46 protein-coding genes and 1 pseudogene (1 of these 47 running past the window's edge) are annotated in these 57,671 nt (G+C 63.3%); 21 read left to right on the top strand and 26 right to left on the bottom strand.

The annotated features are described in order from the left end of the window. Window positions 1–736 carry the 3' portion of a D-glycerate dehydrogenase gene (locus CWE01_RS17390; RefSeq protein WP_100941778.1) on the top strand. 239 nt of this gene lie to the left of the window's left edge, so the window shows 736 of its 975 coding nt (coding positions 240–975); its start codon lies beyond the left edge, outside the window; it ends in the stop codon at window positions 734–736. 17 nt (window positions 737–753) lie between these two features. Here the strand turns inward: CWE01_RS17390 and CWE01_RS17385 are convergent, their stop codons facing one another. The 3 genes from CWE01_RS17385 to CWE01_RS17375 form a co-directional block, all read right to left on the bottom strand. Further along, a complete protein-coding gene (locus CWE01_RS17385; RefSeq protein ID WP_100941777.1) occupies window positions 754–7,089 on the bottom strand; it encodes an NEL-type E3 ubiquitin ligase domain-containing protein in 6,336 nt (2,111 codons plus the stop codon). A 59-nt stretch (window positions 7,090–7,148) separates the two neighbouring features. Then, window positions 7,149–13,295, bottom strand: a complete 6,147-nt coding sequence (locus CWE01_RS17380) for an NEL-type E3 ubiquitin ligase domain-containing protein (RefSeq protein ID WP_100941776.1) — start codon at window positions 13,293–13,295, stop codon at window positions 7,149–7,151. A gap of 84 nt (window positions 13,296–13,379) precedes the next feature. Then, window positions 13,380–14,282 (bottom strand): DMT family transporter, encoded by a 903-nt coding sequence (locus tag CWE01_RS17375; protein ID WP_100941775.1) that lies wholly within the window; start codon window positions 14,280–14,282, stop codon window positions 13,380–13,382. Window positions 14,283–14,420: 138 nt separating this feature from the next. Between CWE01_RS17375 and CWE01_RS17370 the strand changes: the two genes are divergently transcribed. Beyond that, the gene (locus CWE01_RS17370; RefSeq protein WP_100941774.1) at window positions 14,421–15,296 is read left to right on the top strand and encodes a helix-turn-helix domain-containing protein; all 876 of its coding nucleotides are present in this window, start codon (window positions 14,421–14,423) and stop codon (window positions 15,294–15,296) included. 57 nt (window positions 15,297–15,353) lie between these two features. Here the strand turns inward: CWE01_RS17370 and dacB are convergent, their stop codons facing one another. The 5 genes from dacB to CWE01_RS17345 form a co-directional block, all read right to left on the bottom strand. Beyond that, on the bottom strand, window positions 15,354–16,877 hold the full coding sequence (gene dacB, locus CWE01_RS17365) for a D-alanyl-D-alanine carboxypeptidase/D-alanyl-D-alanine-endopeptidase (RefSeq protein WP_100941773.1): 1,524 nt from the start codon (window positions 16,875–16,877) through the stop codon (window positions 15,354–15,356). A 170-nt stretch (window positions 16,878–17,047) separates the two neighbouring features. Next, window positions 17,048–18,100 (bottom strand): hypothetical protein, encoded by a 1,053-nt coding sequence (locus tag CWE01_RS17360; RefSeq protein ID WP_100941772.1) that lies wholly within the window; start codon window positions 18,098–18,100, stop codon window positions 17,048–17,050. Continuing rightward, complete coding sequence (locus CWE01_RS17355) at window positions 18,100–20,550, bottom strand: TonB-dependent receptor (protein WP_100941771.1); 2,451 nt, start codon at window positions 20,548–20,550, stop codon at window positions 18,100–18,102. Before CWE01_RS17355 ends, CWE01_RS17360 begins: the two co-directional genes overlap by 1 nt. A 262-nt stretch (window positions 20,551–20,812) precedes the next feature. Further along, complete coding sequence (locus CWE01_RS17350; protein ID WP_177410490.1) at window positions 20,813–21,802, bottom strand: FecR family protein; 990 nt, start codon at window positions 21,800–21,802, stop codon at window positions 20,813–20,815. Continuing rightward, entirely contained in the window at window positions 21,799–22,422 is a 624-nt protein-coding gene (locus CWE01_RS17345) for an RNA polymerase sigma factor (protein WP_256346807.1), read from the bottom strand. The genes CWE01_RS17350 and CWE01_RS17345 overlap by 4 nt, the downstream gene beginning before the upstream one ends. A 357-nt stretch (window positions 22,423–22,779) precedes the next feature. On the opposite strand from CWE01_RS17345, the gene CWE01_RS17340 reads away from it, so the two are divergent. Both CWE01_RS17340 and CWE01_RS17335 read left to right on the top strand, forming a co-directional pair. Next, window positions 22,780–23,472, top strand: coding sequence for a hypothetical protein (locus tag CWE01_RS17340; RefSeq protein WP_100941770.1), 693 nt, complete (start codon window positions 22,780–22,782; stop codon window positions 23,470–23,472). An 83-nt stretch (window positions 23,473–23,555) separates the two neighbouring features. Beyond that, a complete protein-coding gene (locus CWE01_RS17335; RefSeq protein ID WP_100941769.1) occupies window positions 23,556–24,473 on the top strand; it encodes an EamA family transporter in 918 nt (305 codons plus the stop codon). A gap of 65 nt (window positions 24,474–24,538) precedes the next feature. Here the strand turns inward: CWE01_RS17335 and CWE01_RS17330 are convergent, their stop codons facing one another. Then, window positions 24,539–24,952: an HPF/RaiA family ribosome-associated protein gene (locus tag CWE01_RS17330; RefSeq protein WP_100941768.1), complete on the bottom strand. Its 414-nt coding sequence runs from the start codon at window positions 24,950–24,952 to the stop codon at window positions 24,539–24,541. A gap of 300 nt (window positions 24,953–25,252) precedes the next feature. Continuing rightward, window positions 25,253–26,452, bottom strand: a complete 1,200-nt coding sequence (locus tag CWE01_RS17325) for a benzoate/H(+) symporter BenE family transporter (protein ID WP_100941767.1) — start codon at window positions 26,450–26,452, stop codon at window positions 25,253–25,255. Window positions 26,453–26,598: 146 nt separating this feature from the next. Between CWE01_RS17325 and CWE01_RS17320 the strand changes: the two genes are divergently transcribed. Continuing rightward, window positions 26,599–27,987, top strand: coding sequence for a PLP-dependent aminotransferase family protein (locus CWE01_RS17320; RefSeq protein WP_100941766.1), 1,389 nt, complete (start codon window positions 26,599–26,601; stop codon window positions 27,985–27,987). Between the two features lie 185 nt (window positions 27,988–28,172). Further along, window positions 28,173–28,538 (top strand): DUF3509 domain-containing protein, encoded by a 366-nt coding sequence (locus CWE01_RS17315; RefSeq protein WP_100941765.1) that lies wholly within the window; start codon window positions 28,173–28,175, stop codon window positions 28,536–28,538. 7 nt (window positions 28,539–28,545) lie between these two features. On the opposite strand, the gene CWE01_RS17310 is transcribed toward CWE01_RS17315, so the two are convergent. Together CWE01_RS17310 and CWE01_RS17305 are read right to left on the bottom strand one after the other, a co-directional pair. Then, window positions 28,546–29,745, bottom strand: coding sequence for a DUF1501 domain-containing protein (locus tag CWE01_RS17310; protein WP_100941764.1), 1,200 nt, complete (start codon window positions 29,743–29,745; stop codon window positions 28,546–28,548). 28 nt (window positions 29,746–29,773) lie between these two features. Continuing rightward, window positions 29,774–31,312, bottom strand: coding sequence for a DUF1800 domain-containing protein (locus tag CWE01_RS17305; protein ID WP_100941763.1), 1,539 nt, complete (start codon window positions 31,310–31,312; stop codon window positions 29,774–29,776). A 265-nt stretch (window positions 31,313–31,577) separates the two neighbouring features. Here CWE01_RS17305 and CWE01_RS17300 point away from each other — a divergent pair, with 265 nt between their 5' ends. Next, complete coding sequence (locus CWE01_RS17300) at window positions 31,578–31,919, top strand: YXWGXW repeat-containing protein (protein ID WP_100941762.1); 342 nt, start codon at window positions 31,578–31,580, stop codon at window positions 31,917–31,919. Between the two features lie 64 nt (window positions 31,920–31,983). Here CWE01_RS17300 and CWE01_RS17295 read toward each other — a convergent pair whose 3' ends face one another. Next, entirely contained in the window at window positions 31,984–32,484 is a 501-nt protein-coding gene (locus CWE01_RS17295) for a phosphate-starvation-inducible protein PsiE (protein ID WP_100941761.1), read from the bottom strand. Between the two features lie 286 nt (window positions 32,485–32,770). Between CWE01_RS17295 and CWE01_RS17290 the strand changes: the two genes are divergently transcribed. Further along, window positions 32,771–33,037 carry a YebG family protein gene (locus tag CWE01_RS17290; protein WP_100941760.1) on the top strand — a complete coding sequence of 89 codons (267 nt, stop codon included), beginning with the start codon at window positions 32,771–32,773 and terminating at the stop codon, window positions 33,035–33,037. 30 nt (window positions 33,038–33,067) lie between these two features. On the opposite strand, the gene CWE01_RS17285 is transcribed toward CWE01_RS17290, so the two are convergent. Beyond that, window positions 33,068–34,087 (bottom strand): Glu/Leu/Phe/Val dehydrogenase dimerization domain-containing protein, encoded by a 1,020-nt coding sequence (locus CWE01_RS17285; RefSeq protein ID WP_100941759.1) that lies wholly within the window; start codon window positions 34,085–34,087, stop codon window positions 33,068–33,070. Between the two features lie 179 nt (window positions 34,088–34,266). On the opposite strand from CWE01_RS17285, the gene CWE01_RS17280 reads away from it, so the two are divergent. After that, window positions 34,267–35,070 carry a SirB1 family protein gene (locus CWE01_RS17280; RefSeq protein WP_100941758.1) on the top strand — a complete coding sequence of 268 codons (804 nt, stop codon included), beginning with the start codon at window positions 34,267–34,269 and terminating at the stop codon, window positions 35,068–35,070. Window positions 35,071–35,080: 10 nt separating this feature from the next. On the opposite strand, the gene maiA is transcribed toward CWE01_RS17280, so the two are convergent. Genes maiA through hmgA form a run of 3 tightly spaced genes read right to left on the bottom strand, consistent with a single transcriptional unit; the run spans window position 35,081 to window position 38,338 of the window. Beyond that, on the bottom strand, window positions 35,081–35,719 hold the full coding sequence (gene maiA, locus CWE01_RS17275; protein WP_100941757.1) for a maleylacetoacetate isomerase: 639 nt from the start codon (window positions 35,717–35,719) through the stop codon (window positions 35,081–35,083). 12 nt (window positions 35,720–35,731) lie between these two features. Further along, the gene (fahA, locus tag CWE01_RS17270; RefSeq protein ID WP_100941756.1) at window positions 35,732–37,036 is read right to left on the bottom strand and encodes a fumarylacetoacetase; all 1,305 of its coding nucleotides are present in this window, start codon (window positions 37,034–37,036) and stop codon (window positions 35,732–35,734) included. Between the two features lie 3 nt (window positions 37,037–37,039). After that, window positions 37,040–38,338 carry a homogentisate 1,2-dioxygenase gene (hmgA, locus tag CWE01_RS17265; protein WP_100941755.1) on the bottom strand — a complete coding sequence of 433 codons (1,299 nt, stop codon included), beginning with the start codon at window positions 38,336–38,338 and terminating at the stop codon, window positions 37,040–37,042. Window positions 38,339–38,523: 185 nt separating this feature from the next. Here hmgA and CWE01_RS17260 point away from each other — a divergent pair, with 185 nt between their 5' ends. Beyond that, window positions 38,524–39,318, top strand: coding sequence for an IclR family transcriptional regulator (locus tag CWE01_RS17260; RefSeq protein ID WP_100941754.1), 795 nt, complete (start codon window positions 38,524–38,526; stop codon window positions 39,316–39,318). Window position 39,319: 1 nt separating this feature from the next. Here CWE01_RS17260 and CWE01_RS17255 read toward each other — a convergent pair whose 3' ends face one another. The 3 genes from CWE01_RS17255 to CWE01_RS17245 form a co-directional block, all read right to left on the bottom strand. Then, window positions 39,320–41,869 (bottom strand): LuxR C-terminal-related transcriptional regulator, encoded by a 2,550-nt coding sequence (locus tag CWE01_RS17255; RefSeq protein WP_100941753.1) that lies wholly within the window; start codon window positions 41,867–41,869, stop codon window positions 39,320–39,322. A gap of 144 nt (window positions 41,870–42,013) precedes the next feature. After that, a complete protein-coding gene (locus CWE01_RS17250; protein ID WP_100941752.1) occupies window positions 42,014–43,381 on the bottom strand; it encodes a DUF1329 domain-containing protein in 1,368 nt (455 codons plus the stop codon). Between the two features lie 24 nt (window positions 43,382–43,405). Then, window positions 43,406–45,199 carry a DUF1302 domain-containing protein gene (locus CWE01_RS17245; protein ID WP_100941751.1) on the bottom strand — a complete coding sequence of 598 codons (1,794 nt, stop codon included), beginning with the start codon at window positions 45,197–45,199 and terminating at the stop codon, window positions 43,406–43,408. A 539-nt stretch (window positions 45,200–45,738) separates the two neighbouring features. Here CWE01_RS17245 and CWE01_RS17240 point away from each other — a divergent pair. Further along, complete coding sequence (locus CWE01_RS17240; RefSeq protein WP_100941750.1) at window positions 45,739–46,524, top strand: N-acetylmuramoyl-L-alanine amidase; 786 nt, start codon at window positions 45,739–45,741, stop codon at window positions 46,522–46,524. Between the two features lie 164 nt (window positions 46,525–46,688). Here CWE01_RS17240 and CWE01_RS17235 read toward each other — a convergent pair whose 3' ends face one another. From CWE01_RS17235 to CWE01_RS17220, 4 genes are all read right to left on the bottom strand, one after another. Beyond that, window positions 46,689–47,600, bottom strand: a complete 912-nt coding sequence (locus tag CWE01_RS17235; RefSeq protein WP_100941749.1) for an SDR family oxidoreductase — start codon at window positions 47,598–47,600, stop codon at window positions 46,689–46,691. A gap of 161 nt (window positions 47,601–47,761) precedes the next feature. Then, the gene (locus tag CWE01_RS17230; RefSeq protein ID WP_100941748.1) at window positions 47,762–48,544 is read right to left on the bottom strand and encodes a class II aldolase/adducin family protein; all 783 of its coding nucleotides are present in this window, start codon (window positions 48,542–48,544) and stop codon (window positions 47,762–47,764) included. Between the two features lie 107 nt (window positions 48,545–48,651). Beyond that, window positions 48,652–49,338: an LrgB family protein gene (locus CWE01_RS17225; protein WP_100941747.1), complete on the bottom strand. Its 687-nt coding sequence runs from the start codon at window positions 49,336–49,338 to the stop codon at window positions 48,652–48,654. Continuing rightward, entirely contained in the window at window positions 49,328–49,714 is a 387-nt protein-coding gene (locus tag CWE01_RS17220) for a CidA/LrgA family protein (protein WP_100941746.1), read from the bottom strand. The genes CWE01_RS17225 and CWE01_RS17220 overlap by 11 nt, the downstream gene beginning before the upstream one ends. Window positions 49,715–49,811: 97 nt before the next feature. Between CWE01_RS17220 and CWE01_RS17215 the strand changes: the two genes are divergently transcribed. Then, complete coding sequence (locus CWE01_RS17215; RefSeq protein WP_100941745.1) at window positions 49,812–50,708, top strand: LysR family transcriptional regulator; 897 nt, start codon at window positions 49,812–49,814, stop codon at window positions 50,706–50,708. Here the strand turns inward: CWE01_RS17215 and CWE01_RS17210 are convergent. Then, window positions 50,692–51,144, bottom strand: a complete 453-nt coding sequence (locus tag CWE01_RS17210) for a flavodoxin (RefSeq protein ID WP_100941744.1) — start codon at window positions 51,142–51,144, stop codon at window positions 50,692–50,694. The two genes, CWE01_RS17215 and CWE01_RS17210, sit on opposite strands and share 17 nt — an antisense overlap. 158 nt (window positions 51,145–51,302) lie before the next feature. Between CWE01_RS17210 and CWE01_RS17205 the strand changes: the two genes are divergently transcribed. Further along, entirely contained in the window at window positions 51,303–51,767 is a 465-nt protein-coding gene (locus CWE01_RS17205) for a PAS domain-containing protein (protein ID WP_100941743.1), read from the top strand. A 37-nt stretch (window positions 51,768–51,804) separates the two neighbouring features. Here the strand turns inward: CWE01_RS17205 and CWE01_RS17200 are convergent, their stop codons facing one another. Next, window positions 51,805–52,773 carry a MerR family transcriptional regulator gene (locus CWE01_RS17200; RefSeq protein ID WP_100941742.1) on the bottom strand — a complete coding sequence of 323 codons (969 nt, stop codon included), beginning with the start codon at window positions 52,771–52,773 and terminating at the stop codon, window positions 51,805–51,807. Window positions 52,774–52,983: 210 nt separating this feature from the next. Here CWE01_RS17200 and CWE01_RS17195 point away from each other — a divergent pair, with 210 nt between their 5' ends. The 8 genes and pseudogenes from CWE01_RS17195 to CWE01_RS17160 form a co-directional block, all read left to right on the top strand. After that, entirely contained in the window at window positions 52,984–53,553 is a 570-nt protein-coding gene (locus tag CWE01_RS17195) for an antibiotic biosynthesis monooxygenase (protein ID WP_100941741.1), read from the top strand. Between the two features lie 103 nt (window positions 53,554–53,656). Continuing rightward, window positions 53,657–54,367 carry a dihydromonapterin reductase gene (folM, locus tag CWE01_RS17190; protein ID WP_100941740.1) on the top strand — a complete coding sequence of 237 codons (711 nt, stop codon included), beginning with the start codon at window positions 53,657–53,659 and terminating at the stop codon, window positions 54,365–54,367. Window positions 54,368–54,391: 24 nt separating this feature from the next. Further along, a complete protein-coding gene (gene folE / locus CWE01_RS17185; RefSeq protein WP_100941739.1) occupies window positions 54,392–54,952 on the top strand; it encodes a GTP cyclohydrolase I FolE in 561 nt (186 codons plus the stop codon). A 2-nt stretch (window positions 54,953–54,954) separates the two neighbouring features. Next, the gene (gene folX, locus CWE01_RS17180; protein ID WP_042935429.1) at window positions 54,955–55,326 is read left to right on the top strand and encodes a dihydroneopterin triphosphate 2'-epimerase; all 372 of its coding nucleotides are present in this window, start codon (window positions 54,955–54,957) and stop codon (window positions 55,324–55,326) included. A gap of 74 nt (window positions 55,327–55,400) precedes the next feature. Continuing rightward, a complete protein-coding gene (locus CWE01_RS17175) occupies window positions 55,401–55,697 on the top strand; it encodes a DUF1244 domain-containing protein (RefSeq protein ID WP_100941738.1) in 297 nt (98 codons plus the stop codon). Further along, window positions 55,690–56,028: a HopJ type III effector protein gene (locus CWE01_RS17170; RefSeq protein WP_100941737.1), complete on the top strand. Its 339-nt coding sequence runs from the start codon at window positions 55,690–55,692 to the stop codon at window positions 56,026–56,028. Before CWE01_RS17175 ends, CWE01_RS17170 begins: the two co-directional genes overlap by 8 nt. Before the next feature lie 123 nt (window positions 56,029–56,151). Next, on the top strand, window positions 56,152–57,402 hold the full coding sequence (locus CWE01_RS17165; RefSeq protein WP_100941736.1) for an aspartate aminotransferase family protein: 1,251 nt from the start codon (window positions 56,152–56,154) through the stop codon (window positions 57,400–57,402). A gap of 73 nt (window positions 57,403–57,475) precedes the next feature. Further along, window positions 57,476–57,671 (top strand): annotated as a pseudogene (locus CWE01_RS17160) (IS5/IS1182 family transposase); the annotation flags it as partial.

Genomic DNA, 57,671 nt, shown 5'->3' with positions numbered 1-57,671 from the left:
TGACGTGGCCTACTTCAACGAACGCGGGATCATGCTCACCAACACCCCCGACGTCCTTACCGAAAGCACCGCCGACCTGGGCTTCGCCCTGCTGATGAGCAGCGCCCGCCGGGTCGCCGAGCTGGACGCCTGGACCAAGGCCGGGCAGTGGCAGGCCAGTGTCGGCCCGGCCCTGTTCGGCGGCGACATACACGGCAAGACCCTGGGTATCGTCGGCATGGGCAATATCGGCGCCGCCGTGGCCCGCCGTGGTCACCTCGGCTTCAACATGCCGATTCTCTACAGCGGCAACAGCCGCAAGCCGGAACTCGAACAGCAACTCGGCGCGCAGTTCCGCAGCCTCGACGCCCTGCTGGCCGAGTCCGACTTCGTGGTGCTGGTGGTGCCCTTGAGCGACAAGACCCGCCATCTGATCAGCCATCGCGAACTGGGCCTGATGAAGTCGGACGCGATCCTGGTGAACATTTCCCGTGGCCCGGTGGTGGACGAGCCGGCGCTGATTCAGGCCCTGCAAAACGGCACGATTCGCGGCGCCGGCCTGGACGTCTACGAGAAGGAACCCCTGGCCGAGTCGCCGTTGTTCCAACTGAAGAACGCCGTGACCCTGCCGCATATCGGCTCTGCCACTCACGAAACCCGCGAGGCCATGGCCAATCGGGCGCTGGCCAACCTGCGCAGCGCCTTGTTGGGCGAGCGCCCGCGCGACCTGGTCAATCCCCAGGTCTGGAAAGGCTGAGCGAACACCGGGCCCGGCTAATCCTGCCGGGCCTCGAGGTCTACCCGGAAAAGCCTGGGCAAGGCCTGGCGCGTGAGGATACGCAGCCAATTCTCACGCCGCCTCAGGTACTCACCCTGCAACGCTTCGCCACGGTTCTTGTAGTCCTGCGTCGTCTCGCCTTCCAACGGTTCATAGTCGAAGAACTCGCCAAAGAGCCGATCGTGCTCGCTGATATGGCTGTTCTTGAGGAACGCCTGCCAATGACGGTTGCCCATCAAAATACTGTCCAGCCCTTGCGCCGCTTCGACCTCCAGGACGAGATGGCGCATGGACTCGACCGCCCTGGGATCAACGGCCCTGGGCACCATGTCGTCAAGAAACAGCGACGGCAGGTGAAGATCGCCGAGCTGGGAGGCATACCCCCGAAAACGCTCCTCCGGGTACTGGACGTTCTGTCTGAACACCTCATTGTGCAAGGTAAAAAAGCGGAACTCTCCCCGGGCCAGGACAAAGACCCTCAGTTCCCTCTCGCTCACCTCGGCCTGACTGCGCGCGAACGCATAAAACGCCTCCAACTGCAGTTGCCTGAAAATCTCAAAGGCGGACGAGTCCCCCAGCCCACCGTAGTGAACGATATCGAATAGCCGGGTGCGCAACTCCGGATCCCGTGCCGCCAAGGAGAGGACGTACTGCAGATGGTCGATCAGGTTTTCGCGAATCGTCTCCTTGCTCTCCAGATACAGTTCGGGAAGCTTGGCCAACTCGCGAAAAAAACCCAGGAACTCCTCCCCCGAGGCGGCGGACAAGCGATGCCAGGCATCCGCAAGCGCATCGTCGCGGCTGGCGGACCGCCCCCATAACCACAGATCGAGCCCATCCAGTTCAGGCACATCAAAGCCGAAACGGCTATCGGGATGACTCAATTTGAAATATTGAAGGCGTCGCCGCGCGTTGCCCGAAAGCGGATTGTTGGTCAGCGCAACCGCTACCGGTTCAGCATTCTCGGGCCTGGAGGCCGCAAACCCGCTGAGAACCCGCCCCGAAATGTTCCGAATGCGGTTACCGCTCAAGTTGGCAAAGGTCAGTTGATACAGCTGCTCGATCCCGGCAGGCAGGTTTTCTATCTGGGTATTGTGCAGATCCAGTTTTCTCAGCAAATGCAGTTCGTCGAGAACGGGTGGATGCCCCAGCGGATTGTCACTCAGGTCCAGTTGCAGCAGTTCGCTCATGCTGGCCAGGCGCTGATGACCGCCCCGGGGAAAGACAATGCGGTTATGCGCCAGTTTCAGCCTGCGTAGCTCACGCATCGAGCCCTCCAATACAGGAAAGTCGGACAGGCGATTGTGGGACAGATCCAGTTCCTGCAACGACACGAACTGACGCAGGAACTGGTCGAGAAACACTGGCGCCTCGATCTTCATACTGCGCATCGACAAGCGCGTAACGTGGGAAAAGTCGGCCACCCTGGGAAACAACGGAAAACGACTGACCTCCAGGCGGTCCAGGCTCAGCAGGTAACCGGACTCTCCACTGTTTTGCGCGGGGGCGCGCAAGGTTTCCCGGCGCCAACACTGCTTGATGCGTTTGGCGAACTGATACAAATGCGCCCGTGATTCACCGTTATACCTTGTCTGGCGCCAGCGCTTGAGATCGCCTCGGAGTGCGTCCAACTCCCGATCGCGTTGACGGATCACCCCATCACGACTGGCGAAATCCTCGCCCAGCAGTGCCAACTGCCGAGACGCTTCGGCATAGGAATAGCCCGAATACAGGCCTCTGAAGCGCTTCAATTGCCGATTGTGCCGCCCTTCACCGCCACTCAGTTCATAGCCGATCCGGCCATCGGCCAGACGCCGGGGCGGCACGAAGCCGGGGATCTCGGGGCGCATGCCCAACAAGCGTTTCGCGCGTCCACGGTCGCCGACCGCCACACCCGCCAGGTCTCGGCGCAGTTGGCTGGCCAGCCCGCTGGGCACCAGCGCCCTGCGCGCGGGCTCCGGCAACGCGGCCATTATCGAGGGAATCAGGTTGCGACTCACCGGGCGCAGGCCATTGCCCTGGCCGGTGGCAGGTCCATAGCCTTCAGCGGACTTGACGATCACTGCCCGCTGGGACGCCTCGGCACTGCCCAGGCTGTCGAGCAGCGCCCCCGAAGCCGAGCTCTCGCGGACCTCGATGCGCAAGTCGGCCGGCCATCCCGGCAGATGTTCGAGCAGATGCAAGGCCAGCCGGTCGTTGTCGCCATTGATCAGGCTGTCGACCTGAAAACCTTCCAGCGCCCGACCGAGCCGGACATCCTGAATCCACCAGCGTGCCTCTTGCCCCAGCGCCAGGGGCAGCTTGCCGGTTTCCATCTCGCGGAGCTGCGGGTCATCGGCCTGCTCGACGATCTCCCGGGCCACCCGCTCCGACAGGCTGGGAAACAGTCGGCGAATCAGCGCCGTCGAGGGATCGCTGTCGGGCTCCCGGGCCCGCTCAAGCGCATTACCCAGCAGGGCCTTGAGGCCCCGCGCATCCTCCCTGACTTTTTCGTTAAGCGCCTGCACCCGGCTCGCTTCATCCCGTTCGCTGTCACCGAAGAGTTCGAGGCGTTCCGGCTCGTTCAGCTGTTCAAGCGCCCGGCGCAGTACCGGGTCGAGCGTGCCGGTGCTGCCCAGCCGATCGAGGCTGTCGCCGACACGCACATGACTGTCCACCCGCTGCAACGTATCCATCAGCAGGCCCGGCGCCCGCGAACGGGTCACATGCACCTTGCGCAGCTGGTCCTCACTGACATCACAGATCGCCATCAATTGCCGCGCCAGCTCATCGGATGGCCGCGCCGCCTGCTCACCCAGGCGCCGAAACAGCTTCAGCCCCTCCCATTCCAGCGGCTGCTCCTGCTCATGCCACCAGGCACCGGCGCCGTTGTGTTCCAGCTCAAGCCGGTAAGCCCCGGGCAAGCGCGGATGCTCGATGCCCCAGTCGTCGAAGAGCGGATGCTGGTCGACCGCGAACAGCCCGTCATCCAGGGGCAGCCAGGCCTTGTCCTGCCAGCGATACAGCCCCAATGGGTCGGGCTCCAGTTCGACGGGCAGCTCAACGGGTTGCCGGTAGGCGTGCGCCGAATCGTGCCAGGGCCGTATATCACCGTCAGCGGTGCGCCGGTCCGTCAGGGCGTCCCCCGCCTCGCGGCGCAATCGCCCGGCATTGTCCGCCGTCGCATCGTTGATCCCCAGGCGGATCTGATCGTTACGGTTCAATGCGCTGTTGAACGCCTTGTAGAAGTTGTCAGCGCCCTCGGGGACCGGGCGTTCAGATTGGCTGAGGGTATCGAATACCGTATAACGCCCCTGCCCGTGGTGGCGCAGCACGACCCGCTTGCCCGCCGGGTCCGCGGCCACCGGCGCGACGGTTTGTCCGGGCCTGACCTCGCTGATCTCCAGGGTCATCCCGAGTTTTTGCCCGAGCAGCGCCGCCATGCCTTCACGGGCCCAGGCATCCGTCGAGGCGTTCCAGGCCCGGCGGTGATAGATGCCATCGAGGGACTGTTCCAGGCTCAGGCTTCTGGCCGCTTGTCGGAGTGCACGCCGAGCACCTTCGGGTAACAGGCCCGAGCTCATGAACCCGGCCCGTTCGGCGCTCGACAATGACTGGCCGCGCCACCATTCGGCAACCCGCGCGGGGGACAGGTCTGGATGCAGGGTCAGGGTCTGTTCGAGCAACGCCGGGCGCGGCGTGCTCGCCACCGGGAGAAACCGGCGCAGACCCGGCGCCAGCTCCGCCCGCTCGGACTTCAGCCGCCCCGGATAACGGCTCAGGGCTTCGAACAGCTGGCCTCTCTCACGAATGACAAGATCAACCACCCGCCGCCTGAGGATAACGGCCCTGCTCGAAAACGCCTGGTTGGGCGCAAGGGGTCGGCTCAGTGCCGCATCGCTCGGCAAGAGTCCGAGAATCAAACCCACCGGCCCCAGGTCGTGATCGGCGATAGCCGCAGGCGCACCGTGATCCACATAGCCGCCATCCGCCAGACGGCGTATCGAAACACGCTGGCCATGTTCGGCCAGCGTGTCCTTTTTCCCGTAGGCCTCCAGCAGTACGCCCTCCTGGTCATGAATACTCAGGGCCAGGTCGTCCGGCCAGTCCGGCAATTGCGTCAACGCCGAGAACAGCGCCCGGTCGCCGTCCTCGGGCAACGGCAGCCGCGACGCCAGCGGTGCGCTCAAGGTCTGCAGGGCGCGTTCGGTGTTGTGCCGTTTGACCGTGTCGACCAGCGCGGCCGGCGCCGGCTCACCCTTCCAGACCTGCTGGAGGGTCTGTGAGGTGGTCCCGCTGATCCGGTTCAAGCGGGTGAGCTCGCGACTCGTCAAAGGCCCCCCGGGCAACAGTCGTTCGCCCAGTTGACTCAGGGTCGGCGGCTCGGGGTTGTCCAGCGCCAGTTGCCAATGCTGCAACTGCGGGTTGAAGTTCACCGCCGGTCGGAATACGCTGGGGTCCGGATGCACCAGGGTGTGTTCCCTGGAGACGGGATCGTAGGCCAGCTCGAACGCCTGCCGTTCGCCCTCGACCAGAAATTCGCCGTATCGCTTGCCCCCCCATTCGATCACTCCTGACTCCCGGACCGATTCGCCATGCAACAGGCCGATTTTCACGCTGACATAACGGTCCAGCCGGGAGGCCCAGAGGGTATGCTTGCCCGCCACCTGGATCCGGTGCACGGCGCCCAGGCAACCCTGCAGTTCCCGGTGACGGCGTATCGACCATTTCACCGCATGGCGATGAAGGCCCGCGCTGATCAACAGATTGCCGATATCGACGACGGACTGCGCCAGTTGCTCGGGTCGCCCTTTCGCCGCTTCCGTCAGTCCCTGGATAAAGTTGTAGCCCAGGCTCCCGAACAAGGCGATCTGCACGACCCGGCCCATGCCCCGCAGCCCTCCCGGCACCGGCAACAGCAACAGGCCGAGCACTTCATCGAGGACCGCACTGGCGCCTTCGATGAACGCACGCCAATCCTGCACCGAGCGTTCGACCGCCAGTTCGTTGAGGTTCTGCCGGTCACGTTGCAGGTAGTAGTCTCTCAACGCCTGCGCGGGCGTGGTCGTCAGCGCCTGGTACTTCCACTTGAGTGTTTCGAGCACCGGCGCCGGAAACGCCCAATGGAAGGCATCGTAAAGCCCGCTGGTCACCGCGTTCAGCCCTTCCGGTCGTGGATGCTCGGTGACGATATCGCGCACCACGGCCTGCTGCTTGATGCTCAATGGCGCCAGGAACCAATTGAGGCGCTTTTGCGCATTGTCGTCCTTGAGTTGCTGCTTGAACTCGGTCTCGAAGGTTGACGTGTCGGCGTGATAACGCAACGCACCGCCCAGGCGGTTCGGGTAGTAACTGAAAACCCCGTCGAAGCGCTCGATTTCGAAGGTGAACAACGGCAGTTCGAGAAAACTGGAGATCACGTCGCTCTCGCCGAAAAGCGCCTTGCCCAGTTGATAGGAGAGGTTGACCTTTTTCAGGATGACGACGACTTCGTTGTCCGGCAGCCGGATCGATACGGCCTTCACCGTCACGGTCTCCGGCGCGCGCCACAAGGCATGACGCAGGATCGTGAAAGGTGCATTGGTGACCCCAGTGGACGCGCCATTGCGATAAGCCTCGTAGGGATTGAACAACAGCTCGGCCCGGGCCATCTGTTCCAGGTGCTGGCCCAGCACGCCACCGTCACCCAACGCCTTGTCCACCCGCGCCTTGAGATCACGTCCGAGATCCAGGTCGCGGGCGATGTTCACGAAGTCGTGGATCGGCATCATGCCGACCTGGATGATGTCATCGGGCGCAAATCCCCATTGATAGCCGGGACCGGGCCGCTCATTGATCCAACTGGCACGCACCCGGTCGGAGTTGAACAGCTCGCCGAAGCCGAAGTTGAGGCAGGCCGCCTGCCAGAGCGACAGACTGTAGACATGGGCCAGGGGTGCGTTGGCGTCATAAGCCCGCTTGTTGCGTTGGCCGGGTACCCAACCGCTGTCCTTGAACTCCATGTGCAGGGTATGGATGTAGGTCTTGCGGGGGTCCAGGTCGCGCCCGGTGCTTTCGCGCAAGGCTTCACGCAGGCGCTTGAGCCCGTCCTGCTCAAAGGCGCCGCCGAGCTTGCGATTCTCGGTTTCGACAGCCTCGGTCATTTTGCTGAGGTAGCGGAACGCGCTGGCATAGGTCAGCCGCTCGACCTCGTTCAGGGGGCCCATCGCCGCGGCGGAAACGGACTGCAGATGATTGCCGATGTCTGCGAATCGCCAACTCTTGCGCGAGTGCACAAAGCGTTGCTGCTCCTCGATAAGCGCTTGGGTCTCAAGCTCGACAGCGGGGTCGGGAAGGGGGTGGGAATCGTCCATGGCTGCTCTTTTCATTACTGGAAAAGCCCAGCCTAGCCCCCCCTTCCCGGGCAACGGTTCTAACTAAATACGACAGGTGTCGTGTCACTCAGGGCGCTGATCGTCAGCGTGTCGATCCGTGCGTTACGCTCCGGCTCGGGCAACGACTGGAAATCCTCCCCGTAGGCCCGCTCCAGAAACCTGCGCCAGGCAATGTCCGACTTCAGGTAACGATGCAGGCCCATCGGCCCCGCCGCTGTTTCCGTCCGCCGGACCTGTTCGACCATGACCTCGATCTGAGCGTCGCTCAACACCACACGCTCCTTGTAGAAACGCCCATTGAACAGATCGGGCAATTCCAGCCGTTCGGCCAGCAACTCCCAATAAGCCCGGTAAACACCGAGATCGGCGACCTGGTCCCAGAGCACCTGCAAGCGGAACTTGCCTTTGAGCAAGCGCAGCAGCCGGGCCTGGGCCGTGGCTTTGTCGATCCCGTTCAAGGCCTGGCGGCAGAGCACCGCGAACTCCAGTTCGTTGAACACCCGCAACCTGCCCGTCCCCTCGGCCGTCAACACCAGTTGCCGGATAAACAGCTGCTCGCAAAAATCCGCGCTTTCGGCCATCGCCTCGAGCACCCGCCAGACACGTTGCGTCAGATCTCTGCGCACGGCGGAAAACAGCGGGTTATAGAAGGTCGCCAAGGCACTCAATTGTTCCAGGAAGTCGAAGAACACCTCGGCGTCCGGATTGTCCTTGAGCCGTTGCCAGATCCAGTTCTGCTCATCGCTACGCTCCAAGGCCGAGCCCCAGGCTTCGATACCGACGGGCCCTGAAAGCTCGGCGATGGCAAGCCCGAAGGTAATACCCTCGCCCTTTTGTTTGCGGGCATCGACCGAGAGCTTGGCCAGCGCGTCCTGCTCCAGCGGATTACCCTCCAGATGCACGCCACGCTTGAGCAGCCGCGGGGCCGAGAGCAAGGTGTTGGGGACTTGGCGGATCCGGTTATGGGCCAGGTTCATGTACGCCAGGCTCTTGAGAAAGACCGTCCCCGAGGGCCATGAATCCAGGCCGGTCCGGCTCAGGTTCAGTGACTGCAAGTCGGACAGGGCACCGAAATCGGGGAGCAGCTTCAGTGGATTCCCGCGCAAGTTGAGTATCTTCAAGCTTTTCAGCCCTGCCAGTTGCAAGGCCGCAGGCTCGGTCAGGACAATCTGGTTGTCCTCCAGGTCGAGTTCTTCCAGCGCCTTCATCTGGCCAATCTCATGGGGCAGGCGCTTCAGGCCGGCGCCATACAGGCGCAGGTGCTTCAAGGCGGGAAACGCGCTCAGGAAAGCATTCACATAGCTGATCTCCAGGCTCATGTCGCGCACCAGCAGTTGGGTAACGTGCCTGAACGACACGCTGAGCCTGGGCATCTGCTCGACCGCGAAGCCTTCGAGCAGCAACAGGCCACCCAGCAGATTGCGGCTTTCCCAGCGCCAGCAACGCCTGATCCGCGACGCCATGGCCATGCGCACCCTGAAGTTCACGTCCCATGCCGTTCCGTCCGCGCCTCGCGGGGCATCGACCCAGGTCACCAGCTCGTTTTTCAACGTGATGTAGTCGCGCTCCAACGCCTCGACCGCCCGCCGTTGCTCCGCGCTGGTGCTACCTGCCGCGCGCAGCAGGTCGAACAACTCCTGATTGGTGGCACCGCGATAGAGTTTTTTCAACCGACCAAACAGCTCCACCCCTGGCAGGCTTCGGCCGCGCCCGCTCAGCGCGAGGCCAATCTGACCGCTGCGCTGGCGCACCAGACGGCGCGGCAGTGAGGCCCAGGGCGGAGCGGGACGCAAGCCGAGCCGTTGGCGCAGTTCTGCGCGCTGGCGAATCGCCTGCTGGCTGATCAGGTTTTTCAACAGCGCCTCCGGTCCTTGCGCGCCTCCCCAGGGCAAGCGGGCGGGCAGATCCTGGACCACGCGGGACAAGGCCAGCAGCAGGTCGCTTTGCGCCGTGCCCTGCCGGGAAACCTGCTCGCCCTCGACGATAAACGACTCATAACCGTCGGGCCGCTTGACCACTACGCGTCGCTTGTCGATATCGGCGCTGCCGCTGCTCTCCAGCAGCGGACCGTCGACGCCCGTCTCGCGGATTTCGATCCGCGCCTGCTCCGGCCAACCCGGCAGGGCCTTGAGTACCACCAACAAGACCTGATCGCTATGGGCATTGCTCAACCCATCCGGGCTCAAACCCATGAGGGCCCGGCCCAGGAGAGCTTCCTCGCACCACCAGTGGGCCTCTTCGGCCAACGCCAGCGGTATGCGTCGCGAGTCGGTGATCAGCTGACGTTGCCATGATTCGCTGTGCTCCAGTATCTCCTCGGCCACCCCGCCAGGCAGGTCGGCAAAAACCTGTTCCAGCAGTCTCGGCAAAGGCTTCGCCGCTTGGCCGCGCTGGCCGGACAGACCGTCGGCCAGCGCCTGCCTGACCCGTCGCGGATCACTCGCCAGGCGACGCAGCAGGTAGCCGACCAACTGGTTTCCCGACAAGCCCGGATCGAGGGCCAGCCACAGATCATCCGCGGAGCTGAGACCATTGAGCGCCGTTTTGAACAACGCCGGCAGTTCCGCCGAGCGCCAGGTCAGCGAGGCGATATTCCGCTCGATATCCAGGTAATCCCTGAAGCGCTGCATGACCGACAGCAGGAAGGCCGGGGGCCGATGATTGCAAAAAATCGTCTGGCGCAACAGGCTGTCGGAGGTATCGCTCACCGCCAGTATCTGCCGCGCGACCGTCTCGGAAAACGATGCCGCCTGCCCGCCCAGGCGACGAAACGCCGTCGGACCATCCCACTCCAGCGGGTCTTCGAACTCGTGCCACCAGGCACTGGCGCCGTTATGTTCCAGGCGCGGTGTATAGGCCCCCGGCAGATCGGCGGGGTTGATTCGCCAATCCTCGGGCAACCCCGTGTTTTCAATGCGATAAAGGCCACCCTCAAGCGACAGGTAGGTGTTGTCGCCCTGGCGATAGAGACCGGCGGCGTCGGGGATCAGGGTCGACGGCAGGGCGACCGTCTCCCGGCAATGCTCGACCGGCAGCACGATACGACCGTCACTCGCCCGCCGGCGCTCCAGGACGCTGGCGAGCAGCGTGCGCAATGCCTTCACGTCGGTCGCCGAGGGCACGCCCAACTGGCTCAGCTCATGGGGTTTGAACAGCGCCGCCAGGGCGAGGTAGAAGCTGTCGTGAGTCGGGCTCGTGCTGACCCGTGGGCACAGGGCCGTTCCCAATTGTTCGCGGACCAGCAACTCACCGGCCAGTTGCAACCACTGATCGGTGTCGCGGTTAAATGACCGGGCCTGATGGATCCCGTCCAGCGCCCGGCCCAGGCGGGTCATGGCTTGCGCATCGGCCAACGCCCGGGCATGGGCGCCGGACAATTCGCCGTGCTCCAGCAGCCGTTGGCGCTGAAGCGGCTCCAAGGGCATACGCCGTAGATATTCGGCGATGCGCGCCAGCGACAGCGCGGGGTACAAGGCGTGGAGCTTGAACACCAGCGACGGCAGGGACGGCGCGACCAGCGACAGGTAATGGCGGGCGGGTGCCAGCGAGGCGGAGCGGTCCATGCCGTCGTGGGCGACAAGCATCTCGAACAACGTCTGGCGTTCAAGCCGGGCCAGGGCGTTGACCTGCTGGCGTATCGCCTTGTTCCACTGGCGACGGACAAAGGGCTGGAAGTCGCCCTTGAGCGGGCAACCGTCGGGCAACAGGCCGAGGATCAGTGCCTGTACCCCCTCTTCATGGGCGAGACCGTCGGAAAGCAGCAGTGGATCGGCCGGCTGCTCGATATACCCGCCCTCTTCCAGGCGCCGAATCGCCACCCGGTGCTCGAAATCGGCCAGCCGCGCCTGCCGGCCATGGACCGCCAACAACTCGCCCCCGGGCCCGTGGATAAACAGCCCGGTGGTTTCGGGCCAATCGGACAAGCGCGGCAGCAGGCAGAACAGCACACGCTCGGCATCCGCCGGCAAGCTCAGCCGCGCATCACGGCTGCCGATCAACGCATCGAGGCCCGCGTCGATCTGTCGGCGGCGCTCGGCCTCGACCAGCGACGCCGGGGGCAGCCCGCCCGCCCAGACCTCTTGCAGCGCCTCACGGCGAACACCGCTGATGGTCAACAGCGTCTCGGCCTCTTCGGCATTCCCCTGGACCATCATCCGCTCCAGCCAACGGGCATCGCTCAGGGTATGGCTGTCATCCAGGTCCGGCTTCCAGCATCGTTCTTGCCGGTCATAGCGCATGGCCGGACGAAATCCCGACGGGTCGGGCGCAACCGCCACATAACGCTTGAGCACGGCATCGTATTCCAACCTGACCTGAATCGGTCCGCCGGGCTCGCGCACCTCGCCGAACAGTACCCCGCCCTCCTCGAAAAGCCCGCGCTCATCGGCGGCAAAGCGTTCCCGCAGCCCTCGCACGGAAACCCCATAGCCGCTCAGATCGACCTTCCACAGCCGGGGCGGTCCCTGGGCCGCCGTCACCTTGCGCCAACGTCCGACCTCCAGGGACAACGCCTGCAAGCGCCGCTCCAGGAACTGTCCGGCATAACCGAGCGCCGCCCCGGTCAGGATCGCCATGCCGACGCTGGCCAGCGCTTGCCCCAGCGCCTTGGGACGCCCCTGGAAAGTCGCCAGGATGCCATCGGCCAAACCCACGCCCAACTGGGCGAACATGGCCACCGCGAGCATCCGCCCCAGGACCCCGAAACCACCAGGCACCGGCAGCATCAGGACATTGAGCAGCAGGTGCATGACTTCAAGGAATCCCTCCTTGACGGCTTGCAGATCGTGTTCGGTCTTGGAGACCGCGATCGCTTCGGTATTCAAGCGAAAACGCCAGGCATAGAACTCGGCCAAGGCCTGGCCGGGGCTGAAATCGGCAAGCGTATCGCCATACGCGAAAGCCAGGTCCTCAACCCCGCCCCCCGACCAGATCCACTTGTAGAGGTCCTCGAAGGTCGACATCCAGGTGAGGCGCCTGGGCTTGGGGTGATCCTTGAGCCATTGCCAGAACTGATGCTGCTGCTTGAACGCCAGCGACGAGATCAACCAGCCCAATTGCCCGCTGCCGCTGTCTTTTTCCAGTTGCGCCTTGAAGTCCTGCTCGAACGCCGCTCTTGAATCGTGGTAACGCAAGGCTCCCCCGGGACGGTCGACGCAATAGCTGTAAAGACCCGACTGGCCCGACACCTCGAAGACTTGCAGGGGCAGATAGATCAGTTCCAGGGGCTCGTGCTCGACCTCGAACAGATGCAGCAACGCGCTTTCGACGGACTCCAGCACCCGGTCAAGGCGCGCCTGCAGGCCGCCGGTCAGGCGCAGCGCGACATAGGCGCCCTTGAGTCGGGGACGCGCCGTCGCCAGTTCGTCCCGCAAGGCGACGAAGGCGCCGTAGCTCAGGCCGGTGAGGGCCGGCTGGCGGGCCGCGTCATACAGCGCAAAGTGAATCTGCGCATGAGCAAACGCCAGTATCGACTGATACAACGGCCCTTCCACGGCCATGGCCCGCGCCACATGGGGCTTGAGCACGGCGCCCAGATTGAGCTCGCGGACGATCCGGACAAACACCTCCGTCGCCAGCAGCCAGCGTCGATCGGAGATATCGACCTTTTTGTCGAAGGAAATCCAGCGCCGCTTGAGGTTGGCGTGGCTGGAATCGAAGAAGGCGAAATTCAGGCAGGCGGCTTGCCACAAGGTCATGGTCGAGACCGTGACCTTGCCGATGCGCCGCTCGAACGACTCCACCTGCACCGGCGGCCCCTCACCCACGGCTTGCCGGACAGCCGCCGACGAATCGATCACGGTGTGCAGATAGGTGGTCTGCGGGTCGAGGTCCAGGCCCGAGGCTTCCTGCAGGCGCTCGCGCAGCTTGGCCAGACCGGCCTTTTCGAAGGTGTCGACGACCTTGTGACTCTCCTCGTCAAGGGTCGCCCGGGCCTCCATCAACTGGCGATAGCTGCCCAGCCAGGTGCGTTGTTCAGCTTCATGCAGCGGCCCCATGGCCGCCTTGAACGAAATCGCCAGTTGCTCGACGACCTGCTGCCGCGCCCAGCTCTCCTCGCTGTGCAACAGATCGCCGTCACGGCGCATGAACAGCAACAACGAGAGGTCATCGACCTCGGTGGACAACGGCGGGGGCGGCTCATCCCCCGGGTCGACAGCGGTGCCTGGTTCAGCAGATCGGTTCATGGCCTGTCCTTCCTGATACGCCTTGGAAAGCGTCAGGTTATCGGGCCATGGAGCGGCGGCTGATCTACATAAATGTGTTGTCCGTCAGGCCAGCCTGGCCGACGTCGGCCGCAGCGCGGCCCTTGGCTTGCGGAACACCAGCACGTTGCCCGCCATCACCGCCACCAGCCCGAGCAGGGCCGGCGCACTCCAGTGATACCCCTCGGCGTAGGCCGAGACATTCAGCGCCACCAGGGGAAACAGCACCGTGCAGTAGGCCGCGCGCTCCGGTCCCATGCGTCCGACCAGGGTCAGGTAGGCGGTGAAGCCTATCACCGAGCCCGGAATCACCAGGTACAGCAGGGAGCCGATATAACGCGTGTTCCATTCCATCGCGAACGGGATGCCCTGGACCAGGCAGTAGGTGGCCAGCATCACTGCGCCGTAGAGCATGCCCCAGGCGTTGGTGGTCAGCGGCTTGAGCCCGGCCTTCTGTTGCAGGCTGGACAGCAGGTTGCCGGCCGAGAAAAACAGCGTGCCGAGCAAGGCCAGCCCGAGGCCCAGGATCGTGTGCGGGCCGGCGCTGTGCCCGGACAGTTCCGGCCAGAACAGCAGGCCCAGTCCAAGCAGGCCGAGGGCCCCGCCCATCAGCACATTGCGGGCGATCTTCTGCTTGAAGAACACCCGGGCGTTGAGGGCGTTCCACAAGGTCGCGGTGGAAAACACCACCGCCACCAGGCCGCTGGGCACCCACTGGCTGGCGGTGAGGAAACACATGAAGTTGAGGCAGAACAGGCACAGGCCCTGGGCCAGGCAGATCAGATGACCGCGGCGGTTCATCGGTTGCAGGCGGCGACTGAGCAGCAGCATGACGAACAGCACCAACGCCGCCAGGCCAAAGCGATAGACGATGGAGACCGGAATCGCCACCACGCCCAGTTGCAGTTTCAGGGCGATCCAGGTGGTGCCCCAGATCAAGACGGTCAGCAGGTAGAGAAACAGGTTCATGCAGCAGACTCCAGAAGACAGGCCTCAGTGTCGGCGGGCAAGCCGCTCCCGCGCTTGCAAAAACTTGCGCTTTTGTCGGCCCATGGCTGCCAGGGCTTTACCCGACGGAGTAGGATGCAAGGCGTTGGAGAACAGACCATGCCCGCACTGGATACCCTGCAAGTCTTTCAAGCCCTGAACCGCTCGCCCAATTCGCGCCTGGAGCACAGCGCGGAGCTCGGTGACGGTTTGGCCGCGGCGTTGTGGAGCAACCACCACGACGCCCAGGACTACGAGGCGCCCGGTCATCACACCCTGTCCTGCTACATTGCCGGCGGCACCGGGACCTTTCGCCGTGACCGCCCGGACACCAAGGGCGGCCCGGACAAGCTCTGCATCCTGCCCGCCGAACATCAGTCCGGTTGGGTGATCAACGGCAGCATTCGCCTGGCCCACCTGTATTTCAGTGCGGAACAGTTCGCGGTGGGTTGTGTGACGCTGCTGGACCGTGAACCCCGTGAGCTGCAATTGCAGGAACACACTTTTCTGGATGACCCGCAGCAGGCCCGGCGTTTTCGCCAACTGATCAGCCTGGACTGGGACGAACCGGGGGAGCGCCTGCTCAGCAGCAGCCTGGCCCACGAGTTGCTCGGCCATACGCTGCTCAATCAGGTGGGGATGCGCCAGGGCTTGCGATTGAAAGGCGGTTTGGCGGCGCATCAGCGGCGCCTGTTGGTGGAGTACATCGACAGCCGGTTGGACCAGCCGTTGAGCCTGGGTGAGTTGGCCGGGTTGTGCGCGCTGTCGGAATACCACTTTGCGCGGATGTTTCGCGTCAGCTTCGGCTTGCCGCCCCATCAATATGTACTGGCGCGGCGCCTGGAGCGGGCGCGGCTGCTGTTGCGCGGTAGCGGGCAACCACTTGGGGAGATTGCCCTGGCGTGCGGGTTTGCCAGTGCCAGTCATTTCGCCAATCGGTTTCGCCAGGTGCTGGGCGCAACGCCCGGCGAGTACCGGCAAGCCTTCGCGCACTAAAGCCGAACACCGCCCCTGCTCCTACAGGTTATGCGGTGTTTTCAAGATCCCGTTTCTTCAATCGGCCTTGTTGGCCAACGCCGTCACCACCTGGTCCTCCACCGCTTTGACCTGCCGCCCACCGACCAGATAGTTGTTGCTCAGCATGGCAAACACCAGCAGCCGCCCGTCGCGACTGGTGACATACCCGGCCAGCGACGACACACCGCCCATGCTGCCGGTCTTGGCATGCAGGTTGTTCGCTGCTGCCGTGCCGTGCAGGCGTTTGCGCAGGGTGCCGCCGATCATCCGCTCGGAATTGCCGGCAACCGGCAACGCCGCATACCAGGCCTGGAACCAGGGCCGACTGCGCGCCACCAGCAACAAATCGCTGAGGGTCTGCGCCGACACCTGGTTACGCCGTGACAAACCGGAACCGTCGAACTGCAGCAACTGCGCCGACGCCACCCCGTGCCCCTGCAGGAACCCGTTGACCGCCGCCACACCCGCCGCCGCCGTGCCCGCATGCGCCGTCTTGCGGCCCATGGACTTGAGCAGGATCTCCGCCATGTTGTTGTTCGACAACTTGAGCAGTGGCGGCATCAAGTCCGCGAGGACCGGCGACTGGTGCTCGACCAGCGGCTGCGCCGCAGCCGGCGTGGCGACGCCCAGCAAGCTGCCGCCTTCCACCGCGATCCCCTGCTGGAGCAGGGCGCTACGGAACAGATCGGCCACCAGCCCGGTCGGCTCCCAGACGCTGACCTGGGCAATGCGCTCCGCGCCCTTGGGCAACGCGCCGTCAATGCGCAACAGGTTGCCACCATGGCCGCGACTGACCACCAGCGGACCGCCACGGCCCGTCGTGGCCCGGTTGGCCACGTTCATGTAGTGGTTGGCCGGCGTGAAGCTGACTCGAACCGGCTGGCGTGGCGAGCTACCGGCGCGCACATTGACCAGGATCGAGCCGACATCGAGGTCCGCGTTCGGCGACACGCTCAGCGCGGAAATCTGCGCCGCAAAATACTGTTGCTCGTCATCGGCGGACCAATCGACTCCCAGCCGTTCGTGGTCGAAGGCGGTGTCATCGAGAATCAGCCGTCCGCGAACCCGCGTGATGCCTTTACGCGCCAGCCCGGCCGCCAGGGCCTGGTAGTCTTCCTGGCGCATGCTCGGGTCGCCCGTGCCCCGCAGGTACAGATCGCCGTTCAGCACGTTGCCCTGCTGCACACCGGTGCTCAACAGGGTGGTGGAAAACCGATAATCGGCACCGAGGATTTCCATCGCCGCCGCCGTGGTCACCAGCTTCAGGCTGGAAGCCGGAATCAGGCGGAATTGCGGGTTGTATTCACACACCAGTTTGCCGCTGTTCGCCTCGCGTATCACCAGCGAAGTCGTCGCGCCTTGCAGCGCCGGGGCGCGCAATACGCTGTCGAGCCCGGCGCAAAAGGCCGAGCGTGGCAACGGCAATGGCAACTGCGCCGCTTGCAGGACCACTGTCCGGGCTGGCTCGGGAGCCTTCGGCGCCTTGCTCGAACAGGCCGCCAACAGTACGCATAACGCCAACGCGACGCCCTTGCCCATGAAACCCTGTACCGAATTCATCTTCCGCCTCGAACTCAACCAATAAACACACAATAGCCGCTACCAGCGACTCATCACTCAGGAGGCACGTAAGAACAAGGTACTTAGCGAGTCAACGGGGGAATTATGCGGGAACACCGTCCCCGGAATCCATGTGCGAGCGATTCGTTTCCGGGGACAGGGTTCGTGGTTCAGGGCGCCAGGGTGGTGACGGAAAAGCTGTTGGCGTGAAACAGCGGATCGGTTTTGGCTTCACCCTTGGCCGTGGCCGGTTGGGTGAAGTCCATGGCAGGCAGGTAGACCTTGCCGCTGGTCGGGTCGAACGCCATGTTGTAGGCCATCGGCAAGGTGCTGACGCTGCCCAGCGTCCGATAGTGGTCGACGTCCGTCTGTTCGACCAGTGTCAGGTTGGCGTCCACGCCGCTGGGGATGATCAGCCGATGTTGCCGGGCATCCCAGGCCAGGGCGTTGACGTCCCGGGTGATCGGCAGGCTGGCCTTGACTGCGCCGCTTTCCAGGTCGGCCACGATCAGCCGGGGCTGCTCGCCACGACAGGCGACGAACAGGCGCTGTCCCGGCTTGTCCTCGGCCAGGGCGCTGGGTTTGGGGCAACCCTCGAAGCTCCAGCTGTCGAGCACTTCGAAGGTGCTGGCGGAAAACCGCGCCACCTTGCCTTCGTCACGCATCGGCAGGAAGAAACTGCCATCGCCCTTGACCAGCAACGGGTCGATCTTCTTCACGTCCAGTTCATGGGCGGCGGTGACCCTTTCCTGTTGCGGGTCGAAGACAAACAGCGTCGAACGATCCGCCCGCCGGCCGCTGACGACAATCACCTGGCCGGTACGTGGCTCGTACACCGCGCTGTTGAGGTTGCTCTGGGCCACGGGAATACGCTTGAGCAACTTGAGGCTCGACAGCTCCACCACGCCAAGGCTGCCGTCGGTGTTGAGCACGAACACGCGATTGCGTTCGGGTATGAACACCACCGCGTTGGCCCCCACCGAATGCTCGAGGGTTTTCACCAGGCGCTGTTTCGCCACGTCGAACACGCTCAGGCCGTTTTCCCGCCGGGCCAGGAACAGGTAGGGCCGGGTCGGGTCGAGGGCGGCGAAACCCCAGCTGTCGCCGGAGCCGGCCAAGGTCACTTGATGTTCACGCTGGTACAGGCGCCCGTCCCCGGGTGCCGCCGCCAGGGCGGTGGCACTCAGGCTCAGGGCCAGCAGGATTGCACGGGCGCGCTTCATCAGAACTCCAGGGTGCTGGAGACCGACACCTGCCGCGCGTCCCCCATGGAGACGAACAGCTGGCTGACCGCCGAGGTGTAGTAGACCTTGTTGAACAGGTTCTTCACGTTGAGCTGGAACTTGACCTTCTGCCCTTCGACCTTGGTGTCGTAGGTGGCGAAGGCATCGGCCACGGTGTAGCCCGGCAGGTCGAAGGTGTTGGCCGCATCGCCGGTGCGATGACCGACATAACGCGCGCCGGCACCGGCCCGCAGCTTGTCGCCGCCGCCCATGATCGAACCGAAGTCATAGACCGCCGACAGCGAGCCGGCGTTCTTCGCCACGTTCTGCAGGCGGTTGCCCTGGTAATTGGCGTCCTTGGTGACCTGGGCATCGGTATAGGCGTAGCTGCCGATCAGGCTCCAGCGATCGCTCAACTGACCGCTGGCATCCAGTTCCAGGCCGCGCGAGCGCACCTGGCCGGCAATGCTGTACTGGGTGGTCAGGCCGTCGGCGACGGACACCAGCACGTTGCGCTTGTGGATATCGTAGATCGCTGCGGTGGCGGTGATGCGCCCTGGAATATCCAGCTTGGTGCCGATTTCCCAGGCCTTGGACTGTTCCGGTTCAAGGGAGCCGTCCAGCACCAGGCGGGTATTGCTGGTCACCGCCAACGGGGCGATGGTGGAGTTGGGCTTGAAGGATTCGGTGTAGCTGCCATAGAACGACAGCTCGTCGGTGTAGCGGTACACCAGGCCGGCGCGCGGCACGAACTTCTCGCCATTGCCGTTGGTGTTGACCTGGAACGGCCGGCCCTTGCCCGCGAACTGGTCATACATCTGGTAGCGGCCGCCGGCGACGAAGATCCACTGGTCGTTGAGGTGGATCGAGTCCTGGGCGAACACCGAGTCGCTGCGCAGCAGGTCGGTCTGGTCGCTGTCCTTGGGGCTGACGGTGGAGCCCGGGACTTCACGGTCATAGATCGGGTTCAGGTAGCTGAAGGTGTTCAGCGGACTCTGGCGGATCAGGTCGGAGCGGTAGATCTTGCGGTACTCGTCGTCCATGCCGAACACCAGGTCATGCTGCATGCCGGCCACATCGACCTTGCCTTCGAGGCTGGCGGTGGTGAAGCGGTCGGTGGTCAGCGCGCCCTTGGTGCCGTCCATGCTGCGCACCAGGGTGCCGTTGGCCGGGTTGACCGAAACCACCCGGACCTGGCTGGCATCGTAGGTTTCGCGGTTCCAGCTGTAGCCCAGGTGGGCCTTCCAGTTGTCGTTCAGGTCGTGGTCGGCTTCGAAATGGACCAGGTCCGAGCGCCCTTCCATGTTGTTGAACGGCTCATCCAGCCGGCGATCCTTGGGAATCGCCAGCGGGTGGTTGGTCCGTGGATCGATGGCCGTGCCACGGTCGAACGGGGTCAGGAACTCGCGGTGTTCGTAGGACAGCAGCAGCTTGGTGGTCTCGCCGAACCAGGCCAGGGACGGGGCGATCAGGGTTTCGCGGTGGGCACCGAAGTTGCGCCAGTAATCTTCGTCTTCACGGTCGAGGACCATGCGGTAGGCCAACCCGGAATCGCCGAGGGCGCCGGTGCTGTCGAGGCTGCCGCCGCTGCCGTTCTTGCCGGCGCCGTAGGTCGAGCCGCGCAGGGTCACGGCGTTGTACTGCTCCAGTTGTGGTTTCTTGCTGACCAGGTTGACCACGCCGCCCGGGTCCTGGATGCCATAGAGCAGGGAGGCCGGGCCCTTGAGCACTTCGACCCGATCGGTGGTGGCGTTCAGCGCACGGCCCTGCACCAGCGGCATGCCGTCCTGCATGATCGAACCGTTACGGTTGTCGCCGAAACCGCGAATCATCACCGCGTCCTGGGTGCTGCCGAGGGTGTTGGCCTGGGTGATGCCGCTGATGTTGTTCAGCGCGTCATCGAGGTTGCGCGGGGTCTGGTCACGCAGGACCTGGGCGGAGACCACGTTGATGGTCTGCGGGATTTCCTGCAGCGAGGCGCTGGAACGGGCCACCGAGGTGACCTGGGGCGGCTGGTAGCTGGTGGAAGACGCCTGCTGGTTGCCGTTGATGGTGGTGGCGCCGAGGTTCAGGGCGCCCTGGGTCGGCAAGGGTTCGAGGGCCAGGGTGTGGTCGTCGGTGCGGCGGAAGGTGAAACCGGAATTGCTCAGCAGCCGTTGCATGGCCTGCTCGGCGCTCATCTGCCCGCTGATGGCCGGGGCCTGGTGACCGTAGGCGGCTTCATCGGTGTAGACCACGCTCAGGCCGGTGACCCGGCTGAATTCGTTCAGGGCCTGGGGCAGCGGCTTGGCGGCAATGGCGAAGTTGAATTGCGCGCTGTGCTGCGCCGCGGACTCGGCCGCCAGGGCCACGCTCAGGGGCAGCAAGGCCAACCCCGACACCGCCAGCGCCGATGCGCCGAACCACCGCTTGACCGAACTGCCTGCCACCGCTTTTGCCCTGGACTTCATGTGTGCCTGACCCGTACGTAGAGAAATCATTAATGCGAATGAATCGCACTTTCAACCACTACACGGATGGGCGTCGGGTTTACCTCACCTTTATTTTGAAAATATTTTCATGGAGAGTCGCCGTGACACAAACCGCTGGCCTGACACCGCCCCTGTAGGAGCCGGCTTGCTGGCGATTGGGGCCCGAGAGTCTTGTATCGTTGGTTCGGCCGCTATCGCCAGCAAGCCGGCTTGTGTCTGGCGTCAGGGTTAGACTGGTGGATCAGCGCAAGACGATGACCCGACCGAGCAGGCTGTGCTGTTCAAAGCCCAGCACGCCTTGCAACGAATCGAGCACCGCCCGCGGATCCTTGTTCGGAAAACTGCCGCTGATCCGCCGTGCCGCCAGGCTGTCGTTGAATACCAGGATCCGGCCCGGGTAATACCGGCCCAGGTCCTGGACCACCTCGGCGACGCTGGCTTTCGAGTAGTTCAGCCAACCCTGGCGCCAGGCCAGCAACTGGTCGCTGTCCACCGGATGCAGTAGCTGCGCCGAACCGTCGGCATAGGCCACCTGCTGGTTGGCGCCGAGAATCTGCTGCGGCGCGCCCGCACTCGCACGCACCCCGACCCGCCCGGACAACACCGTCACCCGCGCACCACCCGGTTGCAGGCGCACTTCGAACTGCGTGCCGAGCACCCGCGCCTCGCCGCCCTGCGCATCCACCACAAAGGGCTCGCCGGTATGGGTTACCTGGAAAAACGCCGAACCGCGACGCAGCCGAACATGCCGTTCGCCCGCGCTGAAATCCACGGAGATCGCACTGTCGGTGTCCAGGGTGACTTCGGAATGATCGGCCAGGGTCACCGTGCGCACCTGCCCCGGCACCGACACATAATCGGCGCCAAGATCGTCGAGCCAACGCCCGGGCTCGAAGCCCAGGCCGATGGAGATGCTCAGCAGCAGGCAGGCGGCCATGGCCAGGCCCGCCGACCAGCGCCAGCGCGATACCGGCTTGGGCCGGTCCATGGCCGCGAGCAGACCTTGCAAGGCCACGGCCTCCTCTTTGGCCAAGGTACTCGCCGGCACTTCGCTCAGTTCCCAGAGCACCTGGGCCTGGGCATAAGCCTCGACATGGGCCGGTTCGGCTTGCAGCCAGAGACTGAAGCGCGCCTGGTCGCCCCGGCTCGGCTGATCGTGCAACAGGCTGAGCCAGGCCAGGGCGGCCTGTTCCTGGTCGGGTGTCACGGCGATACTGGAAGAATGGATCACGATGCTTTCCCTGGCAGACGTGTGACGGATGGCGCTCGATAGGCGGCTGAAGGCTCTCGATAGGTCGCTGAAGGCTCTCGCAGGCTGGCCTTGCAAGCTTCAAGGGCCCGCATCATGTGTTTTTCCACGGCACTTTGCGAGAGGTCCATGGCCTTGGCGATCTCGGCGTATTTGCGCCCATGGATACGATTGAGCAGGAAAATCTGCCGGGTGCGCTCAGGCAGGCTGCGCAGCGCCGCCTCGACATGACGCAGATCGTTACCGGCCGCCAGGGCCGCCTCGGGCTCGAGGCTCTGGTTATCCTGCTGCTCGGGTAGCCAGCCTTCATTGACTCTCACGCGGGCACCCTCGCTGCGCAAATGGTCGATGGCAATGTTGCCGGCGCAGCGCAGCAGGTAGGTGCTCAGTTCCTCCACCTGCACCAGGGGCCGGCGCCAGAAACGCAGGAACAGGTCCTGGACCAGGTCCGCCGCCGTCGCCCGACAACCGACCCGGCGACTGACCAGCGCCTCCATCTGCGAACGCTGGGACAGGAACACTTGCAGGAAGTGCGCGCGACCGGTGTGCAACTCGGTCCCCTCGGCATCCGGGTTCTCGGGGGGGCGCAGGGCCAGGTTCATCACGACACTCCCAGCAACAGTCAGCCGCCGAGCAGCGACGGGCCAGCGTAAAGGACGCCAATATTAATGATAAAAATTCTCATGCGCAAAGACATCCGACGAGCCGCAATGGCACAAGGACATTTACCGGTGGCTATCCGAACGGATAGTCATGCTGAAAAAAACTGGAGGATGGGCCGAATGCTGGGCTAATTTCGGGCGGTCGACGGTTGCCGTCCCAGCGCGGGCCGCCGACCCGTCTCGGGTTCTCATACGTGGAGGAGTCCCTGGGCCGGTCTTACTTGATCGTCCAATACACGGCCTCTTCAGCCAGGCAGTCGAGGGGAATGCCGTCCGCTAACCGAGCAGGGAGCTTCCATGAACAACACGCCGTTCAATCTCAACAAACATATTGCCGAGTATCACTACGACTACGTCACAGTCCTTGACGACATCGTCCCCCCCGCGTTGTGCGACACCTTGAAAGAACGGGTCGAGCGCACCATCGAGCAAGGTCGGGTCAAGCTGGTCAACCACCAGGGCCTCGGCACCCGCGAGGTGTCCGACGCCGGCGGGCAATACCTGCACTACATCTTCCAGGGCCAGGACGTGCGCGATCACTTGCCGGAACTGACGGCGATCTATCACTCGCTGCTGCCGCTGGTCAGCCTGGTCACCAGCCAGGATGCGATTGTCTCGCCCCACGACCGTTCCGACATCAATATCAAGGTCTATCCCGAAGGCGGCGGAACACTGGGCGAGCACTACGACACCAATGCGATCACCGTGCTGCTGTTTCTCACCAGCAACCGCGAAGCACCGTTGCGCATGCAGATTCCCCGCGCCCATCCAAGCAAACCCGAGCCATGGATCGAACACCGGCATATCCACGCCAAGGCCGGTTCGCTGCTGATCATGAAGGGCCGGGAAATCCTTCATGACTGCGAACCGACGGTGACGGAAAAGAAGATCACCGTGGTCCTGAACTACTACACCCGGGATGACGTATGGCGTCCGGAAAAATTCGATGCCTTCGTCTATGACGGCGTCGATCCGGAAATCGCCGCCTGACCCTCGCCCGCGTCTTTGTCAGCCACATCCCGGCGACAAAGACGCGCCTCTGCGAACCGCCGTCAACAGGACCTCAAATCCCTATGAAATTTCAACCGCTGGACCTGGCCCTCGGGCTATTGGTCACGATTATCTGGGGCAGCAACTTCTCGGTCATCGAACTGGGCCTTGAACAGTTGGACCCCTTTCTGCTCACCGCCCTGCGCTTTACCTGCTGCGCCCTGCCCCTGGTGTTCTTCATGAAACGCCCGGCCGGCGTCAGCCTCGCCGCCATCGCCGGTTACGGCCTGCTGTTCGGGGTCGGACTCTGGTGGGTGGTGAACTACGCCATGCACCTGGGACTGACCCCGGGCCTGGCCTCGCTGATCCTGCAATTCAGCGCCTTCTTCACGATCTTCCTCAGCGCCTGGCTGCTCAAGGAAAAAATCGCCGGTCCGCAGATCGCCGGGGTGATCCTCGCCAGCCTCGGCTTGCTGTCGATCATTCACTTCACCGAAGGCCAGGCAGTCCTCGCCGGCACCGCCCTGGTGCTGCTGGCCGCCCTGAGCTGGAGTGCCTGCAACCTGATCGTCAAGCAGACCCGCCCCGCCGATATGGTCGCCTTTATCGTCTGGTCCAGCCTGTTCGCGGCACCGCCGTTGTTTCTCATGACCTGGCTGGCCAAGGGCAGCGCGCCGTTTTATCAACTGGGCACGAACCTGACACCTTCGGCGATCTTCTCGGTGCTGTTCCAGGCCTATGTCACCACCCTGTTCGGCTACCGGGTGTGGAATAACCTGATGAAGAAATACCCGTCGGCAATGGTCGCGCCGCTGTCGTTGATGGTGCCGATTTCCGGCGTCACCACTTCGTGGCTGATGTTCGACGAAAGCATCGGGCCCCACAAGCTGGCCTCGATCATGGTGATCCTGCTGGGCATTGCGCTGTTTATCAACGCCTCACTGATTGCCAACTGGCTGCAGGCCAGGGCCCCGCGCCAGGTCGACGAGCCGCAGGGCTGAGCGCGTTGTAGCCCAAAACGAAAACGGGCCTGCAAATGCAGGCCCGTCGTGGTCAGTGTTGAGGATCAGCCGTTAGCGGCCAGTCGTACACGTTCTTTCTCTTCGAACTCCTCTTCCAGCAGCGCGTCTCCCAGGTCGCGGCGTTCGCCCACAATGGCGGTCGCGCGTTTGGCTTGCAGTTTGCCGAACAGATGCTCCAGTGCATGTTCCAGTTTGGTGGCCGCGCCATCGATCGCCTGTTCCAGCGTATCGGCTTTATGGGTGACCGAAATCGGTTGATGGCCTTTTGGCCGCGCTTCCATCTGGCAGCGCATATCGTGGGGACCCGGCTTGTCGCCGTTCTCGTCCGCCAGGTGAACTTCGACCCGTGTCAGGTCTTCTTCATAACGTTCGAGCGCGTTCTCGACGCTCGTCCGGACCCACTCCTCCAGTCGAATGCTGCTTTGAATATGGTTATCACTATTGACTTGGATTTGCATAGTTATTCCCTTATTTCAGCTAGCTAGTAAGAGACTCGTCGGCAGCACCTGAAGGCGTGCTGAACATGACCTCTTGATGACAGAGTTGGGCAGTTGGAAAAACAATTCAACCCCTTTGAAAAGATAAATAATTATCCGACGAAATAGCCGGACAAGCCCGCAAAGCGCTGTTAATGTCGGGAGTCGGGTCGAATCGCTTTCCTGTCATTTCCTGCAACAACCTCCCTGAAAAAGCCCCCGCCAAGAGCTCGGCCAAAACGTCTTGAAGCAGCGGACATCCTTGTCCGGCACTCGCCCCCATCAAGCCTCGCGCAACCCCGGCAGCACCTTGCGCTCACGGGTGTAGCTCAGCACGAAATGCGCCACCAGGCCGAAGATCAATCCCCAGAACGCCGCCGCCAAACCCAGGTAGCTCATGCCCGATGCGGTCACCAGAAAGGTGATCAGCGCCGCTTCCCGCTGTTTCTCCTCGGCCATGGCACCCGTGAGCCCGGCACTGATCGCGCCGAACAGCGCCAGCCCGGCCAGGGACGCGATCAACTCCTTGGGCAAGGCGCCGAACACCGAGGCCAGGGTCGCGCCGAAGGTGCCCATCAGGATGTAGAACACCCCGCAGGCGATGCCGGCGATATAACGTTTGTCGCGGTTTTCGTGGGCCTCGCGACCGGTGCAGATCGCCGCCGTGATCGCCGCCAGATTGAGGCCATGGGCACCGAACGGGGCCAGCAACACCGCGCCAATGGCCGTCAGCGAAATCATCGGCCGGGCCGGCTGGGTATAACCGGCGGTGCGCAACACGGCCATGCCCGGCACGTGCTGGCCGGTCAGGGTCACCAGGGCCAGCGGCAGGCCGATATTGATGATCGCGTGCCAGCTCCACTCGGGTGCGGTGAAGATCGGATGCGCCACCGCCACCGTGATCGCGCCCTGGTTCAATTCACCCATCAGCGCGGCAAAACCACAGCCGACAATCAACACCGAGAGAATCGCGTAGCGCGGCGAGAAACGCTTGCACACCAGATAGACGGCGATCATCGACAACACCAGCGCCGGTTGCAGGCGGATCGAGGTGAACAGCTCGGCGCCGAAGCGAAACAGGATTCCCGCCAGCATCGCCGCGGCAATCGCCTTGGGCAGGCGGCTCATCAACTTGTCGAAGGCCCCCGACAGCCCCACCGCCAGGATGATCACCGAGGCCACCACATAGGCGCCGATCGCCTCGGCGAATGACACCGTCGGCAGCATCGATACCAGCAGCGCTGCGCCGGGGGTCGACCAGGCGGTGATCACCGGGATCCGCAGGCGCCAGCTCAACAGCAGGCCGGTGACGCCGCTGCCGATGGAGATCGCCCAGATCCACGACGAAACCTGGTCGTTGGACAGATGGGCCTGGGACGCCGCCTGGAAGACGATGATCAAGGGGCCGGCGTAGGAGATGACCACCGCGATAAAGCCGGCGATCACCGCGGATAACGAAAAGTCCTGCCTGAGGCTGCTCATAAGCGTCGATACCTGGGTGTGGAATACATTGATTCGATTGATGCGCATATAACCGCATAAATTGATTCGATTCAATAGAATCAATTTAGATTCATACACCCTGTGATAAGCTTGCCCGCACTTTTCAGGATCGGTAGCCATCAAGCATGTGGGTTCCTCGGCTCAGCGACTTCAACCAACCGGTGTATCTCTCCATCGCCGACGCGCTGGCGCGGGATATCGCCAGCGGTACGCTGAAAACCGGCAGCCGCCTGCCGACCCTGCGTGAACTGGCCCAGGCGCTGGAGGTCACGCCCGGCACCATCAGCCGCGCCTACAGCGAGGCCCAGCGGCGCAAGCTGGTGCAGGGCGAAGTCGGACGCGGGACCTATGTGCTGGAACAGGGCGCTACACCGGTGCAGCGTCAACAGACCTCGACACTGCTGGCCTCGGGGCCGACCGACCTGCTCGACCTGTCGATCATCAAGCCCCATGGCGAGCCTCTCGAACACGAGTTGCGCGATGCCCTGGTGAACATGGCCAACGACGCGGATTTCGCCCGCGCCCTGGACTACGCCCCCGACGGCGGCCACCCGGCCCACCGCGAAGCCGGCGCGCAGTGGTTGCGCCAGTCGGTGCCGGATGCGCAATGGCAGCAGGTGGTGATCACCGCCGGCGCGCAGCATGGGCTGATGGTCGCCATGAGTGCCCTGAGCAACAGCGGTGACCTGGTACTCTGCGAAGCACTTTGCTACCCCGGAATCATCTCCCTGGCCCACGGCCTCGAGCGCCGGCTCGGCGGCGTGGAAATGGACGAGGAAGGGATCATTCCCGAGGCCCTGCGCAAGCGTTGCCTGCGGGAAAAACCGGCGCTGCTGATCTGCGTCGCGACCTGCCAGAACCCGACCACGGCGATCATGTCCGCCGCGCGCCGGGCGCAGATCGCAGCGATTGCCGAAGAATTCGATTTCATCATTATCGACGACGATATCTACGGTTTCCTCGCCAACGATCCGTCGATCAAGCCGCTGTCCAGCTACGCCCCGGAGCGCTCGGTGTACCTCACCAGCCTGTCGAAATCGGTGATGCCGGCCCTGCGCATCGGTTACCTGTACAGCCCGCCGAAACTGCTGTCGCGCCTGACGTCCATGGTGCGCAGCAGCATCTGGATGCCATCGCCGCTGACCGCGCAACTGGCCAGCATGATGCTCAGCGAAGGGCTGGATACCCGGCTGGTAGCGGTCCAGCGCGCCGAAGCCGCCGCGCGCCAGGCCATCGCCGCCGAAGTCTTTCGCGGCCTGCAGATCACCACCCAACCCCACAGTTATCATCTGTGGCTGACCTTGCCCGAGCCCTGGAGCGGTGATGAGTTCACCCTGCTGGCGCGGGCCAACGGGGTGCTGGTGCTCAGCGGCACGCAGTTCCAGGCCGAGCGCCTGGGGCATACCCGCAGCGTGCGGATCGTGCTGATGTCACCCACCAGCCGCGACGAACTGCGCTTCGCCCTGACCAAGCTGGCCAGCCTGATCGACGCCGACCCGCGACGTTTCTACTGAACGGTCGTTTACTCGGCACAAGCCTTGCACTCACAGATTCGTCAGTACTGCATCCATGCAGTATTGATGCAGTTGTGCCCCGACATGAGGTCAGGGCACCGATCTGCCGCCGGTCCGGAACCGACGAACCAATCCGGCCAGCGAGCAGTCAATGAATGCAGGTTTCGATCAGAGTGGTGACACACATGGATAACCCCTTTCAGTTGATCAACGAGGCTTTCCAGCCCGAATACCGGGTCAACCTCAGCCTCCAGGGACTCGACGGCGACGTCATGCTGACCCTGTCCAACGCCGATGGCGTGGTGGCCAAACGAATGATCAGCGCCGAGCAGCGCAATGATCCCAGGCGGCTGAAACGCCTGATCCAGAGCGTGCAATTCGGCATTGCCATCGAGCAGGGACACAGCGCGATGGATATCCTCACGGCCATGACCGACAGCGACAGCCTCAAGCTGGGGACGCTCCCGGCACCGGTCTGGAGCGGTCCCGGCCATCGTGTCGGACGCCCGGTCACACCGACCGGACGGGTCGTGACGCTGCCGGTTCGTTAAGCAGCCGCTACACCAACTGCAAGCCATTGGGGCGTGCGCCGGGAAAAACGCTCTGAAGTTGCGCAGTGGACAAACCCCAGGTGCGGCCCAACAGGCCGCCCAGCAGATCGCGGTAATTGTTCAGCACCGGATAGTCGCGGTTCTGCAACAGGCTGCCCGGTGCCACTGCCACTTGCTCACCGGCGATACGCCCACCGTGCACGCTGCCGCCCAGCACCCAGTAGACCGTGCCATGGCCATGATCGGTGCCGCGATTGCCGTTCTCGCGGAAGGTGCGGCCAAACTCCGAGACCACCACCACGGTGGTGTCTTTCCACTGATCGCCCATGGCGTCGGCAAAGGCCGCCAGGCCCTGCCCCAGGTTCGCCAGGTTGTTGGATAGCTGCCCCTGGGCGCCGCCCTGGTTGACGTGGGTATCCCAGCCGCCGACATCGACGAAACCCAGCCGATACTGATCGCGCATCAGGGTGGCGATGCGCCGGGTTTCCGCGGCGAAATTCTGCGCCGTCTGCGCGCCGCGCCCGGCCTTGGCCATTTCGTCCTGCAGGTCCTTCGATACTTGCTGGCGCAGTTGCAGGCCGTCGGACACCGGCGCGGCCAGCGTCGTACCCTTGTACATCGAGGCGAGGATCGAGGACTGGCGCTCGTCGAACACCGGTTTCGAGACCCCGCGCAACGACAGGTTGGGAATATCCCGGCCGCCCTGGAAGCTCAGGGGCAAGGCATCGGTAAAGGCAATCGGCGCACTGCCGGGCATGGCGCCGGCCAGGCGGGCGAGAAAGCCCGAACCGTAGTGCCCGTGCTGATCGCCGGCCAGGCCGGCCTCGATATTGTCCTGGGTTTCGAAATGGCTGCGGGACAGGTCGTCGGTACCGGCAAAGGGCACGAAGGCGAGTTGCTTGCGCTGCCAGAGCGGGTAGAGCGAATCGTGCAACACCGGATTGAGGCCCCAGTGGCCGTCGAGGGCAATGGCGCTGTTGGGGTTGTGCAGGTCGGGCCGGGCAATCGCCAGGGTCGGCCGCGACTCGTAGTAGAAATCGCTGGCATAGGGCACCAGCAGGTTGTTGCAGTCATAGCCGCCGCGCAGGAACACCACCAGAAAGCGCGGCGCCGACGCGGGGGCGGCAAACAGCTTGCCGGAGAACGACAAGGTCGGCAGGGTCGCGGCGGCAACCGCTGAAGCGACCAGAAAGTCTCGACGATTCATCACTGCACCTTCCTTGAAGAGCACGACATTAACGGTTGTTGAAGTCCGGTGAAGACAGCAGGAAGGTGTTCCATTCCTGCGGCGAGGTGGCCTGATTCAGCGCGGCGGCGGTAGCCGCCGACAGATGCGGGCCGATGGCCTCGTAGTACAGCGGCGTAGTGATCATGGGGAAACCGCCCTGGGCCTTGTCACTGCCTTCCGGGGTAAACAACTTGTTGTAGCCCGAGCCGATGGACCGGGCGATTTCGAAACGCTTCGACATCTGCCCCGAGCTGGCCCAACCGGCGGCATCCAGCGGCCAGCCGTCCGGGGTCTGCCGGCCGAATACCGGTTCACCCAGCTGATTGAGCCAGTTGAGCATCGGCCGCGGATTGGCGATGGGCTTGCCGTCGTAGGCCAGGCGTACCGCCGAGACCACGAACTGGGTCGGGTCCTTGAATTTTTTTCCGGCGCTTTGCAGCAGTTCCGGCGACTCGAAGAGCGTACGCAGCACCTGGGCGATGTCGCCATCGCTGCGCTGGAAGGTCACGCTCATGCGGTCCACCAGGGACTGCGGCGGCTGGTCGGCAACAAAGTATTGCGCCAGTTTGCGCGAGATGAATTGCGCACAGGCTTTCTGCCGGGTGATCAGATTCACCGCCTGGGTGATTTCATCGAAACCACTGCCCTGGATCGATTCGCCCAGCAGCACCTTGTCGGAGAAGTCATGGCGCTTGGGATTGAACTGGAACATCCCGTCATTCACCACCAACGGCGCCACCCGTGGCCCGAACTTCTGCACCCGGCCATCCAGCGGCCGCACCCCGGCACCGGTAAGGATCAGCGCCAGTTGCTGGACATCCTGCTGGGTGTAGCCGGAACCGACCCCCAGGGTGTGCAGTTCCATCAGTTCGCGGGCGTAGTTTTCGTTGACCTTGCCGTTGGCGTTCTGGGCATTGTCGAGAAACTCCAGCATGGCCGGGCTCTTGAGGGTCGCCAGGACCAGGTCCCTGAACTTGCCCAGGGCATGTGGGCGGATGACCTGCTCTTCGTAGTCCGCCGCCATCAGGCGTACCGCGCCCTTGCCGGCAAACACGCTGAAATGATTGAGCCAGAAGCCGACCATCTGCTCCTTGAGCTGGTTGCTACCATAGACCGCCCGCAGCAAGGTGATTTGCCGGGCCTGGTCGGCGGCGTCATTGAGCAGTTGCTGCTGGGCCTTCCTGGCATCGGCCTTGGCATCGCCGTCCGGCATCGACTGCAGTTGCTCCTGGCCTTGCTTGAAGGCGAGCAAGGTGGCCTGCTGCGGTTGCGCGAGGATCGGGAAGGCCCGCAATTGTGCGTCGATGCCCGGCGGCAGCGGGTCACGGATACGGTCAGCCAGTTGCGCCTCGAGCAAGCCGGCACGGCCCATGGCCCGAAAGCGCGCGACGTTCGCCGCATCCAGATCATAACCGTCGCGCCGCAGCCAGGCCGCGTCGGCAGGACTCAACGGCACCACGGGCGCCGCAACAGCGACGGCGGGAAATCCCGCCGCCAGGCATACCGACAACCCCAGACAACGTAGAACAGCACCCGGTACTGGCATATCAAGTGGCTTCCAAAGGTGAGAACGGCAGCAATCCTTTCATTCCCAGTGTCTGTTGAACTGGCTGTACCAATGCTGACAAATGCGCATTCAGTTCTATCCTGCCCAAGGCTTGTGACAAGTGGCTCTTGCCGTGAAAAAGACTGTATCGGGTTCAGGATCCGGACAGATACATACTGTTACAACAAGCGTAGCCGGTGAGAAAACACGGCAACGATCCGTTCGCCAGGCGTGCGCCGTGGGCGGACCATCCCGAGGAGGCAACATGTTTTTACGTTACGCAGCACTTGCAGCGGTAGTCGTGGCGGCTTCCGGTTGCGTACAGGAACGCGTGGTTCACGATCGCCAGGTGGTGGTCGAACGGCCCGCGCCGCAATACGTGGAAGTGGTGGCACCGCAGCCACCACCGCAGGAAGTGATCGAAGTGGAGCCGGCCTATCGCCCTGGATTCATCTGGGCACGGGGCTACTGGCATTGGGACGGGCGGCGCTATGTGGCAATGCACGGTCATTGGGAACCGGTGCGTCAGGGTTATCGCTATGTGCACCCGCACTGGGAACGGCATAACGACGGCTGGCATTTGCGTGCCGGTGCCTGGGTCAACTGATCAAAGGCCTTCTGTAAGCGCGAGCACCCTCGCGCTTACAGGCGTCGTCGCCTGACGGCGTGTTTCAAATCTCGCCCTTCTCCACTTCCGGATGCTCGCTGGAGCCTTCTCCGGTCTTGCGTTGCGGATGCTCGATCTTCACCGACGGAAACTGCGACGAGGCATAGCGCACCACCAGGATCGCCAGCGCCAGCAGCAGGATCGCACCGGAAAGGTAAACCACGCCCATGTCCGGCGGATTGTGGTGCGACACGTTGGAAATCAGCAGCCGGGTCAGCGCGGTGATCGCCACGTAGATCAGGAAGCGCACCGGCATGTGGTTGGTCTTGAAGTAGATCCCCACCATCGCCCCCAGTTCGAGGTAGATGAACAGCAGCAGGATGTCGTCGATCTTCAGATGACCCTCTTCGATCATCGTCAGGAACTCCATCACCGCCGCCCAGGCCGTGACCCCGCCAATGGCGAACAGCGCCAGGTAATGAAACGACTCGACGAACAGGTTGCCCAGGGACTCGGCCACCTGATGGACGTTTTGCCTCAGCTTTTCGGCCCAATTGATTTTCACGGTGCAGGTTCCTTGGTTCGGTTTGATCGGAGGATGCGGGTGGAAGATGACTGTTTTTCCTGCATGCAGAAAAAAGGCCAGGGAAAGGGGTGAGATGGTGATAATGCCTTCCGGGGCACGCCAGGGTGGTGCGGCCTGTCGACGCAGCAGCGCACCTGACAAACCGGGAAATAGGTCTACATTAAAAAGCCACTACCCAAACCCTGGGGATTCGCTTATGCTTTTAGCTGTATATAAATACAGTAATTGCAAAACACAACTATCGTGAAGGCATGTGAGGTGGTGAATGGCCGTCGAAGTGGTATACCGCAGCAGCCGAGATCTGGAGCGTTTGTTCATGGATAAAGCCGAAGCTGACCGTCATGACAAAATGCTCGAACTGGCCGAGCTGTTGGCCGAAGTCCTGCAAAAAGCCGTGCCCTCGCTGAGCGAGCAGCAGGTGGAAGAAGCCGGCATCTACATGGCGAAAAACCGTGATGTATTCGCCCGGGCGTTCAAGAGCCAGCCGGATGCGTTGAGCGAATTGCTCTCGTCCCCTGTCCCTGTCGAGTAAGACAGCGCCAGACGGCAGGAACCGGTTCGCTCAACGGTAAAGCAGGCGCTCCGCCAGTTCGTCGGCCACCCGCGCCGGCGAGCGCTTTTCCGCCTGGGCATGGGCAAAGACTTCGGTCAGGCGCGTGCCGATACGGGACAAGTGGGCGGTGATGGTCGCCAGCTCCTCGCCCTGGTGCCTGAGGGTCACATAGATCAATCCGCCAGAACTGATCACGTAGTCGGGCGCATAAAGAATCCCGCGTTTTTCCAACTGATCGGCGACGCTGATATGGGTCAGCTGGGTGCTGGCCGAACCCGCCACCGCTGCGCAACGCAGCTGCGCCACGCTCTGGCTGGTGAGCACATTGCCCACGCTGCAAGGGGCCAGGATATCGCACGGAGTACTGAGCAAGGCTTCACAAGCGATCGGATGCGCCCCCAACTGCTCCATGGCCAGTTGCACCTTGCCCGGGTCGGTATCGCTGACCAGCAATTCCGCCCCCGCCGCGTGCAGCTGCTCGGCCAGGGCATAACCGACATTACCCAACCCTTGCACCGCCACCCGTAACCCTTCCAGGTTGTCGCTGCCCAGTCGCGCCATGGCGGTGGTGCGAATCCCCGCGAACACACCCATGGCCGCATGCGGCGACGGGTCACCGGCGCTGGTGGTGCTGGTGACGTGCTGGGTGTATTGGGCGATGCAGTCCATGTCGGCGGTGGAGGTCCCACTGTCGATGGCGGTGATATAGCGTCCGTTGAGCTGCTCGATACAACGACCGAAGGCCTCGAACAACGCGGCGCGGTTTTCCACATGGGGCGGACGAATGATCACCGCCTTGCCGCCGCCCACCGGCAATCCCGCAAGCGCGGCCTTGTAGCTCATGCCCTGGGCCAGACGGATGGCATCGACCATGGCACTTTCATCGTCGGGATAGGCCAGGTAACGACAGCCGCCCAGCGCCGGCCCGAGACGACGGTTGTGGATGGCAATCACCGCCTTCAACCCGGTAACGGGATCAACACTGAGGTGCAGCGACTCAAGACGAGTGCTTTGCATGAGAGCGAACATCGAGAGGCCCCCCTGAATACTGCCTGTAGCGAGTATAGGCTTCGTGGGAAAGCTTGCAGAAGCAAGCAGGAATAAGGCCTTGGCGTTTGCGGTTTTTGCGACATAACCCTCGACTGCTGCAAGGGCACTGGACGAAAGCCTGGCACGGGGCTAAAACAGAGACTCTGCCGGAGATCTCGATGAACCCCCGCCAAGCCTTTTTCGCCTGCCTGCAACGTACCCCACCCGCCGTGTTCGAAGCCGCCGTGTGGATGGCAGCCGAACATGACCCGCAGGTCCTGCCTGAATCCGTATTGCGCGATTTCCACGATCTGCAGCAACGGGTCAGCGCCGGTTTGCCCATGCTGCCGGTCAGCGAGTTGGGCCAGCCGCTATTGCGGCGGCTGAACGAGCTGGGCTTCCAGCAGGACGCGTTCACCCCACTGCGACCTCACGCGGCACTGCTCGACAAGGTCCTGCAGCGTAGACGCGGGCAACCGCTGGCGCTGGCCTTGATCGCCCTGGAACTGGCCCGACAGTTGGAGATTCCGCTGGTGGGGGTGAATTTCCCCGGGCATTTCCTGCTGCGGGTGCCGGGGGCCGACCATCTGCTCGACCCGTGCGGCGGCCGGCGTCTTTATCCCAACGACTGCCGTGAACTGCTGGTCCGCCAGTACGGCCCGAGCACGATGCTGAAGGCCGAGCACATGCATAACGCCACGCCGGTGCAGATGCTCCAGCGCCTGTCGCGCAACCTGCGGCAATTGCACCAGGCCAACGACGATTTCCTCGGCGCCCTGGTGGATGCCGAGCGGGTCCTCGAACTGGGCCAAGCCAATGCCAGCGACTACCTGGCCCGCGCCAGCCTGTACCAGCGCCTCGATTGCCCACGGGCCGAACGCCATGACCTGGAACGGGCGCTGCTGCTCAGCGAAGACCCGCTGCAGCGACTAAGGCTGACGGAACGGCTGGGGCAATTGCCGCCGAATGCGGTGGTGCATTAGGCGGCATGCCTTACAACGGAGTATCCGGCTGATTCGCCGGATGCGCCTTGATAAACGCCGGATGCTGTTCCGCCAGCGCCGCTACCCGGCGAATACGCGGATAAGCGTCCAGTGACACCTTGAAACGCTGCGCCGCATACAGTTGCGGAATCAGGTACACATCCGCCAGCCCCGGCTCCTTGCCAAAACAATAACCCACGTCACCAATCAACTGCTCCACCGCCGTCAGCCCCTGGCTGACCCAGTGGCCGATCCACTCCTGCACCTGGGCATCATCATGCCCCCACTGGCGCAGCAGGTTGGTGGTACCGGAATTGTGCAGCGGATGAATATCGCAACCGATCACCGCCGCCACCGCCCGTGCGCGGGCACGGGTCATCAGGTCCGAGGCCAGCAGCGGCGCCTGTGGATAACGTTCTTCGAGAAACTCGATGATCGCCGGCGACTGCGTCAGTAGATCCCCGGCATCGGTGCGCAAGGCCGGCACCCGACCCTGCGGGTTGACCGCCAGGTACTCCGCCTGGCGCTGCTCACCGCCACCCGGGGCGATCAGGTTGATCGGCAGCGCGTGGTAATCCAGGCCCTTGAGGGCCAGGGCGATCCGCACGCGGTAGGACGAGGTCGAACGGTAATAGGTGTAAAGCTCCATGGTCCTCTCCTCTCAGCGTGCCGAGACAATCTTGCCGCGGCATTCGCCGAAGCCAATGGAAGCAAAACCTTCACGGCTGCAACGCGCCCGCAGGATGATTTCATCGCCGTCCTCAAGGAACTTGCGCACTTCACCCGAGGCCAGCTCCACTGCTTTCTTGCCGCCTTCGGTGATCTCCAGCAGGCTGCCGAACTGCCCGCTCTCAGGACCGGACAAGGTGCCCGAGCCGAACAGGTCGCCGGCCTGCAACTGGCAGCCGTTGACGCTGTGATGGGCCACCAGTTGCGCCACGGTCCAGTACATATGCCGGGTGTTGCTCAGGGTCAAACGGTGGGCCGGCAGGTTCTGCTCGCGCATGGCCTCGGTCAGCAACAGCACTTCCAGTTCGATATCAAAGGCACCGCCCTGCTGGTCGCGCGCGTCGAACAGGTACGGCAACGGCTGCGGATCGCCTTGCGGACGCGGCGGCTGGGCCTGGCGGAACGGCGCCAGTGCCTCGGCCGTCACCACCCAGGGCGAAACGCTGGTGATAAAGCTCTTGGACAGGAACGGACCCAGCGGCTGGTATTCCCAGGCCTGGATATCCCGCGCCGACCAGTCATTGAGCAGGCAGTAACCGGCGATATGCTCGGCGGCATCGCCGATGGCGATCGACTCGCCCATGGCATTGCCCTGGCCGATCCAGATGCCCAGTTCCAGTTCATAGTCCAGGCGTGCGCAGGGACCGAAGGTCGGCTCAGTCTGCCCGGCAGGCAAGGTCTGGCCCTTGGGACGGCGTACTTCGGTGCCGGATGGACGAACGGTCGAGGCCCGGCCGTGATAACCGATGGGCACGTACTTGTAGTTGGGCAGCAGCGGGTTGTCGGGGCGGAACAGCTTGCCGACGTTCTGCGCATGCTCGATGCCGACATAAAAGTCGGTGTAGTCGCCGATCCTGGCCGGCAGGTGCAACTGGCAATCGGCGGCCAGGTGCAGCAGCTTGGCACCCTGGGCTTCGATCTTGCCGCGCAGGCTGCTGCCTTCGCCGAACAGTTCCAGCAGACGCGTGCGCAAGGCTAGACGGGCCGTGGCACCGCGCTCAAAGAAAGCATTCAACTGACCGCCACGGGTCGCTTCGACCGCGACCTTGGCCTGGCCTTCAAACAAGCCGAGCTCCAGGGCCGCCTCCAGATCGAAGATCAGCTCGCCAATCGCCACGCCACTGCGCGGTGCCGAACCCTGATGACTGAACACCCCCAGCGGCAGGTTCTGCAACGGGAAATCGGCATGGCCGTTGGCAGAGGCAACCCAGCTGCGAAGGATGGTTGGCTGACTCATGGGTTATCTCCGATTCGGGTTGAAAGTGACGGGCAAGGTGGCCCAGCAAGTATCGTAGTTGCTTTGCAGCTGTGGGCAGTCGAGGGCGAAACGACTCGGGCGCAGCACCTGGCTGGTCTCGAACATGAAGGCCATGGTGTTGTCGATCTTGCTTGGCGCCAGTTCGGCGGCAATCGCCCGGGTGCAGGTTTCGCCGTCCGGGCCGTGGGCACTCATGCAGCTGTGCAGCGACGCGCCGCCGGGCAGGAAACCTTCGGCCTTGGCGTCGTAGGCACCCTGGATCAGGCCCATGAACTCGTTCATCAGGTTGCGGTGGAACCACGGCGGACGGAAGGTGTTCTCGGCCACCATCCAGCGCGGCGGGAAAATCACGAAGTCGAGGTTGGCCATCCCCGGCACGCTGGTGGGCGAGGTCAGCACGGTGAAGATCGACGGGTCCGGGTGATCGAAGCTGACCGTGCCAATGGTGTTGAACCGGCGCAGGTCGTATTTGTACGGCACGTTGTTGCCGTGCCAGGCGACCACGTTGAGCGGCGAATGATCAAGTTCGCAGCCCCAGAGTTCACCGAGGAACTTCTGCACCAGGGAGGTCGGTTGCCGCAAGTCTTCGTATTGGGCGACCGGCGTCAGGAAGTCCCTCGGGTTGGCCAGGCCGTTGCTGCCGATCGGCCCGAGGTCGGGCAGGCGCAGTGGCGCGCCATGGTTTTCAGCGAGGTAGCCACGGGCTTGCGGGTCGAGCAGTTCGACACGGAATTTCAGGCCACGGGGCAGGACGGCGATTTCCAGCGGCTCGATCTCCAGCACGCCGAGTTCGGTGACGAGCCGCAGCCGCCCCTGCTCCGGGACCAGCAGCCATTCGCCGTCGGCATTGAAGAACACCCGCTCCATGGAACGGTTGGCGCGATAGCTGTAGATGCTGATACCGGCCGGTTTCTCCGCCGCCGAATTGGCCGCCATGCTCACCAGGCCATCGAGGAAATCGGTGGGTTCGCTCGGGATCTCCAGCGGGTTCCAGCGCAGGCGGTTGGGGGTGACCGAACCCAGCGGGCCTCCGGCCAGTTGCCGCTCCAGCTTGATGAACGCCGGGTGCCGGGCCGACGGCTGGATGCGATACATCCAGGTCCGCCGCGCTTCGCTGCGGGCCATGGTGAAGGCGGTGCCGGAGAACAGCTCGGCATACAAACCGTAGGGCGCTTTCTGCGGGGAGTTCTGGCCGACCGGCAGCGCGCCGGGCAGGGCCTCGCTGCTGAATTCGTTACCGAAGCCGGACTGATAGGCCAGCACCGTGGAATCGGGGTTCATGGAGCCTCCTGGAGGGAGTGGACCTGGGGCTGCCTCCTGATTCGAGAGGAGCGCAACACGGGTCGGTTTATTTTTATGGGGCCGAAATTATGCATTACGTAACTTGATTATGCAGAACGTAATTTGATTGACGGTGCCCGTCAAGCTATAAAGACGCCCATTCGTCCCGGGATCACATTGCCTCCATGGAAAAGCCGCGCCCTACCAGCGACAGCAACGGTAAACAGAAAGTCCGCTCGGCGGAGGTCGGTACCGATATCCTCAAGGCACTGGCCGAACTGTCGCCCAGCACCTCGCTATCACGCCTGGCCGAGCATGTGCAGATGCCGGCGAGCAAGGTCCACCGTTATCTGCAGGCCTTGATCGCCAGTGGCTTCGCCGAGCAGAACCGGGCGACCAACCACTATGGCCTGGGGCGCGAAGCGTTGCGGGTCGGCCTGGCGGCGCTGAACAGCATGGAGGTGCTGCATGTGGCGGCCATGCCGCTGGCGGAGTTGCGCGACGAGCTGAATGAAAGCTGTTTCCTCGCCGTGTGGGGCAACCACGGCGCGACCGTGGTGCATATCGAACCGGCCGTGCGCGCGGTGACGGTGGTGACGCAGTTGGGGTCGGTGCTGCCGTTGCTCAGTTCGTCCACGGGGCTGGTGTTCAATGCGTTCCTGCCGGATCGGGAAACGGTCGAGCTGCGGGAAGCCGAACTCAAGGCCGGACACCCTCACCCACTGGCCGATGTCAGCACGTACAAGGCGACCTGTGAACAGATCCGCCAGCGCGGGCTGCATTTCGTCCATGGCTTGCTGATGCCGGGGGTCGATGCCTTGTCCGCACCGGTGTTCAATGCCCTGGGCCAGGTGGTGGCGGTGCTGACGGTGGTGGGGCCGACGTCGCTGTTCCACGCCGATGAAGACGGCCCGGCGGCCAGGCGCTTGCTGGCGGCGAGCGAGGCGGTCAGTTGGCGGATGGGGTATCAGAAGACCTGAACTAGCCCATCAGCCCCAGCGCCTTGGCCTTGGCCACCGCCTGGGTCCGCCGCTCCACCCCCAGTTTGCTGTGAATCCGCCGCGCATGGGTTTTCACCGTGTGCAGTGAAATAAACAGTTGATCGGCGATCTGCAGATTGGAGCTGCCCAGGGCAATCAGCTTGAGCACTTCCAGTTCACGCTGGCTCAAGGGATTGTCACCGGTGGCGATCAGCGCCTCTTCAAACCCCAGGCTCGCCAGCATTCCCGGCTGGCGCAAGCGCAACTCGCGCAAGGCCTGTTGCAGATTGCAGCGGCTGACCAGCGCCAGTCCCTCCTCCAGATGACTCTTGGCCAGCGCCGTTCGCCCTTGCAGAAAAGCCACTTCCGCCAGCGCCAGGCGCAGCTCGGTTTCCATGCCCTGCATGCCCCGTCGCTGGGTCTGCTCGAGCAATAGCGCCAGCGCTTCCAACGGAGCCTGGGCCTTGTGCAGATAGACCTGCGCCAGCACCAACAGGTATTCAAGGCGCGGAATCAACTCCAGGGTCGCCGGCGGCGCCTGCACCCCGTTCGCGCCGCTGTAGTGACGCAGCACCCGGGTCAGCGCCTCTTCCGCCAGCTCCGGGCGCCCCTGCTGCAACCAGAAATGGCAGCTGACCATCAGCAGCACCGCGCGATACACCAGGTCCGGAATATGCCGTTGCTGCATCAAGCGCTCGGCATCGCGCAGGCGCACAAACGCCTGGGCGTAGTTGCCGTGGTTGGCATCCAGCAAGGCCAGCCCGAGAAAGCCGTACAAGGCCTGTTTATCCTGGCTGCGCAGGCATTCATCCAGGCCCGTCTGGAAATGCTCGGCGGCTTGTTGATCGCGGCCCTGGCGCAGGGCGATCCGTCCCTGGCGCAAGGCGATCCGCCCCAGCAACGGCCCCGCCAGGTAACGCTTGGCCGACAACAGGACCTGCATATTGTCCAGCAGGCTCTCGCTGCGGTGCAGGGCCCCACGCTGCTCCAGCAACTGCGCATGATCCAGTTCCAGCAGCGCCTCGAACAACAGCGAGCCTTGTGCCCGCGCCAGGCACAGGGCTTCGCGGCTCAAGGCATGGGCCTGCTCCAACTCACCATCGAGCAGTGCCTGCTGGGTCAGCCCCGACAGACAGAACAACCGCGCCGGCCAGGCGACGGGCGGCAGGTCCTGCAAGGCTTCGAGAAAATGCCCGCGCGCCCGTTGCGCCTGCCCCTGCAAATGCAGCAACCAGCCCTGCTGGGCCTGCCAGCGCGCCACCAGTTGCCGTTGTGCCGCCGCCGACGGTTGCGGGGAAAAACGGGCCATCTGCTCGATACTGTGGGCCGCCTCGTCGAAACGCCCGGCAAACAGCAGCGCGGTGGTGATCAGGCCCACCAGATGCGGTGTACCGAACATCAGGTCGTCCGGCTGCTGCTCGTGCAGGCGTAACAGCAGCGCCACGTTCTGTTCCTGGAACAGGTAATCGAAGGTGAAGTTGTGCAACAGACTGGCCGCCACTTCGAACTCTTCGGCGGCCAGGGCCTGCTCCACCGCCGCCTGCCAGTCGCCGCGGGCGCTGAACCACTGGCAGGCACGGCGATGCCAGGAGCGTCCGGCCGGCCAGGGTTCGTCGCGCAGCAACAGGGCCAGCGGCGCGAACACCCGCAGCCATTCCGAAGAGTCTTCCCAGGGTTCGATAAAACACCCCAGTTCCTGCAGGGTGCGCATCCACTGGGCGCCCTCCCCGGCACCGAACAGGTGCTCGCAGAGGTCGGCATTGAAGCGCGGCAGATGCACCAGCACGCGCCAGGCCTCGGCCAGCTCGGGTGCCAGGGCATCGAACAGTTCGTGTTGCAGGTAGTCGAGCAAGGTCGCCGAACGTCGTGATCCGGCGTCGGGGACATTGGCGATCCAGGCCGGCGCTTCCAGCATGGCGACCCGCACCCCGGCGCACCAACCGGCGGTGTACTGCTCCATCCGGTCGAAGCATTGCGGGGTCAGGGTGATCGACGGGTGGCTCACCAGCCGTTCGATCTCGCCGCGCTCGAACGCCAGGCTCGGGCCCTCGACTTCGTAGAGTTCACCTTCGAGCAACAGCCGTGGCCAGTTGCAGTGGGGCCGCCGCCGCACGCCCAGCCACCAGTTGAGGACCGGACTGCTGAGCGCCAGCAAGCGATCAAGCAGTTGATCCAGCGCCGGGTTGGGCAACCGGCAATAGTCGTCGAGAAAAATCCAGGTGGGTGTGGTCCAGCGCGCCAGCCGCGCCAGCAGGCTCGATTCGTCCTGGGGCTCGTCCAACCCAAGGGCCTGGGCCAGGGCCGCGCAGAAGGCGTCGGTGGTGAGATTCACACCGGACAACGGCAGCCAGCACACCCCACAGCTGGGCGGGGCTTGCAGCAGGCATTCGGCGAGCAAGGCACTCTTGCCACTGCCGGCGGGTGCACAGAGCAGTCGGACCCGGGCCTGGGACTCGATCAAGGGTGTGCTTAGCCGCGGGCGCGGTAAATGGCGGGAGGATAAACGAGGCAGGAACCCGGGACGGTCCAGACGCGGGGTCATGGCGGTCATTGCGGCGGCCTTTCTTGATTTTATCCGGTCACCCTAGTCCTGTTCGCGCCTGGAAATGAACAAATATTCAGGAAACTTATCGCGGCCCATAAAAAAAGGCCCCGAGGGGCCTGATTTTGCTTGGATGCAACAAACGGGAGAGGCTTAGCGAACCCCGCTCGCCCGCAGCGCCGCCGGGGTGTAATCCGCCGCCTTGCCGACAAAACCGAACTGGAAGCTGTGCTTCTCTTCGTTCTTCATGCCCAGGGCGATGTAGCGCCCGGCAATCAGGTCATACAGCGTTTCAACGGTATAAGCCGGAACCTGGTGATCGTAGTAGAACTGCGCATGACCTTCGGCCACCCGCCACAGTTGGCCACGACCGTCGTAGTGATCCACCAGCGCAACCTGCCAGCTGTCTTCGTCGATGTACATATGGCGCTTGGCATAGATATGCCGCTCGCTCGGCTTGACCGTGCCCTCGATTTCCCAGACCCGGTGCAGCTCGTAGCGGGTCAGGTCCTGGTTGATATGGCCGGCCTTGATCACGTCGGTGTACTTGAGGGTCGGCGAGTCCAGCTTGTAGCTGTTGTAGGGGATGTACATCTCCTTCTTGCCGATCAGTTTCCAGTCGTAGCGGTCCGGCGCGCCGGAGAACATGTCGAAGTTGTCCGAGGTGCGCAGGCCGTCGGCGGCGGTACCCGGGCCGTCATAGGCGACTTGCGGGGCACGACGCACACGACGCTGGCCGGCGTTGTAGATCCAGGCCAGGCGCGGTTCCTTCACCTGGTCGAGGGTTTCGTGCACCAGCAGCACGTTGCCCGCCAGACGCGCTGGCGCGGTCACTTCCTGCTTGAAGAAGGTCAGCACGTTGGCGCCCTTGTCCGGCGACAGGTCGGGAATTTCCGACGGTACGGCGGCTTCTTCCTCGAAGGTGATCGGAGTGAAGGAACCGTCGGTCTGCGGCGTGGCCTGGGTGATGGTGCGGCGCAGGTTACCGCCGTGGTAGCGGGTGATGTGGTTCCACAACACTTCCACGCCGGTCTTCGGAATCGGGAAGGCGTAGTAGCGGTTGCCGGTGAAGTTCGCCAGGCCGTTACCGTCGTTGATCGTGGTGACGTTGAGGGCGCTGCGCTTGGCCGACTCGAGGACCGCATCCGGCAGGACCACCGTACGGTGGGTCGGGTAGACCGGGATCCTGTAGGTCTGCGGATAGCGCTTGAACATCGCCAGCTGACCTTCGGAAAGCTTGGCCTTGTACTGTTCGGCGGTGGCCGCGGTGATGATGAACAGCGGTTTTTCATTGGCGAACGGGTCGGCCAGGAAGCCCTTGCTGTCCACCGCGCCGGCATTTTTCGGGATACCGCCGGTGTAGGCCGGAATCGAGCCGTCGGCGTTGCCGGCCTTTTCCGCGCCGATGGCGGTCAGGGTGGTGCCGAGCTTGGCCGCCTCCTCCGGGGAAACCGCCGCCATGACGTTGGCAGCCAGCAGGCTCAAGGCCAGGGCGCCGCATTGCAAAATCATCTTGCGCATAAAGTTGTCCTTCTCAAGCCTGGATCAGAAGTTCGCGCCGACGCTGAGCGCCACGAAGTCACGGTCAATCAGGGTGTTGTAGTTGCCACCGAAAAAGTCGGTGAAGCTGAGGCTCGCGGTGTAGGTGTTGCGGTAGTCGGCGTCCAAACCGATGCTGACCGCCTTGGCGCCCTGGTTGAACAGGCCGTTGGGGCCGTAACCCTTGACGTCATGGGACCAGGACACGTTGGGCTTGAGGTTGATCCCGGCGAACACGTTGCTGTAGTCGAGGATCGCCCGGGCACGGTAGCCCCAGGAGGTCGCGGTGACGAAACCGCTGGTATCACCCTGGTAGCCATAGGCGCCGTAGACCGAGTCACGCCCGTAACGAATCTTGTCCTTGGTCTCCAGGCCGCCGACGTAGGTCATCCCCGCCTCGCCCACCAACGTCAGGCGCTCGGCACCCAGGACCTGGTCGAAGAACTGCGTCAGGGTGCTTTGTATCTGGGTGATTTCCTTGCGGCGGTAGCCGGAGTTGTCGGCGCCGGCCGAAGTCTGGAGCGGCGAGGAGGTGCCACCGCTGAGCGGGTTGACCAGGGCCAGGGTCAGGTCGGTGGTGTTGATCTGCACCGGTGCATTGGGCCGGTAGCTGATCTCGCCACTCCAGGCGGTGCCGGTGGGCAAGGTAGTGGAGAAGCTCGCACCATAGAGATGAATATCTTCCGGATACTCCAGGTAGTACTGACCACGACCGAGCAGCATGCTGGTGGCCAGGTTTACCCCGTTTCCAGGGGACAGCGCGTTACCGGTGGCAATCACACCCGGGATACTGTTAATCGTGCTTTGACCGGCGGTGATAGTGCCCACTGTCGGCGTACGGCTGTGATAATTCATGTAGTACAAGCCGTACTCGGTGTCGCTGCCCAGCCAGCGCAGGGCCATGCCCCATTGACCGCTGTTACGGGCGTCACGATCATCGGCCCGCTGCACGACGACACCCTCTGGCGTGACCTGGAAGCCTTGGCCGAACGCCGCGGCAACCGGTTGCAACGGCGCAATCGCCGGACTGCCGACGGTGTAGTTGTTGTTGCAACCGTGTTGCACCACATCGTTGCCGAAGAAGGTGCCGCAGTTGTCGACGACGGTATTTTCCCAATTCAACTGGTAGAACCCTTCGACCGTCAGTTGGTCGGTCAGGCTCTGGGAAGCAAAGAACATATTGACCGGGATCAGGCCTTCCTTGATCTCGGCACCCGGCCGGCGAAACGCCGAGACGTCGATGGGGTTGATGCTGTTGATCGAGTTACCGATAAAGGTACTTTCACCCCAACTGACCACCTGCTTGCCCAGGCGCACGGTGCCCGGCAGATCGGCGATGGAGTAGTTGTGGTAGACGAAGGCGTCGAGGATTTCCGCGCCCGAAGAGCGGGCCCCCTCATCGCGATGGTAATCGCTGATGTTTTTGAAGTCCTGGCTGCCGTCGGCCGTCGCAAAGTCGTACCAGTACTTGCCCCGGACGAAGACGCCGGTGTCACCGTACTTCAATTCCAGGTCGTGAATGCCCTTGATGATCTTCGAGAAGGCTTGGCCTTTCTTGTAGTTCAAGCGTCCGTCATCACCGGTGGAAGCCTGGCCGGTGCCGCCGTTGGGCACCCCCACCAGGGTCTTGTCGGCATCACGCAGGCCCCAGCTCACGCCAGCCGACAGGGACGAGTCGAATTGACCTTCGATTTCCCCGATATTGAACGAAACCGCCTGCGCCTGCGCACTGACGCCCATGGCAACCGCGATGGCCAGAGCCTGCGGCGTGAAGATGGCGCGCATTGTTGTTTTTGTCATGCGTCTTCCCCGGTGTGTGACAGAAGGCTTCACCCTACTCACCACCAACGGGAGCGATAAGCGCACCAAGGAGGTATTCGTGCCGTACCTCGAAAGGATGAATAAGTGCCTGCGGCGCGCGTTGCAGCGCACCATCGAACCGGTGGATAAGGCGTCATAGCGCACATGGATGGAGGGTAGCCGGGGCGGCTCCGGACATCGCGACTTGAACGGGCAACTGTTACCCCAGCGGTAACAGTGATTGTCGCAAAGCAGGCTGTTTCAGCGAAACTGAACGCCTTATTATGATCGTCATCTACTCTTTACTGACGTTGATTTACTCCTTGATCGAACGTCTTCCCTTGGCCACTGCGTTTGCAGTGGCCTTTTTTATGCCTGCATCATTCATCGTCACGCCGCTCTTTCAGGACCGCTGAAACTTCAAAGGTAACCAAGGACCCTTCTTACAACCTGGAACGATCCAAGCCTCTTTCCCGACTCAACACCACGACTCACCCTGTTCCGCTCAACCACATCACGTGATAGGGAAGGAGTCGCTTATGAAACCGATCAATTACAACACCTATCGCAGCACCCGGGGTTTCAACGACAGGGTTCGCTTTCTGGTGCTGCATTACACCGCCATCGACTTTGCCAGCTCGGTCAAGGCCCTCACCGGGGCCCAGGTCAGCAGCCATTACCTGGTGCCCGATGTCACCGACCCGAGTTATCTCCAGGCCGGTTTCAAGGAGCAGGAAGTCTTCAATCTGGTCGACGAAGAAAAGCGCGCCTGGCATGCGGGCGCCAGTGCCTGGGCCGGCAGAACACAGCTCAACGACACTTCGATCGGCATCGAGATCGTCAACCTGGCTTCAGACAGCGGGGGGCAGTTTCATTTTCCGCCCTATGAGCCCCGGCAGATCGAGGCGCTCAAACAGTTGTCGTTGAATATCCTCGCCCGCTATCCCGAGATCACGCCCACCCAGGTGGTCGGGCATTCGGATATCGCCTGGAGCCGCAAGAGTGATCCGGGGGCCGCCTTTCCCTGGCACGACCTGTACCTGTCGGGCATTGGTGCCTGGTACGACGAGAGCACCCGCGACCGCTACCTGCAGCACTATCTCCGCGCAGGCCTGCCGCCGCAGAAAACAACCTTGGAGCGGTTCAGGAAGTACGGGTATGACGTGACGGGAGCCGACACGCAAACGGGGTTCAAACAACTGGTCAGGGCCTTCCAGTTGCATTTCCGAGCGGAGAATTACGATGGGGTGCTGGATGCCGAGACTGCGGCCATCCTCGCGGCACTGGTGGAGAAGTACTTCCCGGGGGCAATACAGGCCAACTGAGGCAAAACCGGTGCAGGGCTTGCCCCTGTCCGGTTATTAAAACACCGCCCCCCCTGTAAGGAGCCGGCTGCGATGAGGACTTTGAGCCTTGTATCGCCCTCGCGGCCGCTATCGCCGGCAAGCCAGCTCCTACAGGTACTGCGCTGTGTCAGGTAGCCTTGCTTTCAGGCCATGTACTTCTGCAGATTCGCCATCATTTCCCGCAGGGCTTCAGGCGTGTCCTTCGGGTGCACGGCGCCGTCGAAATCGCAGATCTGCTTCCAGCTGGCCGCCACGTCTTCCACCGAAAAGCCATTGTGCGGGTCGAAGCCGGCGCCCAGGCTGCGCTCCCAACGGGTCTTGCCGATCCAGCCACCACCGACCTCGAACAGGCCGGAAGTTTCATCACACTGCTCACTGCCGAGAAACACCACCAGCGGGCTGATCAGTTCCGGCTTCAGCAGCTCGAACACCTGCGGCGGGATCAGGCCTTCGGTCATGCGCGTGCCGCCCGTCGGGGCGATGGCGTTGACCAGGATGTTGTTCTTGCGGCCCTCGATGGCCAGGGTCCGGGTCAGGCCATACAGGCCGAGCTTGGCCATGCCGTAGTTGGACTGGCCGAAATTGCCGTAGATACCGGAAGTCGACGCGGTGAAGATCACCCGGCCGTAATTCTGCTCACGCATATGGGGCCAGGCCGCATGGGTGACTTTGTAGGCGCCTTCGACATGCACCCGGTAAACCAGGTCCCAGTCGGCATCCTCCATTTTCAGGAAGGTCTTGTCCCGCAGGATGCCGGCGTTGTTCACCACCACATCGATACGACCGAAGGCATCCAGGGCGTTCTGTACGATCTTGTCGCCGTCGGTGACCGAGTCATGGTTGGCCACGGCCGTACCGCCGGCCTCGCGAATCTCGGCCACCACCTTGTCCGCCGCCGAGGCATTGGCGCCTTCGCCATGGGCCGAGCCGCCGAGGTCGTTGACCACCACTTTCGCCCCATGACGGGCGAACAGCAGTGCATGGGCACGCCCCAGGCCGCCGCCGGCTCCGGTGACGATCACCACTTTATCTTCGAAGCGCACAGACTCACTCATACAGGACTCCAGCCAGGGCCGATGGAAATAGACGCCGAGTGTCGGACACCCGGCCTTTGGTCACAATAAAGTCGGCCAGGGCTGAATGGTACGCGATAAGGCAGCAGGATAGTCCGGCCCTGGCCGCGACCCTCCCCGTTGACGCCAGCCGGGCAGTGGCCTCAGAGCCTGAACCCGGAGTCCTCTTTGTCCAGCTTGCGCAGCAGTGCCGGCCACGCCAGCGCCCCGCCCATGCCCTGGGCACTGCGGGTCACCGCCGCGACCATGGCCTTGGCCCCGGCGAGAATCTGCGGTTCGATGACGATCAGCGGCGCCGCGCCATTTTGCGCCAGCACCTGGATATCGCAGGCGCGCTGGAAGGTGAACATCATCAGGAAGGTGTCGGCGATGGTCGAACCACAGGTGAGCAAGCCGTGGTTGTGCAGCATCAGAAAATTGTTTTCGCCCAGGTCGGCCTGCAACCGCGCTTTCTCCTCATGGTTGAGGGCCACTCCTTCGTAAGCGTGATACGCCAGGCTCGACAGCACGAACAACGATTGCTGGCTGATGGGCAGAACGCCCTGCTGCTGCGCCGAGACCGCGACACCGGCGGCGGTGTGGGTGTGCAGTACGCAGGTCACGTCGTGCCGCACCTCATGAATGGCGCTGTGGATGGTGTAGCCGGCCGGGTTGATCTCGTAGGGGCTGTCCAGCAGCTTGTTGCCGGCCTGGTCGACCTTGACCAGGCTCGACGCGGTGATCTCGTGGAACATCAGCCCGTAGGGGTTGATCAGGAAATCCTCGGTACCCGGCACCTTGGCCGAGATATGGGTGAAGATCAGGTCGTCCCAGCCGTGCATCGCCACCAGGCGATAACAGGCCGCCAGGTCCACGCGGGTCTGCCATTCGGCGGCGCTGACTTGGCTCTTCACATCGGGTGCGGCGGTAACAGGGGCTGCGTTCACGGCACTGACCTCGGTGGTTTCCGGCTTTTATTCTAGTACCGACCAGTCTAGAGCAGCCGGTTGCCCCGACGGAGTTGCATTGCCAGCCAGCTTGATGACTCAGCGGGTCAGATCACTGCCGCCAACAGAGGCGCGGCAAACAGGTTCAGCAGCCCCGTCAACACCATCACCAGGCCCGCCACCGAACCCTCTTCACCGCCGACTTCACGGGCGCGACTGACCCCGGCCCCGTGGGCTCCGACACCGAACAGCGCACCGCGGGCCAGGCTGCTGCGCAACGGCAACCACTTGAGCAGCAGCCCGCCGAGAAAGGCCCCGAACACCCCGGTGACCATCACGAACACCGCGGTCAGCTCCGGCACGCCGCCGAGGTTCTGCGCCAGCGGCATGGCAAAGGGCGTGGTGATCGAGCGCGGCACCAGCGACAGGGTCAGGCTGTTATCCAGCGACAGCGCCCTGGCCAACCCATAGGAAGTGCCGATGGACGCGACGCTGCCGGCGAGCATGCCCAGCAGCAACGCCGGGCCATGGCGCACCAGCATCTGCCGCTGCTGCCAGATCGGCACCGCGAAGGCCACGGTGACCGGCCCGAGGATCAGCATCAGCCAGTGGGTATCGCGCGAGTATTCGGCGTACGCCGTGTGCAACGGTAGCGCCACCGCGAGTAATACGATGGGCACCAGAATCAGTGGCGACAGCAGATAGCGACCCGTGCGGCCATACATCCAACGGCTGAACACATAAGCGGCCAAGGTCAGCCCCAGCCAGAACAGGGACATCCACTCAAGCTTCACGACGGGTGCTCCAGCGGCAGACAAACTCGACGGTAAAGGCCGTCGCCAGCATCACCGCCAGGGTACTGACGCCGATCACCAACAGAATCCGCCAGCCGTCCTGACGGACCATGGCGCCGTAGTCCAGCAGGCTCATCAACGCCGGGATAAAGAACAGCAACATCTCCGCCATCAGCAGCCCGGCCCCCAGTTGCAGGGTGGCGGGCTTGACCCAGCCGGTAGCGAACGCCAGCAACAGCAGCGCCAGGCCGATCACCCCGCCGGGGACCGGCCAGTGGCTCCAGGCGGCGAACAGCGTGCCCAGCTGATAGAGCCCCAGCAACACGGCCAGTTCGGCGAGCAGGCGGCAGGATTTTTTCAGCAACAGACGGTTCATCGGGTCAGGTCCTCTCAGGAACCCGATTTTAAAGTTGTCACTACCATCCCAAAAGCGAATTGTTAGACTGGTAGCCATTCCACTTTGGAATCAGGCCATGGAATTCAAGCAACTGCGCAGCTTTATCGAGGTGGTCCGCCAAGGCGGTTTCACCCAGGCGGCGAAAACCCTGCACATCAGCCAATCGGCGGTGAGCAAGCAGGTCGCCCAGCTCGAACACGACCTCGGCACGCCGCTGCTCGATCGTCACGGCTCGCGGGTTCTGCTGACGGCGGCCGGCAGTGTGGTCGTTCAGCGGGCCGAAGCCATGCTGCGCCTGCGCAACGAGTTGCTCAGCGAACTGGATGACCTGAGCCAGTTGGCCCGGGGCGAACTGCGCCTGGGTTTGCCGCAACTGGGCGGCGAGGCCCTGTTCGCCAGCCTTTTCGCCGAGTACCGGCGGCGCTACCCGAATATCAGCATTCACCTGCTCGAAGGCGGTAGCCTGACGATCGAGCCGGCGGTGCTGAGCGGCGAACTGGAACTGGGGGCGGGCCTCAAACCGAGCGATCCGGCATTCGACTACCAGCCGTTTTGCGATGAGCCCCTGGATGTGTTGCTGGCGACCGATCATCCGCTGGCCGAGGAAGGCTCCATCCGCCTGGAGCAATTGGCCGATACGCCGTTCCTGCTGTTCCAGCGCAGTTTTGTGCTCAATCACCGCTTGATGGAGGCCTGCCGGCAAGCCGGCTTCACCCCCAAGGAGAGCGGGCGCAGCGGCCAGGCGGACTTTCTCGCCGCGCTGGTGGCCGCCGGGCAAGGCGTGGCGCTGCTGCCCAGCGTGGTCGCGCGTTCGCTGATACGGCCCGGCGTAGTGCGCCTGACCTTGAGCTCACCGACCGACCTGCGCTGGGACATTGCCTTTGTCTGGCGCCGCGGCGCCTACCTGTCCAAGGCCGCCCAGGCCTGGCTGGCGCTGGCGCGCGAGCGACCCAGCCTCAGCGCAACGCGCTGATGAACTCAGCCAGCCAGGGCTCGGCGTCGGTTTCCGGGGTGACGCTTTCGCTGGCATCCAGACGCAACATGTCCTTCACCTCGCGCACGCCCAGCTCGGCAAACAGCTCACGCATCTGTTCACCGCCACCGCAGAAGGTGTCGCCGTAGCTGGAATCACCGAGGCCGATCACCCCGCCCGGCAAGCCGCGCCACGCCGCCGGCAACTGATCGCGAATGGCGCTATACAGCGGCTGGAGATTGTCCGGCAGTTCACCCATGCCGGTGGTGGCGGTCACGGCCAGGAAGGCCTCCGGGGCGAAGGCCTGGACATCGGCGAGGGTCGCCCGCGGGTTGTGCCAGGCCTCGAAACCGGCCTCGCGAAGGATTTTTTCAGCGTGGCGGGCAACTTCTTCTGCGGTGCCGTAGACCGAGCCGGAAAGGATGGCGACTTTCATCAATCTGATCCTGATGCGTGATAAAAAACCCAGGATACCAGCAGATGAGAGACTTTCTCACAAAACCCGCCCCTCGCCGCCAGCAAATAGGATGGATTATTCAAGACGATGTCTTAAACTTCGCCGGACTTGTCAACGGACTGCCGGGGCTTTGAAAAATGATAAATCCCAAACTGCTGCAAATGGTGATCGACGCGTCGAACGATGGGATCGTGGTGACCGAACAGGAAGGCGAAGACCATATCCTGATCTATGCCAACCCGGCGTTCGAACGCCTGACCGGTTACAGCAACGAAGAAATTCTCTACCAGGACTGTCGCTTCCTGCAATCGGGCGACCGCGACCAGCCGGCGCTGGAGCTGATCCGCGAAGCCCTGAACACGCGCAAGCCGTGCCGACAGATCCTGCGCAACTACCGCAAGGACGGCAGTCATTTCTGGAACGAGCTATCGCTGTCCCCGGTGTTCAACGAAAGCGACCAGTTGACCTACTTCGTCGGCGTGCAAAAAGACGTAACGGGGCAGGTCAAGGCGCAACAGCGGGTAACCCAGCTGGAAGCGCAACTGGCCGAGGTCCAGGCGGAGCTGGAGGCGCTCAAGGCGGCAGGCGCAAAGCAGCCATAACGCAACCGTTCGGCGCGTCCGGCCGCCTGATCGTCGATCAGGTGTCGAGACGGCCCGCCAACAGTTGTTGCAAGCGCCGGCGCATCAGCCGGCCGTCATTGCCCAGACAGCCGATGCTTGAGCCTTCCAGGCGCTCCTGCAACAGCTCCGAGACATCCCCGGCCAACATCACCGCACAGTCCACCGACAGCGCCAGGCGATTGAGCCGGCGTGGCAGATCGGTCATCGGCGAGCGGTTGGAATACAGCACCAGCGCCTCGGGCCGGACCTTTTCGCAGACCAGGGTCAGTTCATCGAAAGGCTGGCCGATCGCCAGGACACTGACGCTGCGGTCGCCATCACCCAACAACAGGCCGGCCACCAACAATTCGAGCTCACGACATTGATCCGGTAAAGCGGCAAGCACGATGCGCTGGGAGGGCAGACCGTGAACCAGGTGCAGGCGCTGCAGGACCCGTGCGCGCAGGAACGCATCGAGAAACAGCCACTCGCTGGCCTGGCCGAACTCACTGCTCTGCTGCAGGCGCTGCCACAGCGGCAGGAGGATATTCTGGAACACCACGGTCAGCGGATAACTGGAAAACACCTGCCCATAGAGACGCTCAAGGGCCGGCTCGTCGAAGGTGCTGACCACCGCGCGCATTCGCGCCTGCCAGTCGTCCCACTCAGTCTGGGCAATCGATTGCGCCGCAATGCCGGAAGGGGTGTGAATAGGCACGGACTGGACGGCGGTCTTCGCCAGGATCTTGCCCACCTTGCTCACCGCCACGCCGCGCTCGATCCAGCCCATGATGGTGCGGACCGTCTCGATATCGCTCATGGCATAGAGCCGATGCCCACTTTCGGTGCGGGTCGGCTGAATCAAACCGTAGCGTCGCTCCCATGCCCGCAGGGTGACCGGGTTGACGCCGGTCAGGCGCGATACTTCACGAATGGGAAACAACTCTTCCTGTTTCAGCACCCGCAAGAGCGGCGCGGCAGGTTCAAGTTCGGTCATGACGGGCATCTGTCACACATTTATGAGTAGGATTTGGCAGATATTCTAGCCCACTGGATCCAAGTCTCTGCAAATCATACGCAATACGACTCGCCGGCTTGGTGCATTTCCCGGAATAGGGAATAATTCTTGCCTGTCCACCACCGCAGCCCACCACCCCGGCGCTGCGTTGCGCATCGGCCCTATCCGGGCGGCATGCTTGTCTTACGGAGATACATGATGTCTACCTCACCCGTCACCATGATGGTTGCCCGGCGCGTTGCCGATGGCCGCTACCAGGACCTGCTCGCCTGGTTGCACGAAGGCGAATTGCTCGCCACCGACTTTCCCGGTTACCTGGGCTCCGGCGTGCTCGCCCCGCCGCCCGGGGACAACGAATTCCAGATGATTTTCCGCTTCAGCGATGCCACGACCCTGGGCGCCTGGGAACACTCGGCCTCGCGCAAGGCCTGGCTGGCACGCGGCAGCGACCTGTTCGCCGGGCCACAGGAGCGCCGGGTCAGTGGCATCGACGGCTGGTTCGGCGCCGCGGGCCAACGGCCGCCGCGCTGGAAGCAGGCGGTGGCGATCTGGCTGGCGTTCTTTCCGGTCTCGCTGCTGTTCAACTTTGGCCTCGGGCCGTTGCTCGCCGAACTGAGCCTGGTGCCACGGGTAATGGTCAGCACCCTGGTGCTGACCCCGCTGATGGTCTACTTCTTCATTCCGCTGTCGACCCACCTGCTGGCGGGCTGGTTGCACAGTACCCAGGCCAAGGCGCTGCCCGGCGACACGGCCACTGCCCGGCATTGACGGTACGCAGTATCCGGCTTGGCAGTTGTACAAGCGGTGTGGCTGGTATAGTTTTGACTTCAACGTCGACCGACGCCTCTCCACCGCTTGCCACGAGCCTTCGATGCCACCGTCTTCTGCCCCGATCCTGATTACTGGCGCCGGCCAGCGTGTAGGCCTGCATTGCGCGCAGCGACTGCTGGCCGACGGCTACCCGGTGATCTTCAGCTATCGCAGCGAGCGTCCCGGCGTCCAGGCCCTGCGCGACCTCGGCGCTACCGCGCTGTTCGCCGATTTCTCCAGCGAAGCCGGGATCCTGGCCTTTATCGAGACGCTGAAGCAGCACACCGACTGCCTGCGGGCCATTGTCCACAATGCCTCGGCCTGGCTGGCGGAAACCCCCGGTAACGAAACCGCGGCCTTTACCCAGATGTTCAGCCTGCACATGCTCGCGCCCTATCTGATCAACCTGCACTGCGCCGAACTGCTGGAGCGCTCGCCAATGGCCGACATCGTGCACATCAGCGACGATGTCACCCGCAAGGGCAGCAGCCAGCACATGGCCTACTGCGCCAGCAAGGCCGGCCTGGACAGCCTGACCCTGTCCTTCGCGGCCCGCTACGCGCCGCGGATCAAGGTCAACGGCATCGCCCCGGCCCTGCTGATGTTCAACCCCGACGACGACGCGGCGTACCGCGCCAGGACCCTGGCCAAATCGGCCCTGGGTATCGAGCCCGGAGCCGGGGTGGTCTACCAGAGCCTGCGCTACCTGCTGGACAACCCCTATGTCACCGGCACAACCTTGACCGTCAACGGCGGCCGGCACCTTAAATAAGCCGCCCCGCGAGGAACCTTTTCCATGAGTGCCACACTGCCCGAGCATTACCGCGAGATCCTTCTGGGGTTGGGCGAAAACCCCGACCGCGAGGGTCTGCTGGACACCCCGAAACGGGCCGCCAAGGCCATGCAGTACCTGTGTCACGGCTATGAGCAGAGTCTCGACGAGGTGGTCAACGGTGCGCTGTTTGCCTCCGACAATGACGAGATGGTCATCGTCAAGGACATCGAGTTGTACTCGCTGTGCGAACACCACCTGCTACCCTTTATCGGCAAGGCCCATGTCGCCTACATGCCCACCGGCAAGGTCCTCGGGCTGTCGAAGATCGCCCGCATCGTCGACATGTTCGCCCGGCGCCTGCAGATCCAGGAGAACCTCACCCGGCAAATCGCCGACGCCATCGAGCAGGTGACCCAGGCCGCCGGCGTGGCGGTGGTGATCGAAGCCCAGCACATGTGCATGATGATGCGCGGCGTGGAAAAACAGAATTCGACCATGAACACCTCGGTGATGCTCGGCGCCCTGCGCGATTCGAGCACCACCCGCATGGAGTTCCTGCAACTGATTGGACGGAGCAAGTAGCAATGCCACAACTTCAACCCGGCATGGCGCGCATTCGGGTCAAGGACCTGTGCCTGCGTACCTTTATCGGTATCAACGAGGACGAGATCCTCAACAAGCAGGATGTGCTGATCAACCTGACCATCCTCTATGCAGCCCAGGAAGCGGTGCGCGACAACGATATCGATCACGCCCTGAACTACCGCACCATCACCAAGGCGATCATCCAGCATGTGGAGGGCAACCGCTTTGCCCTGCTCGAACGCCTGACCCAGGAACTGCTCGACCTGGTGATGAGCAACGAAGCCGTGCTGTATGCCGAGGTCGAAGTCGACAAGCCCCACGCGCTGCGCTTTGCCGAGTCGGTGTCGATTACGCTCGCGGCGAGCCGTTGAGCCACTGAGCCGTCTGGCGTTCACCGCGCCAGGCTCTTATCATCGCGCCCTACTTCACCCCCACAGAGCCCATCATGACCGAGCAAGAACGCCTCGAACTCGAAGCCGCCGCCTTTCGCCGGCTGGTCGCCCACCTGGACAGCCGCAAGGATGTGCAGAACATCGACCTGATGAACCTCGCCGGGTTCTGCCGCAACTGCCTGTCCAAGTGGTACAAGGCCGAAGCCGACGAACGCCAGATCGAGGTCAGCCTCGACGACGCCCGTGAAGTGGTCTACGGCATGCCCTATGCCGAGTGGAAAGCCCAATACCAGCAAGAAGCCAGCGCCGAACAACAGGCGGCGTTCGCCAAAGGAAAACCCCATGAGTGATTTGAACACCCTGCGCACCCGCCTCAACAGCGGCGAACATGTTTTTGCCGACACCCTGGCCTTCGTTGCCGCCGGTTACGACTACCAGCCACAAGCCTTCAGCAACGGTGGCGTGGAAAACGCCGCCGGGCAGAACGAAGGCTCGTGCAAGACCCTCGGCCTGGCGCTGCTGGAAGGCTTGAGCGACCAGGAAGCCCTGCTGGCCTTCGGCGAGCATTACCGTTCGGTCCTGGCCACCCCTGAAGGCAACGATCACGGCAATATCCGCGCGTTGATCGCCCATGGCCTGGCCGGCGTGAAGTTCGCCCAGGCACCGCTGACCCGGCGCTGATTCAAGGCCTGCCCAGCACATCGCGACTTTTAAGATTGACCCGGCGACTTTATTTCGTTTGCCGGGGACCGCTGCTCACGGCTTAGATAAAAAGAAGTCTTCCTTCTTTCGAGTCAGGCCTCCATGAGCAGCGAAACCATCAGTCAGTCGATTTCCATCGTTCACCCGATCAGCCTCAGCCACGGCAAGAACGCCGAGGTCTGGGACACCGCCGGCAAACGCTATATCGACTTTGTCGGCGGCATCGGCGTACTCAACCTCGGTCATTGCCACCCACGCATCGTCGAGGCCATTCGCGAACAGGCCACCCGGCTGACCCACTACGCCTTCAACGCCTCCCCCCATGCGCCCTACCTCGAACTGATGGATCGCCTGACGGCGTTTATTCCGGTGACCTACCCGGTCAGCGGCATGCTCACCAACAGCGGCGCGGAAGCGGCGGAAAACGCCCTGAAGATCGTCCGTGGCGCCACCGGCCGCACCGCCGTGATCGCCTTTGACGGCGCCTTCCACGGCCGCACCCTCGCCACCCTCAATCTCAACGGCAAGGTTGCCCCCTACAAACAGAAAGTCGGGGTGCTGCCGGGGCCGGTGTATCACCTGCCCTTCCCCAGCAAAGACAACGGCGTGACCTGCGCCGAGGCGCTGAAGGCGATGGAGCGGCTGTTCAGCGTCGAGATCGATGTCGAGGACATCGCCTGTTTTATCCTCGAACCAGTGCAGGGCGAAGCGGGCTTTTTGGCCCTGGACGTGGAATTCGCCCAAGCCCTGCGGCGCTTCTGCGATGAGAAAAAGATCCTGCTGATCGCCGATGAAATCCAGTCCGGCTTCGGCCGCACCGGCCAGCGCTTTGCGTTCTCGCGACTGGGGATTGAGCCGGACCTGATCCTGCTCGGCAAGAGCATTGCCGGCGGTGTACCGCTGGGGGCGGTGGTCGGGCGCAAGGCGCTGCTCGACACCCTGCCCAAAGGCGGACTGGGCGGCACCTATTCGGGCAACCCGATTGCCTGTGCCGCAGCCCTGGCGACCCTGGACGAAATGACCGACGCCCATTTGCACGCCTGGGGCACACAACAGGAAGAAGCGATTGTCAGCCGCCACCAGGCCTGGCACACCCACCAGCTGTCACCTTACCTGGGGCGACTGACCGGTGTTGGCGCCATGCGTGGCATCGAGTTGATCAACCCCGACGGCAGCCCTGCGTCGGCACAATTGACGCAATTGCTGGCCCTGGCCCGCGAAGCCGGCTTGCTGCTGATGCCCAGCGGCAAGTCGCGGCATATCATCCGATTGCTGGCACCTTTGACCACCGAAGCGGCGGTGCTGGAGGAAGGGCTGGATATCCTCGAGGCGTGCCTGGCCAAGCTTCGCTGAAAGCGACGGGCAGAAAAAAACCGGCCGAGCAGACTGTGTGAAAACCTAGCAATCTGCGTCGAGGTTGAAGAAAATGCTCCGTATCGAAAGATACGGAGCATTTTTCGTTATGGCTTACATCCAAGGTGAAACGCGCGATCAAACCAGTTTGTTTCCGGTTTCGTTGGAGGATCTGATTCCCGATGATCATCTTGTTCGCGTGATTGACGCCTATGTTGGCAGGCTCGACCTGAAGTACCTTGGGTTCGAAGGCCACGCCCAAGGCGACC

Source organism: Pseudomonas sp. QS1027, assembly GCF_002814235.1.
In the GTDB taxonomy this organism is placed as follows: domain Bacteria; phylum Pseudomonadota; class Gammaproteobacteria; order Pseudomonadales; family Pseudomonadaceae; genus Aquipseudomonas.
The sequence above is the reverse complement of the archived record's forward strand: the minus strand, read 5'-3'. Positions and strand labels throughout refer to the sequence as shown.

What these genes read in the sequence shown, in the direction of transcription:
- CWE01_RS17345 (WP_256346807.1), bottom strand. Translation starts at nt 22,422, where the DNA reads ATGAACCTGGCCCTGCGCCCCCCCGAGAACCCGGATGCCGAGGGGACC.
- CWE01_RS17305 (WP_100941763.1), bottom strand. Translation starts at nt 31,312, where the DNA reads ATGCCAGTACCGGGTGCTGTTCTACGTTGTCTGGGGTTGTCGGTATGC.
- CWE01_RS17375 (WP_100941775.1), bottom strand. Translation starts at nt 14,282, where the DNA reads ATGAACCTGTTTCTCTACCTGCTGACCGTCTTGATCTGGGGCACCACC.
- CWE01_RS17245 (WP_100941751.1), bottom strand. Translation starts at nt 45,199, where the DNA reads ATGACAAAAACAACAATGCGCGCCATCTTCACGCCGCAGGCTCTGGCC.
- CWE01_RS17205 (WP_100941743.1), top strand. Translation starts at nt 51,303, where the DNA reads ATGATAAATCCCAAACTGCTGCAAATGGTGATCGACGCGTCGAACGAT.
- CWE01_RS17260 (WP_100941754.1), top strand. Translation starts at nt 38,524, where the DNA reads ATGGAAAAGCCGCGCCCTACCAGCGACAGCAACGGTAAACAGAAAGTC.
- maiA (WP_100941757.1), bottom strand. Translation starts at nt 35,719, where the DNA reads ATGGAGCTTTACACCTATTACCGTTCGACCTCGTCCTACCGCGTGCGG.
- CWE01_RS17220 (WP_100941746.1), bottom strand. Translation starts at nt 49,714, where the DNA reads ATGAACCGTCTGTTGCTGAAAAAATCCTGCCGCCTGCTCGCCGAACTG.
- CWE01_RS17250 (WP_100941752.1), bottom strand. Translation starts at nt 43,381, where the DNA reads ATGCGCAAGATGATTTTGCAATGCGGCGCCCTGGCCTTGAGCCTGCTG.
- CWE01_RS17290 (WP_100941760.1), top strand. Translation starts at nt 32,771, where the DNA reads ATGGCCGTCGAAGTGGTATACCGCAGCAGCCGAGATCTGGAGCGTTTG.
- CWE01_RS17325 (WP_100941767.1), bottom strand. Translation starts at nt 26,452, where the DNA reads ATGAGCAGCCTCAGGCAGGACTTTTCGTTATCCGCGGTGATCGCCGGC.
- CWE01_RS17175 (WP_100941738.1), top strand. Translation starts at nt 55,401, where the DNA reads ATGACCGAGCAAGAACGCCTCGAACTCGAAGCCGCCGCCTTTCGCCGG.
- CWE01_RS17300 (WP_100941762.1), top strand. Translation starts at nt 31,578, where the DNA reads ATGTTTTTACGTTACGCAGCACTTGCAGCGGTAGTCGTGGCGGCTTCC.
- CWE01_RS17280 (WP_100941758.1), top strand. Translation starts at nt 34,267, where the DNA reads ATGAACCCCCGCCAAGCCTTTTTCGCCTGCCTGCAACGTACCCCACCC.
- CWE01_RS17320 (WP_100941766.1), top strand. Translation starts at nt 26,599, where the DNA reads ATGTGGGTTCCTCGGCTCAGCGACTTCAACCAACCGGTGTATCTCTCC.
- hmgA (WP_100941755.1), bottom strand. Translation starts at nt 38,338, where the DNA reads ATGAACCCCGATTCCACGGTGCTGGCCTATCAGTCCGGCTTCGGTAAC.
- CWE01_RS17215 (WP_100941745.1), top strand. Translation starts at nt 49,812, where the DNA reads ATGGAATTCAAGCAACTGCGCAGCTTTATCGAGGTGGTCCGCCAAGGC.
- CWE01_RS17165 (WP_100941736.1), top strand. Translation starts at nt 56,152, where the DNA reads ATGAGCAGCGAAACCATCAGTCAGTCGATTTCCATCGTTCACCCGATC.
- fahA (WP_100941756.1), bottom strand. Translation starts at nt 37,036, where the DNA reads ATGAGTCAGCCAACCATCCTTCGCAGCTGGGTTGCCTCTGCCAACGGC.
- folX (WP_042935429.1), top strand. Translation starts at nt 54,955, where the DNA reads ATGCCACAACTTCAACCCGGCATGGCGCGCATTCGGGTCAAGGACCTG.
- CWE01_RS17315 (WP_100941765.1), top strand. Translation starts at nt 28,173, where the DNA reads ATGGATAACCCCTTTCAGTTGATCAACGAGGCTTTCCAGCCCGAATAC.
- CWE01_RS17170 (WP_100941737.1), top strand. Translation starts at nt 55,690, where the DNA reads ATGAGTGATTTGAACACCCTGCGCACCCGCCTCAACAGCGGCGAACAT.
- CWE01_RS17335 (WP_100941769.1), top strand. Translation starts at nt 23,556, where the DNA reads ATGAAATTTCAACCGCTGGACCTGGCCCTCGGGCTATTGGTCACGATT.
- CWE01_RS17370 (WP_100941774.1), top strand. Translation starts at nt 14,421, where the DNA reads ATGCCCGCACTGGATACCCTGCAAGTCTTTCAAGCCCTGAACCGCTCG.
- CWE01_RS17310 (WP_100941764.1), bottom strand. Translation starts at nt 29,745, where the DNA reads ATGAATCGTCGAGACTTTCTGGTCGCTTCAGCGGTTGCCGCCGCGACC.
- CWE01_RS17360 (WP_100941772.1), bottom strand. Translation starts at nt 18,100, where the DNA reads ATGAAGCGCGCCCGTGCAATCCTGCTGGCCCTGAGCCTGAGTGCCACC.
- CWE01_RS17385 (WP_100941777.1), bottom strand. Translation starts at nt 7,089, where the DNA reads ATGGACGATTCCCACCCCCTTCCCGACCCCGCTGTCGAGCTTGAGACC.
- CWE01_RS17330 (WP_100941768.1), bottom strand. Translation starts at nt 24,952, where the DNA reads ATGCAAATCCAAGTCAATAGTGATAACCATATTCAAAGCAGCATTCGA.
- CWE01_RS17235 (WP_100941749.1), bottom strand. Translation starts at nt 47,600, where the DNA reads ATGAGTGAGTCTGTGCGCTTCGAAGATAAAGTGGTGATCGTCACCGGA.
- folE (WP_100941739.1), top strand. Translation starts at nt 54,392, where the DNA reads ATGAGTGCCACACTGCCCGAGCATTACCGCGAGATCCTTCTGGGGTTG.
- CWE01_RS17285 (WP_100941759.1), bottom strand. Translation starts at nt 34,087, where the DNA reads ATGTTCGCTCTCATGCAAAGCACTCGTCTTGAGTCGCTGCACCTCAGT.
- CWE01_RS17255 (WP_100941753.1), bottom strand. Translation starts at nt 41,869, where the DNA reads ATGACCGCCATGACCCCGCGTCTGGACCGTCCCGGGTTCCTGCCTCGT.
- CWE01_RS17210 (WP_100941744.1), bottom strand. Translation starts at nt 51,144, where the DNA reads ATGAAAGTCGCCATCCTTTCCGGCTCGGTCTACGGCACCGCAGAAGAA.
- dacB (WP_100941773.1), bottom strand. Translation starts at nt 16,877, where the DNA reads ATGAATTCGGTACAGGGTTTCATGGGCAAGGGCGTCGCGTTGGCGTTA.
- CWE01_RS17200 (WP_100941742.1), bottom strand. Translation starts at nt 52,773, where the DNA reads ATGCCCGTCATGACCGAACTTGAACCTGCCGCGCCGCTCTTGCGGGTG.
- folM (WP_100941740.1), top strand. Translation starts at nt 53,657, where the DNA reads ATGCCACCGTCTTCTGCCCCGATCCTGATTACTGGCGCCGGCCAGCGT.
- CWE01_RS17340 (WP_100941770.1), top strand. Translation starts at nt 22,780, where the DNA reads ATGAACAACACGCCGTTCAATCTCAACAAACATATTGCCGAGTATCAC.
- CWE01_RS17240 (WP_100941750.1), top strand. Translation starts at nt 45,739, where the DNA reads ATGAAACCGATCAATTACAACACCTATCGCAGCACCCGGGGTTTCAAC.
- CWE01_RS17355 (WP_100941771.1), bottom strand. Translation starts at nt 20,550, where the DNA reads ATGAAGTCCAGGGCAAAAGCGGTGGCAGGCAGTTCGGTCAAGCGGTGG.
- CWE01_RS17380 (WP_100941776.1), bottom strand. Translation starts at nt 13,295, where the DNA reads ATGAACCGATCTGCTGAACCAGGCACCGCTGTCGACCCGGGGGATGAG.
- CWE01_RS17195 (WP_100941741.1), top strand. Translation starts at nt 52,984, where the DNA reads ATGTCTACCTCACCCGTCACCATGATGGTTGCCCGGCGCGTTGCCGAT.